The organism is Martinezella sp. CNPSo 3795 (assembly GCF_057784475.1).
Window position 1 is genome coordinate 1 of the sequence record NZ_JBXSOQ010000017.1, and the last position, 57,671, is coordinate 57,671.

The 57,671-nt window shown below is 59.1% G+C and carries 51 protein-coding genes (1 of these 51 running past the window's edge); 20 read left to right on the forward strand and 31 right to left on the reverse strand.

Features of this window, described 5'->3' with window-relative positions; genetic code table 11:
* Positions 1-41: 41 nt before the first annotated feature.
* From AC13QY_RS29555 to AC13QY_RS29580, 6 genes are all read right to left on the reverse strand, one after another.
* Positions 42-803 carry a YgjP family zinc-dependent metalloprotease gene (locus tag AC13QY_RS29555; protein ID WP_113501440.1) on the reverse strand — a complete coding sequence of 254 codons (762 nt, stop codon included), beginning with the start codon at positions 801-803 and terminating at the stop codon, positions 42-44.
* Between the two features lie 89 nt (positions 804-892).
* On the reverse strand, positions 893-1,333 hold the full coding sequence (locus tag AC13QY_RS29560) for a DUF2852 domain-containing protein (RefSeq protein ID WP_069613926.1): 441 nt from the start codon (positions 1,331-1,333) through the stop codon (positions 893-895).
* 320 nt (positions 1,334-1,653) lie between these two features.
* Entirely contained in the window at positions 1,654-2,931 is a 1,278-nt protein-coding gene (gene phaZ, locus AC13QY_RS29565; protein WP_113333417.1) for a polyhydroxyalkanoate depolymerase, read from the reverse strand.
* A 298-nt stretch (positions 2,932-3,229) separates the two neighbouring features.
* Complete coding sequence (locus AC13QY_RS29570; RefSeq protein ID WP_113501441.1) at positions 3,230-4,072, reverse strand: fumarylacetoacetate hydrolase family protein; 843 nt, start codon at positions 4,070-4,072, stop codon at positions 3,230-3,232.
* A 149-nt stretch (positions 4,073-4,221) separates the two neighbouring features.
* Entirely contained in the window at positions 4,222-5,640 is a 1,419-nt protein-coding gene (locus AC13QY_RS29575) for a pyridoxal-dependent decarboxylase (protein ID WP_113501442.1), read from the reverse strand.
* 63 nt (positions 5,641-5,703) lie between these two features.
* Entirely contained in the window at positions 5,704-6,657 is a 954-nt protein-coding gene (locus tag AC13QY_RS29580; protein ID WP_113333420.1) for a glutathione S-transferase family protein, read from the reverse strand.
* A 162-nt stretch (positions 6,658-6,819) separates the two neighbouring features.
* Here AC13QY_RS29580 and AC13QY_RS29585 point away from each other — a divergent pair, with 162 nt between their 5' ends.
* Positions 6,820-7,110: a DUF2218 domain-containing protein gene (locus AC13QY_RS29585; RefSeq protein WP_113333421.1), complete on the forward strand. Its 291-nt coding sequence runs from the start codon at positions 6,820-6,822 to the stop codon at positions 7,108-7,110.
* Between the two features lie 79 nt (positions 7,111-7,189).
* Entirely contained in the window at positions 7,190-7,789 is a 600-nt protein-coding gene (locus tag AC13QY_RS29590; protein ID WP_113333422.1) for a nitroreductase family protein, read from the forward strand.
* Between the two features lie 64 nt (positions 7,790-7,853).
* On the opposite strand, the gene gyrB is transcribed toward AC13QY_RS29590, so the two are convergent.
* The 5 genes from gyrB to AC13QY_RS29615 form a co-directional block, all read right to left on the reverse strand.
* Positions 7,854-10,283: a DNA topoisomerase (ATP-hydrolyzing) subunit B gene (gene gyrB / locus AC13QY_RS29595; RefSeq protein WP_113501443.1), complete on the reverse strand. Its 2,430-nt coding sequence runs from the start codon at positions 10,281-10,283 to the stop codon at positions 7,854-7,856.
* 148 nt (positions 10,284-10,431) lie between these two features.
* Entirely contained in the window at positions 10,432-10,797 is a 366-nt protein-coding gene (locus tag AC13QY_RS29600; RefSeq protein ID WP_113333424.1) for a helix-turn-helix domain-containing protein, read from the reverse strand.
* Complete coding sequence (locus AC13QY_RS29605; RefSeq protein WP_113352861.1) at positions 10,794-11,378, reverse strand: Smr/MutS family protein; 585 nt, start codon at positions 11,376-11,378, stop codon at positions 10,794-10,796. The genes AC13QY_RS29600 and AC13QY_RS29605 overlap by 4 nt, the downstream gene beginning before the upstream one ends.
* Positions 11,378-12,496, reverse strand: a complete 1,119-nt coding sequence (gene mltA / locus AC13QY_RS29610; protein WP_113501444.1) for a murein transglycosylase A — start codon at positions 12,494-12,496, stop codon at positions 11,378-11,380. Before mltA ends, AC13QY_RS29605 begins: the two co-directional genes overlap by 1 nt.
* On the reverse strand, positions 12,493-13,194 hold the full coding sequence (locus tag AC13QY_RS29615) for a Tim44/TimA family putative adaptor protein (RefSeq protein ID WP_113333427.1): 702 nt from the start codon (positions 13,192-13,194) through the stop codon (positions 12,493-12,495). The genes mltA and AC13QY_RS29615 overlap by 4 nt, the downstream gene beginning before the upstream one ends.
* Before the next feature lie 146 nt (positions 13,195-13,340).
* Between AC13QY_RS29615 and AC13QY_RS29620 the strand changes: the two genes are divergently transcribed.
* Together AC13QY_RS29620 and secB are read left to right on the forward strand one after the other, a co-directional pair.
* Positions 13,341-13,859 carry an FxsA family protein gene (locus tag AC13QY_RS29620; protein ID WP_113333428.1) on the forward strand — a complete coding sequence of 173 codons (519 nt, stop codon included), beginning with the start codon at positions 13,341-13,343 and terminating at the stop codon, positions 13,857-13,859.
* A gap of 95 nt (positions 13,860-13,954) precedes the next feature.
* Positions 13,955-14,437: a protein-export chaperone SecB gene (gene secB / locus AC13QY_RS29625; RefSeq protein ID WP_069613913.1), complete on the forward strand. Its 483-nt coding sequence runs from the start codon at positions 13,955-13,957 to the stop codon at positions 14,435-14,437.
* A gap of 75 nt (positions 14,438-14,512) precedes the next feature.
* Here the strand turns inward: secB and dnaQ are convergent, their stop codons facing one another.
* Genes dnaQ through AC13QY_RS29650 form a run of 5 tightly spaced genes read right to left on the reverse strand, consistent with a single transcriptional unit; the run spans position 14,513 to position 18,152 of the window.
* Positions 14,513-15,229 carry a DNA polymerase III subunit epsilon gene (dnaQ, locus tag AC13QY_RS29630; protein WP_113501445.1) on the reverse strand — a complete coding sequence of 239 codons (717 nt, stop codon included), beginning with the start codon at positions 15,227-15,229 and terminating at the stop codon, positions 14,513-14,515.
* Positions 15,230-15,246: 17 nt separating this feature from the next.
* Positions 15,247-15,846: a dephospho-CoA kinase gene (coaE, locus tag AC13QY_RS29635; RefSeq protein WP_113501446.1), complete on the reverse strand. Its 600-nt coding sequence runs from the start codon at positions 15,844-15,846 to the stop codon at positions 15,247-15,249.
* Position 15,847: 1 nt separating this feature from the next.
* A complete protein-coding gene (locus tag AC13QY_RS29640) occupies positions 15,848-16,705 on the reverse strand; it encodes a shikimate dehydrogenase (protein WP_113501447.1) in 858 nt (285 codons plus the stop codon).
* On the reverse strand, positions 16,698-17,297 hold the full coding sequence (locus AC13QY_RS29645; protein WP_113501476.1) for a Maf-like protein: 600 nt from the start codon (positions 17,295-17,297) through the stop codon (positions 16,698-16,700). The genes AC13QY_RS29640 and AC13QY_RS29645 overlap by 8 nt, the downstream gene beginning before the upstream one ends.
* A 33-nt stretch (positions 17,298-17,330) precedes the next feature.
* Positions 17,331-18,152, reverse strand: a complete 822-nt coding sequence (locus AC13QY_RS29650; protein WP_113333432.1) for a pyruvate, water dikinase regulatory protein — start codon at positions 18,150-18,152, stop codon at positions 17,331-17,333.
* A 401-nt stretch (positions 18,153-18,553) separates the two neighbouring features.
* Here AC13QY_RS29650 and hemE point away from each other — a divergent pair, with 401 nt between their 5' ends.
* From hemE to AC13QY_RS29690, 8 genes are all read left to right on the forward strand, one after another.
* Positions 18,554-19,588 (forward strand): uroporphyrinogen decarboxylase, encoded by a 1,035-nt coding sequence (gene hemE, locus AC13QY_RS29655; RefSeq protein WP_113501477.1) that lies wholly within the window; start codon positions 18,554-18,556, stop codon positions 19,586-19,588.
* The gene (gene hemJ / locus AC13QY_RS29660; RefSeq protein WP_488494374.1) at positions 19,588-20,133 is read left to right on the forward strand and encodes a protoporphyrinogen oxidase HemJ; all 546 of its coding nucleotides are present in this window, start codon (positions 19,588-19,590) and stop codon (positions 20,131-20,133) included. The genes hemE and hemJ overlap by 1 nt, the downstream gene beginning before the upstream one ends.
* Before the next feature lie 198 nt (positions 20,134-20,331).
* The gene (gene rho, locus AC13QY_RS29665; protein WP_004127423.1) at positions 20,332-21,597 is read left to right on the forward strand and encodes a transcription termination factor Rho; all 1,266 of its coding nucleotides are present in this window, start codon (positions 20,332-20,334) and stop codon (positions 21,595-21,597) included.
* Positions 21,598-21,745: 148 nt separating this feature from the next.
* Positions 21,746-23,065 (forward strand): tRNA uridine-5-carboxymethylaminomethyl(34) synthesis GTPase MnmE, encoded by a 1,320-nt coding sequence (gene mnmE / locus AC13QY_RS29670; protein WP_488494375.1) that lies wholly within the window; start codon positions 21,746-21,748, stop codon positions 23,063-23,065.
* 107 nt (positions 23,066-23,172) lie between these two features.
* Entirely contained in the window at positions 23,173-25,053 is a 1,881-nt protein-coding gene (gene mnmG / locus AC13QY_RS29675) for a tRNA uridine-5-carboxymethylaminomethyl(34) synthesis enzyme MnmG (RefSeq protein WP_113501479.1), read from the forward strand.
* A 29-nt stretch (positions 25,054-25,082) separates the two neighbouring features.
* Positions 25,083-25,700 (forward strand): 16S rRNA (guanine(527)-N(7))-methyltransferase RsmG, encoded by a 618-nt coding sequence (rsmG, locus tag AC13QY_RS29680; protein ID WP_113501449.1) that lies wholly within the window; start codon positions 25,083-25,085, stop codon positions 25,698-25,700.
* A 21-nt stretch (positions 25,701-25,721) separates the two neighbouring features.
* The gene (locus tag AC13QY_RS29685; RefSeq protein ID WP_075853352.1) at positions 25,722-26,519 is read left to right on the forward strand and encodes a ParA family protein; all 798 of its coding nucleotides are present in this window, start codon (positions 25,722-25,724) and stop codon (positions 26,517-26,519) included.
* A gap of 36 nt (positions 26,520-26,555) precedes the next feature.
* On the forward strand, positions 26,556-27,440 hold the full coding sequence (locus AC13QY_RS29690) for a ParB/RepB/Spo0J family partition protein (RefSeq protein ID WP_069613904.1): 885 nt from the start codon (positions 26,556-26,558) through the stop codon (positions 27,438-27,440).
* Positions 27,441-27,627: 187 nt separating this feature from the next.
* Here AC13QY_RS29690 and holA read toward each other — a convergent pair whose 3' ends face one another.
* Genes holA through leuS form a run of 3 tightly spaced genes read right to left on the reverse strand, consistent with a single transcriptional unit; the run spans position 27,628 to position 31,820 of the window.
* Entirely contained in the window at positions 27,628-28,665 is a 1,038-nt protein-coding gene (gene holA, locus AC13QY_RS29695; protein ID WP_113501450.1) for a DNA polymerase III subunit delta, read from the reverse strand.
* Positions 28,666-28,678: 13 nt separating this feature from the next.
* Positions 28,679-29,200 carry an LPS assembly lipoprotein LptE gene (gene lptE / locus AC13QY_RS29700; protein WP_113333438.1) on the reverse strand — a complete coding sequence of 174 codons (522 nt, stop codon included), beginning with the start codon at positions 29,198-29,200 and terminating at the stop codon, positions 28,679-28,681.
* Positions 29,190-31,820, reverse strand: a complete 2,631-nt coding sequence (gene leuS, locus AC13QY_RS29705; RefSeq protein WP_488494376.1) for a leucine--tRNA ligase — start codon at positions 31,818-31,820, stop codon at positions 29,190-29,192. Before leuS ends, lptE begins: the two co-directional genes overlap by 11 nt.
* Before the next feature lie 199 nt (positions 31,821-32,019).
* On the opposite strand from leuS, the gene AC13QY_RS29710 reads away from it, so the two are divergent.
* Positions 32,020-32,679, forward strand: a complete 660-nt coding sequence (locus tag AC13QY_RS29710) for a YggS family pyridoxal phosphate-dependent enzyme (RefSeq protein ID WP_113501480.1) — start codon at positions 32,020-32,022, stop codon at positions 32,677-32,679.
* Between the two features lie 216 nt (positions 32,680-32,895).
* On the opposite strand, the gene AC13QY_RS29715 is transcribed toward AC13QY_RS29710, so the two are convergent.
* Positions 32,896-33,603: a DUF1013 domain-containing protein gene (locus AC13QY_RS29715; RefSeq protein WP_095433387.1), complete on the reverse strand. Its 708-nt coding sequence runs from the start codon at positions 33,601-33,603 to the stop codon at positions 32,896-32,898.
* 223 nt (positions 33,604-33,826) lie between these two features.
* Between AC13QY_RS29715 and acs the strand changes: the two genes are divergently transcribed.
* Positions 33,827-35,785, forward strand: coding sequence for an acetate--CoA ligase (acs, locus tag AC13QY_RS29720; protein WP_113501452.1), 1,959 nt, complete (start codon positions 33,827-33,829; stop codon positions 35,783-35,785).
* Between the two features lie 274 nt (positions 35,786-36,059).
* Here acs and AC13QY_RS29725 read toward each other — a convergent pair whose 3' ends face one another.
* Complete coding sequence (locus tag AC13QY_RS29725; protein WP_113501453.1) at positions 36,060-36,878, reverse strand: DUF3800 domain-containing protein; 819 nt, start codon at positions 36,876-36,878, stop codon at positions 36,060-36,062.
* A 92-nt stretch (positions 36,879-36,970) separates the two neighbouring features.
* The gene (locus AC13QY_RS29730) at positions 36,971-37,198 is read right to left on the reverse strand and encodes a DUF1674 domain-containing protein (RefSeq protein WP_113501454.1); all 228 of its coding nucleotides are present in this window, start codon (positions 37,196-37,198) and stop codon (positions 36,971-36,973) included.
* A 109-nt stretch (positions 37,199-37,307) separates the two neighbouring features.
* Between AC13QY_RS29730 and htpX the strand changes: the two genes are divergently transcribed.
* The 4 genes from htpX (at position 37,308) to purH (ending at position 43,222) form a co-directional block, all read left to right on the forward strand.
* A complete protein-coding gene (gene htpX / locus AC13QY_RS29735) occupies positions 37,308-38,306 on the forward strand; it encodes a zinc metalloprotease HtpX (RefSeq protein ID WP_113501455.1) in 999 nt (332 codons plus the stop codon).
* Positions 38,303-39,712: an RsmB/NOP family class I SAM-dependent RNA methyltransferase gene (locus AC13QY_RS29740; protein WP_113501456.1), complete on the forward strand. Its 1,410-nt coding sequence runs from the start codon at positions 38,303-38,305 to the stop codon at positions 39,710-39,712. Before htpX ends, AC13QY_RS29740 begins: the two co-directional genes overlap by 4 nt.
* Positions 39,713-39,861: 149 nt before the next feature.
* Positions 39,862-41,508: a heparinase II/III family protein gene (locus AC13QY_RS29745; RefSeq protein WP_233788773.1), complete on the forward strand. Its 1,647-nt coding sequence runs from the start codon at positions 39,862-39,864 to the stop codon at positions 41,506-41,508.
* A gap of 97 nt (positions 41,509-41,605) precedes the next feature.
* Positions 41,606-43,222 (forward strand): bifunctional phosphoribosylaminoimidazolecarboxamide formyltransferase/IMP cyclohydrolase, encoded by a 1,617-nt coding sequence (purH, locus tag AC13QY_RS29750; protein ID WP_113389671.1) that lies wholly within the window; start codon positions 41,606-41,608, stop codon positions 43,220-43,222.
* A 67-nt stretch (positions 43,223-43,289) separates the two neighbouring features.
* Here purH and AC13QY_RS29755 read toward each other — a convergent pair whose 3' ends face one another.
* Both AC13QY_RS29755 and AC13QY_RS29760 read right to left on the reverse strand, forming a co-directional pair.
* Positions 43,290-44,681: an MFS transporter gene (locus AC13QY_RS29755; RefSeq protein ID WP_113501457.1), complete on the reverse strand. Its 1,392-nt coding sequence runs from the start codon at positions 44,679-44,681 to the stop codon at positions 43,290-43,292.
* Between the two features lie 48 nt (positions 44,682-44,729).
* A complete protein-coding gene (locus tag AC13QY_RS29760; RefSeq protein WP_113501458.1) occupies positions 44,730-49,520 on the reverse strand; it encodes an NAD-glutamate dehydrogenase in 4,791 nt (1,596 codons plus the stop codon).
* Positions 49,521-49,814: 294 nt separating this feature from the next.
* Between AC13QY_RS29760 and pdxY the strand changes: the two genes are divergently transcribed.
* Positions 49,815-50,690, forward strand: a complete 876-nt coding sequence (gene pdxY / locus AC13QY_RS29765) for a pyridoxal kinase PdxY (protein WP_113501459.1) — start codon at positions 49,815-49,817, stop codon at positions 50,688-50,690.
* A 74-nt stretch (positions 50,691-50,764) separates the two neighbouring features.
* The gene (locus AC13QY_RS29770) at positions 50,765-51,406 is read left to right on the forward strand and encodes a carbonic anhydrase (RefSeq protein ID WP_113501460.1); all 642 of its coding nucleotides are present in this window, start codon (positions 50,765-50,767) and stop codon (positions 51,404-51,406) included.
* Between the two features lie 112 nt (positions 51,407-51,518).
* On the opposite strand, the gene AC13QY_RS29775 is transcribed toward AC13QY_RS29770, so the two are convergent.
* From AC13QY_RS29775 to leuB, 7 genes are all read right to left on the reverse strand, one after another.
* On the reverse strand, positions 51,519-52,340 hold the full coding sequence (locus AC13QY_RS29775) for a lytic murein transglycosylase (protein WP_113333451.1): 822 nt from the start codon (positions 52,338-52,340) through the stop codon (positions 51,519-51,521).
* A 284-nt stretch (positions 52,341-52,624) separates the two neighbouring features.
* On the reverse strand, positions 52,625-53,659 hold the full coding sequence (locus AC13QY_RS29780; protein ID WP_069613887.1) for an aspartate-semialdehyde dehydrogenase: 1,035 nt from the start codon (positions 53,657-53,659) through the stop codon (positions 52,625-52,627).
* Between the two features lie 374 nt (positions 53,660-54,033).
* Positions 54,034-54,543: a Dps family protein gene (locus tag AC13QY_RS29785; protein WP_113333488.1), complete on the reverse strand. Its 510-nt coding sequence runs from the start codon at positions 54,541-54,543 to the stop codon at positions 54,034-54,036.
* A gap of 297 nt (positions 54,544-54,840) precedes the next feature.
* Positions 54,841-55,590 (reverse strand): glucose 1-dehydrogenase, encoded by a 750-nt coding sequence (locus tag AC13QY_RS29790; protein WP_113333452.1) that lies wholly within the window; start codon positions 55,588-55,590, stop codon positions 54,841-54,843.
* Between the two features lie 157 nt (positions 55,591-55,747).
* The gene (locus AC13QY_RS29795; RefSeq protein ID WP_488494377.1) at positions 55,748-56,047 is read right to left on the reverse strand and encodes an ArsR/SmtB family transcription factor; all 300 of its coding nucleotides are present in this window, start codon (positions 56,045-56,047) and stop codon (positions 55,748-55,750) included.
* Between the two features lie 101 nt (positions 56,048-56,148).
* Positions 56,149-56,913 (reverse strand): lipid A 1-phosphatase LpxE, encoded by a 765-nt coding sequence (gene lpxE, locus AC13QY_RS29800; RefSeq protein ID WP_113501461.1) that lies wholly within the window; start codon positions 56,911-56,913, stop codon positions 56,149-56,151.
* Between the two features lie 192 nt (positions 56,914-57,105).
* Positions 57,106-57,671, reverse strand: the 3' portion of a protein-coding gene (gene leuB / locus AC13QY_RS29805) for a 3-isopropylmalate dehydrogenase (protein ID WP_113352832.1). It continues 547 nt past the right edge of the window; 566 of the gene's 1,113 nt are visible here — the last part of the coding sequence; the start codon falls outside the window, past its right edge — the gene reads right to left on this strand; its stop codon occupies positions 57,106-57,108.

Below are 57,671 nucleotides of genomic sequence, written 5' to 3' on the forward strand. Positions count from 1 at the left end.
ATGAGGGACATTAGCGTATTCCGTTTATCAGGGCATGCAGCTCAATCAAAATCAATCGCATGCAGCTGGCTGCCGTGGCGCTTCAGCCAGGCTTTCGCCTCGTCCATGTCGGGGCAGAGTTTGCGGCAGAGCGCCCAGAAGCGCGGGCCGTGGTTCATTTCGCGCAAATGCGCGACTTCGTGGGCGGCGAGGTAATCGATGACCAAGGGCGGCGCCATGACGATGCGCCAGGAGAAGCTCAGGTTCCCTTGCGAGGAGCAGGAGCCCCAGCGGCTGCGGGTATCCTTCATGGTGATGGACGTGACGCTGGCGCGGATGGCCTTGGCGTGGACAGCCACGAGCTTTTCCAGATCGGCGCGGGCCTCTTTCTTCAGGAAAGTGGCGATGCGGCGGCCGGCATGTTCCGGCATGCCGCTGACGCGCAGCACCGGAACGCCCTCGACGACGATGGCTTCGGTGAGGCCTCGCAAGGTTCCGGTGTGCTCGATCCGGTGGCGCACGCCGCGCAGGAGGATTTCGCTGCCGCCGCGCAGGCTGTTGTCGACGGAGAATTTCGCGAGCTTGGTCAGCAGCCAACCCTGATGCCTATCGAGGAAAGCATTGACCTCGCGTGCCGCGAGGCCACGCGGGATGGTCATCTTCAGCGATCGCCCGCCAGGCTCGATCCGGAGCGTGATGCGGGTGGCGCGCTCGTGCTGGCGGATCGTCAGGGGCATCAACCGGCCGGCGACATCGAGCGTGCGCGTTTCCGGCGCAGGCGGCTTGGCCAGCGGTTTGCGGGATCTGGAGAGCAGCGGAAACATGAGGCAGTTTTATATGATTCGTGGGGATTTCTGGCAAAGAAAAACCGGCATCGCTCGATGCCGGTTTTGACCTCGTGACGGAACTCCCGTCACGGCGTCTGGAATTCGGTCGGCGAGCCGCCATTGTCATTGCGCTTGACGCTGTTGCGCTCACGCATGAAGCGGTCGAATTCTTCCTGATCCTTGGCACGGCGCAGTTCGCGAGCGTAAGCATCGAATTCGGCGCGCATTTCGTCCAGCTTGCGGCGCTCCTGTTCGAGGCGCTCAAGCTCTGCCCGGCGCCAGTCGTCGAAGGCGACGTTGCCGGTGGAGGAATAGGAATGGCGATGACGATTGCGATAGCGTCCGCAGCCAGCAAACATGCCGTCGGTCCTTTCGTTCACATCCCGTTTGAATTCTCGCAAACGTTCCCCGAAGAGAATATAGGCGAGCATGGCGAAGCCAAGCGGCCAGAAGACCACGAAGCCAAGCACCATCAGGGCAATAGTAGCCGGAGTCCAATCCGGGCGAAGCAATGCAGATTGGTTCATTGTCAGGTATCCTCGCACGGCGCATCGCCCCTCGACCGACACCGGTCAATGGTCAGGCTTCTGCGCGGTTTTTAAAGCTCTACCTGCATCTCAGCGCGTTCCAAGGACGCGCGGCGCGGTAAACGGCCCGATCATCTCTGCGGTACCGCTAGAATCGAGATGGTAACCTGTTCGTGAGGCTTCAATGGGATCGCCTGGGGGAATCGGACAAGTGCTTGAATCGACTCGGATAATTCAACAAAAGCTAATAGTTTGCACAGCAGGGCAGTTCGGCTCATCAACAAGTTCCGAACTACCCTATCTATTTGATTTTACTTGTATCAGGCGGATTTCCCGCCCTTGATGACCCGCTTGACCACCGACCGGCCCGTGCGGGCATGTTCGCGGGTAAAGGCCAGGATGCGCGGCGCGATTTCGCGGCGGAAACGCGAACCGTTGAAGACGCCGTAGTGGCCGACATCCGGCTGCAGGTAGTGCATGCGCATGTGGTCGGGGATATTGGTGCAGATGGTCTGCGCCGCATGCGTCTGTCCGACGCCGGAAATATCGTCGTTTTCGCCTTCGACGGTCAGAAGCGCGACGTTGCGAATAGCTGAGGGATCGACGCGCTCGCCGCGATGCATCAACTCGCCCTTTGGCAGCGCATGCTTCATGAAGACCTGATCGACCGTCTGCAGATAGAATTCCGCCGTCAGATCCATGACCGCCAGATATTCGTCGTAGAAATCGCGATGCTTCTCGGCGGGCTCGCCGTCATTCTTGACGAGGTGCACGAAGAAGTCCTTGTGCGCGATCATGTGGCGGTCGAGGTTCATCGACATGAAGCCGGAAAGCTGAAGGAAGCCGGGATAGACAGGCCGCATGAAGCCCGGCTGCGGCCAGGGCACGTTCATGACGACATTGTCGGCAAACCATTCCAGCGGCTTTTCCTTGGCAAGCTGGTTGACCGCCGTCGGATTGATGCGCGTATCGATCGGGCCGCCCATCAGTGTCATGGATGAGGGCGCCAGGCGATCGCCCGCCGCTTCCATGACGGCAGCTGCCGCGAGAACCGGAACGGATGGCTGGCAGACGGCGACGACATGCGTATCCGGCCCGAGGTGGTGCAGCATCTCAATGACGTAATCGATATAGTCGTCGAGATCGAAGGTGCCTTCGGTCATCGGCACCATGCGGGCATCGATCCAATCGGTGATGTAGACATCGGCGCCCGGCAGCAGGGCTTCCACGGTGCCGCGCAGCAGCGTCGCATAATGGCCCGACATCGGCGCGACGATCAGGATGCGCGGATCGGCGCTGTGGCCGGCGGGCAGGCTGCGCTCGAAATGGATGAGATTGCAGAAGGGCTTCTTCCAGACGATCTTTTCGTGAACCGAGACCGGTTTGCCGTCGATCACCGTCTCCGGAAGGCCGAATTCCGGCTTGCCATAGCGCCGGGTGGTGCGCTCGAAAACTTCGAGACTGGCCGTCAAGGTGCGGCCGAATACCGTATGCGAAAGGGGATTAAGGGGATTGGCATAGGCCAGGCGCATCATGTCCGCCGCGGCGCGAAAGGGTGCGAGAGCGGCGTGATTGAGTTCGTAAAACTGATAAAACATGGGGGCTTTACCTTTCGTGATGCGAGGGCATTCGGCCGCGCAGATCACCTAAATCATTGAAGCGCACGCGCCTTGCGTGTCGCTGCCTTCACTGCGGCGCTCCTCCGGTCGCGCTGTGCAGCAGGATAATGACGGCTCCTCGGGCGCGATCATTATCCTTCCTATAATCCAACCTAGCAGTTTTTGCTGCAGAGCAACATAACTACAATTGGTTCTTATCGATAAAAAACGCCGGAGAATCGCTTCCCCGGCATCAAGAATGATCTCAAAAGGTTAAAGTTCCTGAGCTTCGCACGCCTTACGCGTCGGCCAGGAAGGTCTGGCGTTGCGTGCCCAAGCCTTCTATGCCCAGCTCAACGACATCGCCCGGCTTCAGGAACTGCGGCGGCTTCATGCCCATGCCGACGCCCGGAGGCGTGCCGGTGGAGAGGACGTCGCCGGGATGCAGCGACATGAACTGGCTGAGATAAGAAACGAGGTGAGCAACGCCATAGACCATGGTCCTGGTCGAGCCGTTCTGCATCATCTTGCCGTTGACCTTCAGCCACATGCCGAGATTTTGCGGATCGGCAATCTCATCCTTGGTGACCAGCCAGGGGCCGATCGGGCCGAAGGTGTCGCAGGACTTGCCCTTGGTCCATTGTCCAGAGCGCTCGGTCTGGAAGGCACGCTCGGAGACGTCGTGGGAAACGCAGTAACCGGCGACATAATCAAGCGCGTCGGCTTCGCTGACATATTTCGCCGTCTTGCCGATAACGACGCCAAGCTCGACTTCCCAGTCGGTCTTTTCCGAGCCGCGCGGGATCAGCACATTGTCGTTCGGGCCGACGATGGCCGAGCTTGCCTTCATGAAAATGATCGGCTCCGGCGGCACGGTCGCGCCGGTTTCGGCGGCATGATCAGAGAAGTTCAGGCCGATGCAGATGAACTTGCCGGTGCCCGCAACGCAGGCGCCGAGGCGGCCTTCCGGCAATTCAGGCAGGCTTTTCGGATCGAGGGCTGCGATCTTCGCAAGACCTGCCGGCGAAATGGCCTCGCCGCCGATATCGGCGACATGGGCGGAGAGATCGCGGATCTTGCCGTCGCTATCCAGAAGCGCCGGCTTTTCCTTACCGACTTCGCCAACACGCAACAGTTTCATGGACTTTCCTTCCCTGCATCTTCAAAGACGAGATTACTCTTACGATAAAATTGCTGGCACCATATATGAACGAGTTATTCACCAGTGTCACCAATCGATTTTGAGGAGCCTAGCACGGCTCGGCTCTTCGCGCCGGAAAAACAGCTTTTCTAGTTCGGGGATAATGACCTGGCGATTTCGACGATGACATCGAAAGCCATATCGATGTCATCAGCCGTCGCCTCAAACTGGCCGGCCTGAAAGCGGATGACCAACCTGCCGCCAACGCGGGTCTGCGTCAGATAGATGCGGCCATCATTGTTGATGGCATTGAGTAGCCCCTGGGTGTGGCTTTCCTGATCGATACCCTCGGGCGCCTTGTGATCGAAGGAAAACAGCGATAGGAACGGTTCGGTGACGATTTCGAAATCGGGCTCGGCGGCGAGACGCTTAGCCAGATTCTGCGACCAGGACACATGATTTCGGATCATCGTCCGCAATCCTTCCAGGCCGTGATAGCGCAACAGGAACCAAAGTTTGAGCGCGCGGAAGCGGCGCCCAAGCGGCACCGACCATTCCGAGTAATTGATGATACCGTCATGGCCGTGCGTGCGCAGATATTCGGGCTGGATCGCCAGCGTGCGGACCAGCGTCTCCGGCTCGCGCACGAACTGAACAGAGCAATCGAACTGCGCGCCGAGCCATTTATGCGGGTTGAAGACGACGGAATCGGCCTGCTCTACGCCGTGCCAGAGGGTGCGGAACTCCGGGCAGATCATTGCCGAACCCGCCCAGGCTGCATCGACATGGACGTAGAGCCCATGCGCATGGGCCACCTTAACGACAGCGGCGATATCATCGCAAGCACCGACGCTGGTGCCACCGACGCAGGCGATGACGCCGGCCGGCAGCAAACCAGCAGCGCGATCACGCTCGATCGCATCGGCAAGTGCTTTTGGATCCATGGCTTTGTTGGGACCACCAGAGGGAATCCGCACCAGATTTTCCTGCCCGACCCCGGCAATCCAGATGGCGCGGTCTATGGACGTATGGACCTGATCGGTCGAATAGATGCGCACCGCTTTGTTGGTCGCCAGTCCGCTTTTGTTGCCCTGCCAGTCCAGCGCTCTTTCGCGCATGACCAGAACGGCAGCAAGCGTTGCTGTCGAGGCGGAATCCTGAATGACGCCAGTGAAGCTCTCCGGCAGACCGAGGGCCTGCCGCAGCCAATCGACAACTTTCGTTTCAAGCTCGGTGGCGGAAGGTGACGTCTGCCAGAGCATGCATTGAGCGGCGATGGCGCTGACCAGATATTCGGCAACCACCGAGACGGGAGCGGCGTTGGCTGGGAAATAGGCAAAGAAGCGTGGGTGCTGCCAGTGCGTCATGCCGGGCACCAGGATATCCTCGAAATCTTTGAAGATATCCTCCATGGCTTCGCCCGATTCCGGTGGAGAATCAGCTATATGCGCCGATATTTCGCCCGGCGCCATCTTCGCCCGGACCGGCCTGTCACGAAGCGACGCGCGGTAATCCGCGCCCCAATGTGCCGCTTTCTCCGACCACTGCCGGAACTCTTCCCAGTTCATGACGATCCTCCCTGATCCATCGAACGAGGGGACCTTAGACCGGTTTTGGAACTCGGTCGAGTATCAGAACAGCTCGTCCAGCGCCGGTCCGAGCGGCACGATACCGGTGGGATTGAGCGTCGAAATCGAGTAGTATCCGCGCTTGATATGATCGAAATTCACCGTTTCGGCAACACCCGGCCAATCGAGCATCCGGCGACAGAAGGACTGGAGATTGGCATAGTCCGACAGCCGGCGGAGATTGCATTTGAACAGGCCGTGATAGGCGACGTCGAAACGGACGAGCGTGACGAAGAGCCTGATATCGCTTTCGCTGGGATGACCGGTGAAGAGAAAGTCCTTGCCCTCTAATTCCGTCTCGACCTGATCGAGGCAATCGAAGACCTCATTGAAGGCCTCTTCATAAGCAGTCTGCGTCGTTGCAAAGCCGGCGCGGTAGACGCCGTTGTTGAGCGCGGGATAGATCCGGGCATTGAAGCTGTCGATTTCGTCCCGCTTGCCGGCCGGATAGAGATCGATCTCGTTGCGGGCAAGATCGCCGAAACCGTCATTCAGCATGCGCAGGATATCGGAGGACTCGTTGTTGACGATCGTGCCATTCTGCTTGTCCCATAGGACTGGCACCGTGGCGCGGCCGGTAAAGTGAGGATCGGCCTTCGTGTAGATCTCATGCATATAGGTAGCGCCGTTTATAGGGTCGTTTGTCGCGCCGGGATAATCGCCGAACCGCCAGCCCTGATTGGAGAGCGCCGGCTCGACCACGGAAACCGAAATAGCCTCTTCCAGCCCCTTCAGCTTGCGGCCGATCAGGGTACGCGACGCCCAGGGGCAGATCAGCGCGACGTAGAGATGATAGCGGCCAGCTTCCGCCTTGAAACCGCCCTCGCCCGTCGGCCCCGGCCGGCCATCCGGCGTCACCCAGTTGCGGAAGCTCGAAATCTGGCGAACGAAACCGCCCTTCTCATCCTTGGCTTGGACAGGCTGCCAATCCTCAGTCCATTTTCCGTTTACCAGCAAGACTCTATCTCCGCGTCGCACACGTTCCTATCGACGCTCAGCATAGCGAAACAGAATTTCACCGGAATAACGCAAACTTGAAACAGACTGTCTACCTGGCGAATGCAGATGCCTCTATGTATCAAACAACGCGTTTGCGAACAGGTTTATCGGAGAAATCCCATGGCAAAATCCGTTTCCCACGTCAGGACCGACCATGCCAGTCGCTATCTCCAGCAGCTCTGCAAGCATTGGAGCCATCGCTTCAGCGTGGAATTCGATGCGGCTGTCGGCAAGGTGCCGTTCAGCGCGGAAACTTTCCTCGATCTGGCAGCCGAGCCCGGCACCCTCGTCATGACGCTGACGGTCGAAAAGCCCGAAGACCTTGAGCGCATGCAGAACGTCGTTGCCGACCACCTCAAGCGCTTCGCCTTCCGCGAGGAGCTTGACGTGAGCTGGACTGCTCCAGTTTAAGTTTCCGTCCCATTTCATAACCAGCCAACGGCCAGCTTCGACCGCCCACGGCCAATCATCTCCAAGGAAAGAAGCCCTCATGACATCAAGCAACAGCCGCGAATCCCAATATCCGATCGATAAGCTCTTTCTCGACCGCTGGTCGCCGCGCGCCTATTCCAACGAGGCGATGCCGGAAGCAGACCTGCTGACCATTCTGGAAGCAGCGCATTGGGCACCTTCCGCCTCGAACCTGCAGCCCTGGCGCTTCCTCTATGCGCTGCGCGGCTCGGAACATTGGGATCGGTTTTTGAGCGTCCTGATCGACTTCAATCAAGGTTGGGTGAAATCCGCCGGCGCGCTGCTTTTCGTCATTTCCCGCACCCACAGCGGCGAGTTCGGCTCGGCCGAACAGAAGCCGAGCTACAGCCATTCCTTCGACGCCGGAACGGCCTGGGGTTTCCTGGCGATCCAGGCACATTTAGCCGGCTATGAAGCTCATGGCATGACTGGCTTCCACGTCGAAAAGTCCTATGAAGTCCTCGGCATTCCGGATGGCTTCCGCGTCGAAGCGGCCGTCGCGATTGGCAAGATTGGTGACAAGAACCAGCTTCCGGAAAAGCTGCGCGAGCGCGAGGTGCCGAGCCAGCGCAAACCACTTTCAGAACTTGCTTTCAACGGTACCTTCATCGCCAAGTAACCGATGAAAAGAAAAGGGCCCGCCGAAACATCCGGCGGGCCCTTTTTGCATGTGATGTAAACGATCAGATGTCGAGATTGGCAACGCTCAGCGCGTTATCCTGAATGAATTCGCGCCGCGGCTCAACCTCATCGCCCATAAGCCGGGCAAACAGGCCGTCGGCATCGGTCGCATCCGTGACTTTCACCTGCAGCAGCGAGCGCACGTTCGGATCGAGGGTCGTTTCCCAGAGCTGCTCGGCATTCATCTCGCCAAGACCTTTATAGCGCTGCAGCGTCAGCCCCTTGCGGCCGCCGGCAAAGATCGTGTCCAGTAGCTGGCGGGGACCGGAAATCTCCGTCTCGCCATCGCGGCGAACAAGCTTCGGCGGTGTGACATAGACTTCCTTCAGCCGCGAGCCGAGCTGGTCGATGAGGCGGGCATCCTGTGAACCGATGAGCGCCATGTCGAGGAAGACGACTTCCTTGACGCCGCGCACGGTGCGCTCGAAGCGCAGGCCGCCCTCGCCCGTTACGGCACCGCTCCAACCGCGTTCGGTTTCCTCGGCGATGACGTCGAGCCGCTTGGCAACGTCGTTGGCGAGCGCTTCCGCCCGCGTGGGATCGCTGACCATTTCGGCGTTGAGGGCCCCTGCAATAGCAGCCTGTTCGACCACGGCGCGATTGTAGCGGGAATGCAGATTATCGATCAGCGTGCGCAGGCGCAGCGCATCATAGATCGCTTCGCGCAGATCCTGGCCGGTACGGACTTCGCCGTTGCCGAGGCGCAGGCTGGTATCTTCGGTGCCCTGGCCAATGAGATACTCTTCCAGCGCCTTCTCATCCTTGACATATTGCACCGACTTGCCGCGCGTCACCTTATAGAGCGGCGGCTGGGCGATGTAGAGATGGCCGCGCTCGATGAGATCGGGCATCTGCCGGAAGAAGAAGGTCAGCAGCAGTGTGCGAATATGCGCGCCGTCGACATCTGCGTCCGTCATGATGATGATCTTGTGATAGCGCAGCTTTTCGGCGTTGAATTCGTCCTTGCCGATGCCGGTGCCGAGTGCGGTAATCAGTGTACCGATTTCCTGGCTCGACAGCATCTTGTCAAAGCGGGCACGCTCGACGTTCAGGATCTTGCCGCGCAGCGGCAGGATGGCCTGGTTTTCGCGCGAGCGGCCCTGCTTGGCCGAACCGCCTGCCGAGTCACCCTCGACGAGGAAGACTTCGGATTTGGCGGGATCGCGCTCGGAGCAGTCGGCAAGCTTGCCGGGCAACGAGGCAATATCCAGTGCGCCCTTGCGGCGTGTCAGTTCGCGCGCCTTGCGGGCTGCTTCGCGGGCGGCTGCGGCTTCCACGACCTTGCCGACCAGAACCTTGGCTTCGGAGGGATGTTCTTCGAGCCACGTGCTAAGGGCTTCGTTGACCAGGCTTTCCACGACCGGACGAACCTCGGAGGAAACCAGCTTGTCCTTGGTCTGCGAGGAGAACTTCGGATCGGGAACCTTAACCGACAGCACGGCGGTCAGGCCTTCACGGCAGTCGTCGCCCGTCAGCGTCACCTTCTCCTTCTTGGTGATGCCAGACGAATCGGCATAGGAGGTGATCTGACGCGTGAGAGCCGCGCGGAAGCCGGCCATATGGGTGCCGCCGTCGCGTTGCGGAATGTTGTTGGTGAAGCAGAGCACGTTTTCGTGGTAGCTGTCGTTCCACCACATCGCCACTTCGACAGTGATGCCGTCCTTCTCGCTGCGGATCGATACCGGCTTCTGGACGAGCGGCTTCTTGGCGCGATCGAGATAGGAGACGAAGGCTTCCAGGCCGCCGTCATAGAGCATTTCTTCCTGCTTGACGTCGGAATGCCGCTTGTCGGTCAAGAGAATGCGGACGCCGGAATTGAGGAAAGCGAGTTCGCGCAGGCGATGCTCCAGCGTTCCGTAATCGAATTCCGTCATGGTGAAGGTTTCGGCACTCGGCATGAAGCTGACTTCGGTGCCGGTGGCTTCACCGGCATCGCCTGTTACCTTCAGCGGCGCGTCGGCAACACCGTGGGTAAAGCTCATCTCATGGATCTTGCCTTGGCGGCGGATCTTCAGGCGCAGCCAGACGGAAAGCGCGTTGACGACCGAAACACCGACGCCGTGCAGGCCGCCGGAGACTTTATAGGAATTCTGGTCGAACTTGCCGCCGGCATGCAGCTGGGTCATGATAACTTCAGCCGCCGAAACACCTTCGCCGCTGTGAATATCCGTCGGGATGCCGCGGCCATTGTCCGTCACGGTGACGGAGCCGTCGGGATTGAGCGTCACCGTTACGATATCGGCATGGCCGGCCAGGGCTTCGTCAATTGCGTTGTCGACGACCTCATAAACCATGTGATGCAGGCCCGAGCCGTCATCCGTGTCACCGATATACATGCCCGGACGCTTGCGCACGGCATCAAGGCCTTTCAAAACCTTGATGCTATCTGCACCATATTCGGCATTGCCGCCATTATCGGTAATATCGGTCATTTTATTGAAGTCTTTCCAGCGTTTAGAGAATATCGCCGATCCCTTGCGAATCAGCGGTTTTTCCTAGCCTGAATATAGGATGTTTCACCCTGAAGTTCCAAACGGAAGGCCCCGAAATCAGGTATAAAACAGGGGATTAAGGCGGTTTTCAGCCGGTTTTTCCGGCATTTTCCAGAACCTTTGACAGTTCGCGGATCGTTGCCGCGTCAAGGTTGCGGATCTTGCCGGCTAAGTGGTTGACAAAGGCCGTATATTCCGGTGCAAGCCCAGAGGTATCGACGACAACGCGCGGGTCGGAAAATCGCGCGAGCAGGAACAATTCCTCGGCCTCGTCCCAGATGATGTTGAAATAGCCGGCGATGCGCTGCAGGAGATCGAAGGTCGGCAGACCGCGCTTTCCGTGTTCTAAGGCGGATAAATAAGCCGGAGTCACGTTCAGCGCAGCCGCCATCTGCTTCTGCGAGACGCCCTTGCGCAGGCGCAGCTTGCGAACCGCTTCGCCGAACGGGGTCAAGGCTTCTCCCCTTTCAGGCGCGACAGGCGAATATAGAGCGCACCTTCGCCGCCATGATGCTGCGCTGCCGTCTCGTAGGAAGAAATCAGGAACCGAAATTCAGGTTTGGAGAACCAGAGCGGCACGGCACGCTTCAGCGCCCCCTCGCTGCCCATGGAGCTGCCCTTACCTGTTATGACGAGTACATGGCGCAGGCCGCGGCTATGGGCGCGCATCAGGAAATCCAGAAGCATGCCGTGGGCCTCGCTCTGGAAGAGGCCGTGAAGGTCGATCCTCGCCTCCAGCGCCAGATGACCCCTCGCGATCTTGCGTTTGACGGGACGTTCGAGCGGATGATGACGACCGGCGGGCTGCTTGGCCGGCGCCGGGGCTTCCTGCGTTTCAGCCGAGGGAGATACGGGTTTCGTCTTTGCAGCCCGGGTGCGTTCCTCGCTTTCGGCTTCTGCCTGCAGTGCGGCTTCGAAGGCCTCGATATCAGCCACGCGTCCTGGCATAGGGCGCGTGCTCTTGGCGACCTTACCCCAGAGGATGCGATCCTCCGCGCTGAGCTTTCGTTCCTTGTCCTTCCGTTCCGGGGCCATCAGCCGAACCTCTGCGCCGCCGCCTTCGGAATGAGTATATAAAAATCGGCATCGTTGCGCACGGTGCCGGCCAGCTCGCCTGCATCGTAGCCCGAACCGGTAAAGATATCCCCGCGCGCCGGCCCGACGATAGCGGAACCCGTATCGAGCGCCAGCATCAGCCGGGCGAAGGGCTTGCCGGCATCGAGATGGGTCAGTCTTTCAGACCGGATGAAGAAGGGAAAACCGAAAGTGTGAATGAGCCGGTCGACCGCAAGAGAACGGCCAGCCAGCAGCGGCACCTTCGCCGCTGCAATCGGCCCGAGAGCGGGATCGCTGACATCGGCCTCACGGAAGAAAATATAGGACCGATTGTGCCAGAGGACTTCATCGACCTGCTCCGGATGTGCGTAGAGCCAGTCGCGGATCGTCTGCATGGAGATCGTCGTGCGATCCAGCAGCCCACGGTCGATCAGCAAACGCCCGACGGCCGAGAAGGGATGACCGGCCTTGGCGGCATAGGTGATGCGGCCCAGGCGCCCGTCCGGATAGCGCAGACGCGCCGCGCCCTGTACATGCACGAAGAAGACGTCGACCTTGGATTTCGCCCAGGCGATTTCCAGCCCCTTGCCCTCGAGATAGCCCCGATCGATCTCGCCGCGCTCTGGATAGGTGGAGATTATCCCGTTTCGCAGCCGTCCGAACATGTAGGATGGGTCAAGTTGCGCGGGTCGATTGCTGTCATCCAGATCGATCAAATCGTCCGGGCGGCGATAGAATGGATAGCGGTAGGTTTCTGTCAGCTCGGCCGAGACTTCTATTTCCGGCTCGAAGAAGGCGGTCACGAAGCCGGTCGCACCGCCATCCCGGCGAATGAAGAAGGGCTGGCAGTGCTTCTCGAAAAAAGCACGGGCTTCTGCCGCATTGCGCGGTTCCTTCCCTTCTGCGGCATCGAGGAGCGTCAGGAGATCGTCGGCCGTCAGTCCCACCGCACCCGTGCGATAGGGCTTCACATCGCGGATGTGAGTGCGACAGTCCTTCATGGCGCGAAAAAGGCTGGAAGGATCGTCCTCCTCCCAGCCCTTCAGATTGGCGAAGGTTACCGGCTCCAGCCTGAATTCCTGCGATGGGCTCGTCATTGTTCCGATTCGGTCGCCACGAGTTTCCAGTTCGGATCGCGCGAACGTGTGTCGCGGGCAAAGGTCCAGAGGTCGCTGATCTCGGCAACAGCTTCAGCATCGCCATCGATCAAGGTGCCAGCTTTGTCGTAGGTGGCAGAGATCATCTGGCTGATGATGCGCATGGTGATCAGGGCATCCGTGCCTTTCACTTCGGCGGTGACGATATCGGCCTTGTCGATGCCGACGAAGGTCGATTTGACCTTTTCACCCTTGGCTTCGCGATCGGCGATGGCGGCATCGAAGCCCTCATAGACCTCACGCGACAGCAGTCCCTTCAGCGACTTGCGATCGCCCTCGGCAAAGGCCATGACGATCATCTCATAGGCCATGCGGGCACCGTTGACGAATTCCTTCGGATTAAAGGAAGGATCGGCTTTGCTCACTTCGCGCAGCGAATCATTAAGCGGCGTGCCGGCCGGGGTGAAGGCATCGATGGCGGCAAAACGGTCTTCCTCTTCGGTGCCATCGCGCCGCGGCAAGGTCACCACCTTGCCGGCATCCGGCGGCGTAGGGCCGTTTACCGGATCTGCGGAGCCATAGAGATCGCGCGGCGGCTTCTCATTTCCTGTGCGGCGGCCAAGAACGCTGCGCAGCTGAAAGAAGATCAGCACCGCCGCCACCAGGAAAAAGATCGTCACAAAGTCGTTTGCACCCATCTCGTATCGGAACCACCGTTAAAATTAAAAGATCAGTCCCCATATAGTCCGCATCGATCTATCATTCAAATAGCGGCCCGGTTTCTTTATTATATGCGAGAAACCAACGCTTACGCGAAGAAACCCGCTCTCAGGACCACCGTAACATGCGCCTATCACTTCTTCCTATCGTCGTTTTTCTGATGCCTCTGGCTGAAATCGCCGGATTCATCGTCGTCGGAAAGATGATCGGCGTCTGGGCGACACTGGGGCTCGTCATCCTCAGCGTATTACTCGGTGCCGCTCTCTTGAGGATACAGGGCATCGGTATTCTTCAGCGCATCTCGGCCGAAAGCCGCAACGGCGGCGATCCCGGCCGCGAGATGGTGCATGGCGCCATGATCGTCGTTGCCGCCTTCTTCCTGATGCTGCCCGGCTTCATCTCCGATATCATCGGCTTGCTGCTTTTCATCCCGGCCGTACGTGATCTCGCCTGGCAGGTTTTGCGCAAGCGCATCGTCGTCGTCGGCAATTCGCGGGCGTTCCGCCGCGGGCAAAGCCCGGGCGCCGGACCGCAAGGCCGGCCGAACAAACCTGGAAACGTCGTCGATCTCGACGAAGGCGATTTCCATCGGGAGCCGAACCGCAACTCGCCCTGGTCGGATCAAAAGCGGCTGGAAGACTAGACAACGGCCTCCGGAGCGCCGGAGCCATAAGGGTTGTAAGCCCCTTTTCTAAATGCTAGATGGCGACACCCATCGAGACGTGAGAGGACACCCCCATGGCCAACGAGACCAACGGCAACGGTGCAGCCAGCCCGAGCCTCAGCATCCTTGCTCAGTACACCAAGGATCTTTCCTTCGAAAATCCGGGTGCTCCGCGCTCGCTCCAGGCCCGGGAAAATGCTCCCGACATCAATATCAATGTGAACGTCAACGCCAACCCGCTGTCGGATTCCGATTTCGACGTGGTCCTGACGCTGAGTGCCGAAGCCAAGGATGGCGAGCGCGTTCTCTTCCACACCGAGCTGGTTTATGGCGGCGTCTTCCGCGTGACCGGCTTCCCGCAGGAGCACATGCTGCCGCTGCTCTTCATCGAATGCCCGCGCCTGCTGTTCCCCTTCGCACGCCAGATCATCGCCGACGTCACGCGCAATGGCGGCTTCCCGCCGCTGATGATCGACCCGATCGATTTTGCGCAGATGTTCACGCAGCGCATGGCCGAAGAACAGGCCCGCGCTCAGGTTTCGGCTGTTCCGAACTAAGATTTTCGCCTCTTGGAAACAGAAATGCCCGGACACCAATCCGGGCATTTTCTTTTCGTACGCGAGAAAAGCAATTTACTCGGACGTGCGATATTTCGACCAGATGCCCTTCGCGCCGAGCTTGCTGACCAGTGCAGCATGAGCAGAAAGCTCTTCCTCACTCAGCCGAATGGGTAATGGATTGGGTCGAGTAAAGATATCGACGACCACCTCCCCAGCATCCTCACTCTGGCGCGAGCGCGCCGATGAACCGACAGCACTGCCGAGCCCGAGCGCCGTCTGCCGGCCACCGATCATCTCGATATAGACTTCGGCCAGCAGTTCGGAGTCGAGCAGCGCTCCATGTTTCGTGCGGTGCGAATTGTCGATGCCGTATCGACGGCAAAGCGCGTCCAGCGAATTCGGCCCCATCGGATGCTTGCGGCGCGCCATGGCGAGCGTATCGATCACCATGTCGGGCAGGATCGGCGGGCGGCCAAGCCTTGCGAACTCCGCATTGACAAAGCCCATGTCGAAGGTGGCGTTATGCGCGATCCATTTGGCGTCGCCGAAAAATTCAAGAATTTCGTCCGCGACGGCTTCGAAGAGCGGTTTGCCTGTCAGGAACTCATCGGTAATGCCGTGCACGGCCAGAGCATCGGGATGCACTTTGCGGTCACCCGGATTGATATAGATGTGCAGCGTTTTTCCGGTCGGAAAATGGTTGAAGAGCTCGATGCCGCCGATTTCGATGATACGGTCTGCCCTGTTGTCGAGGCCGGTGGTTTCCGTATCGAAAATGATTTCGCGCATATCGAAACTCCGCTTTCCTATTTCTTGCTCTGCTGTTTGCGCCGCAGATCCGCGATGATCTCTTTGACCTGTTCGCCGGCCGCCTCGATGCTTCCACCGGTATCGATGACGTAATCGGCGCGTGCCCGCTTTTCCGCATCCGGCGTCTGGCGGGAGAGAATCATGTTGAATTTTTCCTCCGTCATGCCCGGTCGAGCAAGCACCCTCTCCCGCTGAATCTGTGGATCACAGCTGACGACGACGATCTTATCCACTCGCTTGTCGGCGCCGGTTTCGAAGAGCAGCGGGATATCCAGCACCACCATATCGGCGCCGGCCTTGCGTTGACGTTCCAGAAACTGACGCTCGCGATCGCGCACTAGCGGATGGACGATGGCTTCGAGACGCTTGAAGCCAGAGGGATCGCCCGCCAGCTTTCGGCTAAGTTTCTGCCGATCGACCCTGCCGTCAGCCGTTGTTCCGGGGAAAGCAGCTTCGACCAAGGGAACGGCTTCGCCACTATAGAGATCATGCACGACCGCATCGGAATCGTTCACCGGGATTCCGGCTTCAACGAAGAGTTTCGCCGAGGTCGACTTTCCCATACCGATCGATCCCGTCAGTCCGATCCTGATCATGCTAGTGCTTTTCCATATCGGCGATGATCAATGCCCTCAAGGTTTCATCGACCGCAGGACGCTTTCCGAACCATTTTTCAAAGCCCGGTACGGCCTGATGCAGCAGCATGCCAAGACCATCGACGATGGCGAAGCCCTGTTCCTCGGCCTGAGCGAGAAGCGGCGTCTTCAGCGGTACATAGACAATGTCGGTGACGACGGCGCCTTCCACAAGAGGAGAGAAATCGATCCGGGGTGCCACTTCGCCATCCATGCCGAGCGAGGTCGTATTGATAAAGAGGCCGGCACCCTGCATGACCTCGCCGAGTGCGGCCATCGGATGCGCATGGACCCTCGCGCCAAACCGATCCGCCAGTTCCTGCGCTCGCTGAACCGTGCGGTTGACCACATGGATTTCCTTGAAGCCGCGGTCGCGCACCGCTTGGATGACAGCGCGGCTGGCACCTCCTGCTCCGAGGATGACTGCACGATCACTGCGATCCCAACCGGGATGACGCTCGTCGAGATTCGCTGTGAAGCCGCGGCCATCGGTATTCGTTGCATGCAGCTTGCCATTTTCAAGCCACAGGGTGTTGGACGCGCCCAATTCTTCCGAAAGTTCGTCGGGCCTATCGGCGTGCTTGAAGGCTGCTTCCTTGTGGGGGATGGTGACGTTGCCGCCGACGAAGCCGCTGGAACCATCCTTCAAGGATGAGATGAAGGCTTCGAAAGCCTCTACGGGAACTTCGTGTGCCCGGTAGCTACCGGCAAGCCCGAGCTGCTTCAGCCAGTAACCGTGGATCAAAGGCGAGCGCGAATGCCGGACCGGATAACCCGTTACGAAAGCGTTTACGCTTTGTGTTTCACGTGAATCATCCATCGATCGTCCCCAACTCTCGCAGTTTTTCCAGAAGCGGCAGCATCGGCAAACCGACGATGGTGAAATAATCGCCGTCGACTTTCGAGAAAAGCTGGATGCCCTCGCCCTCAAGCTGATAGGCGCCGACGCTTGACAATGCCTTCTCGCCAACGCGGCTCAGATGTCGATGGATGAAATCGGCCGGCAGCTCACGCATGGTCAGATCGGCGTGGGATACATGTTCCCAGATGATGTCGCCGTTGCGCGCCAAAGCGATGGCGCTGTTCAGCCGATGGGTTTTACCCGATAGCGTCCGCAGATGATTTTCCGCCTCCGCCATCGACTTCGGCTTGTGAAAGACCTGCGCACCCAGCGACATGGTCTGATCCGAGCCTATAACGAGCGATCCGGAGAAGCGATCGCTCACCTCTTTTGCCTTCGCCTTTGCCAGCACGAGCGCGACAGCATCCGGCCTGGCACCACCCATTTCCAGTGGTGCTTCGATCGCGCGCTCGTCGATATCGGCAGCAATAGCCTGAAAATGCAGCCCAGCATTTTCCATCAGCATCCGGCGGAACGGACTGGACGATGCGAGGATAAGGGGCGAGGTCATGACGGCTGCCTCCGAGATAATCATGTGCAGCGCTTAGCGCAGCTTGGGTCGCAGGGCAACAATCGCGGCGGCGGTCTCTTCGATCGAACGGCGGGTGACATCGATGATCGGCCAATTGTGCCGCGCGCAGAGGGAACGAGCATATTTGAGCTCTTCGGAGATAGCGGCTCTATCCGTATAGCCACCGCGATCGAAGCCGGGTGTCGCCCCGAGAATGCGATTCTCACGGACCTGCGAAATCCGATCGGTCGTCGCAACCAGTCCGACAATCAAGGGCTTCGTCGCCCTGGCAAGGCTTTCCGGCAACGGCACGCCATGAACAATCGGAATATTGGCCGTCTTGATGCCACGGTTCGCCAGATAGATGCTCGTCGGCGTTTTCGAGGTGCGGCTGATACCGATGATAACGACGTCGGCATCATCATAGTCATCGGGCATCTGGCCGTCGTCATGATCCATGGTGAAGTTCAAGGCTTCGATGCGGGCGAAATAATCCGCATTCATCACATGCTGCGCGCCGACGCGCCGACGCGACGCCGTGCCGAGATAGGTCTGGAAGACGTTCATGACCGGCTCGAGAACATTGACGGATGGTACGCCCATCTCCCTGCAGCGCTCGGCGATGAAATCGGCAAGTTCGCGATCGACGATCGTATAGAGGACAATGCCGGGGCTGTGATCGATCGCTTCCAATACAGGCAGAAGCTGCTTGCGATTTCTGATCAGCGGATAGACGTGCTCAATCGGCTGGCTAGCATGGAATTGCACAGAGGCCGCGCGGCCGGCGGAGATGAGAGTCTCGCCCGTTGAGTCAGAAATCAGGTGCAGATGAAAGAAGCTCGTCCGGTTTTCCACGCTACTTTCCATCGCCTGTTGATATCTCGGGAGAAAAGAGAGGTACGGGAAGGGTGCCATCTTGGGCAAGTGGAAAACGGCCGAGTTTTCCACATTTGGAATTTTCGAGAAATGGCTTTCGCGGTGGCTGTGAGCAATGTGGATAAGATCGACAACATCTCGCCCATCCCCGACTTGTCCCCAGATGGCAAAAAGCCGAATTTCTCTTCAACCTCCTCAAAAGATTGAAAAATCATCTCTCTTATCCACATACTGGTTTGCGATCTCGAAATCTCTCCAAATTTATGCGCGAGGCGCGACAAATTGGACAGGCAAGGGATGAACTTTAATCCTTGCTACTCACCGACTCTAAGAAATAGAAACCTTTCAATATATGTTTGGTTTTATATAGGACGATGTCTGTGACCGATGAACGCCGGAAGATCATGCGGGTCTTGAGCGGAGAAACGCTCACCCCTCCCCCGCTCTGGCTGATGAGACAGGCAGGCCGTTATCTACCTGAATATCGTGAAACCCGTGCGAAGGCGGGAAGCTTTCTCGATCTCTGTTATTCGCCGGATCACGCCGTCGAAGTGACGCTGCAGCCGATCCGCCGTTATGGCTTTGATGCGGCCATTCTCTTCTCCGATATTCTCGTCATCCCCGATGCGCTGAAGCGGAATGTTCGTTTCACCGAAGGACATGGGCCGGAAATGGACCCGATCGACGAGACGGGCATCATGGCTTTGAAACCGGAGGGCATCACGGCGTATCTGGAGCCAGTCATGGAGACGGTGCGCCGGCTGCGGCAGGACTTGCCTCAGGAAACCACGCTTCTCGGCTTCAGCGGCGCTCCCTGGACCGTTGCGACCTATATGATCGCCGGACACGGCACGCCGGATCAGGCCCCTGCGCGGCTATTTGCCTATCGCTATCCCAAGGCGTTCGAACATCTGCTGATGCTGCTTGCGGACATTTCAGCCGATTATCTCGTGGCGCAAATCGATGCCGGTGCGGATGCCGTGCAGATTTTCGATTCCTGGGCCGGTGTGCTTGGTGAGAAGGAATTCGAGGCTTTTGCCGTTAAACCGGTTGCGAAGATGATCGCATCGATCAAGGCGCGGCGACCACAGGCTCGGGTGATCGCCTTCGCCAAGGGTGCGGGCTATCTCTTGAAAACCTATCGGCAGACGACGGGTGCCGATGCGATCGGCCTCGACTGGTCGGTGCCTTTGGCCTTTGCTCGGGAACTGCAGAAGGATGGGCCGGTGCAGGGCAATCTCGATCCGATGCGCGTGGTTGCCGGCGGCAAGGCTTTGGACGACGGTATCGACGATATCCTGCAGCAACTCGGAAATGGCCCGCTGATTTTCAATCTCGGGCATGGGATCACGCCCCAGGCCGATCCGGCCAATGTGGCGGCGCTGGTCGAACGCGTGCGGGGATGGAGGAGCTGATGACGGTGGAAAAGCAGACGGATTCCGCGCTGGGCCAGAAGGCCGGACGGCGGGCCTATTTCATGATCCTGATCTTTGCGGTCCTGGCGATCGGTCTGTTCGCCTGGCATCCGGTCGATCTCTATCTCTGGATCAAGGCTTTGCACATCATTGCCGTCATTTCGTGGATGGCCGGCATGTTCTATCTGCCTCGGCTGTTTGTCTATCACACCGATGCCGCGCCGGGATCGCAGCAATCCGAGACCTTCAAGGTGATGGAGCAGCGTCTGCTGCGCTATATCATCAACCCGGCGATGATCTTGACCTGGATATTTGGGCTTTATCTTGCCTGGTCTGTCTATGATTTCCAGGGCGGCTGGCTCCATGCCAAGATCGGCCTTGTTGTGCTGCTATCGGCCGTTCACGGCCATTTCAGCGCTGCAGTGCGCGCCTTCGCCAGGGATGAAAACAAGCACTCGGCGCGTTATTGGCGAATGATGAACGAGGCGCCGACGCTGTTGATGATCGCAATCGTCATTCTTGTGGTCGTCAAGCCGTTTGCGTGAGGCGCGGCTATATTAGGGGCGACGTAAAATTTCTTTCATTTTGCGTGCCCCCCTTGCGGTTCAGAAAGTGAGTCGCTATTTTCCCGCCATCTTCTCTTCGTGGCATGTATCCATTCTGTCGCCCGCGAGCGCCCCTATCGCGGTTCTGAATACGAACAACATTGCCTTTCCCCTCCTAAAAAATGAGTAATTCCCTTCATGGCTGAAATGAAGCTTCAGGAACTGAAAAATAAATCCCCGACCGATCTTTTGGCCTTTGCCGAATCGCTCGAGGTGGAAAACGCCAGCACGATGCGCAAACAGGAACTGATGTTTGCGATCCTGAAGGTGCTGGCGAGCCAGGACGTAGAAATCATCGGCGAGGGCGTCGTCGAGGTTCTGCAGGATGGCTTTGGTTTTTTGCGTTCCGCGAATGCTAACTATCTTCCCGGTCCGGACGACATCTATATTTCCCCCTCCCAGATCCGCCGCTTCTCCTTGAAGACGGGCGATACGGTCGAGGGACCGATCCGCGGACCGAAGGAAGGCGAGCGCTACTTCGCGCTGCTGAAAGTCAACACCATCAATTTCGACGATCCCGAAAAGATCCGTCACAAGGTTCACTTTGACAATCTGACGCCGCTATATCCGAACGAGCGTTTCCGTATGGAACTCGACGTTCCCACGTCGAAGGATCTTTCGCCCCGCGTGATCGATCTCGTGGCGCCGCTCGGCAAGGGCCAGCGCGGCCTGATCGTCGCACCGCCACGTACGGGTAAAACCGTCCTGCTGCAGAATATCGCCCATTCCATTACCGCCAATCATCCGGACTGCTATCTGATCGTTCTCCTGATTGACGAGCGTCCGGAAGAAGTGACTGATATGCAGCGCTCCGTGCGCGGCGAAGTCATCTCGTCGACCTTCGACGAGCCGGCCGTGCGCCACGTCCAGGTTGCCGAAATGGTCATCGAGAAGGCTAAGCGTCTGGTCGAGCATGGCCGTGACGTCGTCATCCTGCTCGACTCCATCACCCGCCTCGGCCGCGCCTACAACACCGTCGTCCCCTCCTCCGGTAAGGTTCTGACCGGTGGTGTCGACGCCAACGCCCTGCAGCGTCCGAAGCGCTTCTTCGGCGCTGCGCGTAATATCGAAGAAGGCGGTTCGCTGACGATTATCGCGACGGCGCTGATCGATACCGGCAGCCGTATGGACGAAGTGATCTTCGAAGAATTCAAGGGTACCGGTAACTCGGAAATCGTGCTTGACCGCAAGGTTGCCGATAAGCGCATCTTCCCGGCGATGGATATCCTCAAGTCCGGTACGCGTAAGGAAGACCTGCTGGTGCCGCGCCAGGATCTGCAGAAGATCTTCGTTCTTCGCCGTATCCTCGCGCCGATGGGCACCACCGACGCGATCGAGTTCCTGATCGACAAGCTCAAGCAGACAAAGAACAACCCGGATTTCTTCGATTCGATGAATACGTAATCCTTAGCCGGATTCGTCATATTGCCGCTTTAGCGGTGCTTCCATGCTGTTATGATCGGGCTGCGAATTGCAGCCCGATTTTGTTTTGCGGTATCGGAAGTCGGGATCAAGGTTCGCTCGACAATCGATTCGGATGCGGATCAATCTTATGTTGACGATGAACGAGACGATCTATGCTTTGTCCAGCGGCGGTCTACCGGCCGGCGTTGCTGTGATCCGTATCAGCGGAAATCGGGCGCTCGGTGTTGCCAAATCGCTTGCCGGTACGCTGCCGCAGCCGAGGCAGGCCGCGCTGAGAACGATTCGGACTCGTAACGGTCTGATGATAGACCGCGGCCTTGTCCTGGTTTTTCCCGGTCCAGCCTCTTTTACGGGCGAAGATTGCGTCGAAATTCATGTCCACGGCGGTAAAGCCGTGGTAAACGCGCTTCTGAAAGAGCTCTCGACCTTCGAGCATTGCCGAATGGCGGAACATGGCGAGTTTTCGCGACGCGCACTCGAGAATGGAAAGATGGATCTGGTAGAGGTGGAAGGCCTTGCCGATCTCATTGGCGCGGAAACGGAGATGCAGCGCCGCCTTGCGCTGGAGCATGCGGCCGGCGGGCTGTCGGATCTCTATAACGGTTGGGCCGACAGGCTGACGCGGGCACGCGCCCTGATCGAGGCGGAACTCGATTTCGCCGATGAAGACGATGTGCCTGGTTCGGTCTCCGATATGGTATGGGCCGATATGAAGCGGCTGCGTCTTGAAATTTCCGGCCATCTCGCAGGCGCCGATCTCGGCGAGATCATCCGGGATGGCTTGAAGGTGGTCATTGCAGGCGCGCCAAATGCTGGCAAGTCCAGTCTCATGAATGCCTTGGCAAAGCGCGAGGTGGCGATCGTCACCGATATCGCCGGCACGACCCGTGACGTATTACATGTCGATCTGAATATAGAAGGGTATGCCGTTAAGCTTTATGATACGGCTGGCTTGCGGGATACGGATGAGGTGGTGGAGCGTGAGGGCATTCGTCGGGCACTGCGGACGGTTGCGGATGCGGACCTTGTTCTGTCTCTGGCCGAGATTGGCGGTGAGGCACAGCGGAGTTTTCCGGGTTTTGCCGGCAAGGTCCTGACTGTCGGTACGAAAGCCGATATTCACGCCGAGAAAACCAATCAATATGATTTGCTGATCTCCTCGACCACCGGCTCAGGCCTGGCGGAATTGCATAACCTTCTGCGGCAGGATCTGCAGGCCCGTTCCGGGGCGCTATCCCTCGCTTTGCCGAGTCGGCTGCGTCATCGCACCCTGCTTGCAGAGAGCCTTGATGCAATTGAGGCTGCACTAGGTTCGGAAGATCGCGGCCTGGATATCAGAGCCGAATACCTAAGACGGGCGGCCACAAGCCTTGGACGTATCACCGGCCGCGTCGATGTGGAAGATTTGCTGGACGTGATCTTCTCAGAATTCTGCATAGGAAAATGATTCACGTGAAACAGAGAGTCATATACTCTCGCTGGACGTTTCACGTGAAACCTTCTTGACTCCTGAGATTGGTGTGCCAAACAAGCGGCACGACCGAGGACCTGATGATGTTCGATAAAGCGTATGATGTGATCGTTGTGGGTGGCGGCCATGCGGGCAGCGAGGCTGCAGCAGCGGCCGCGCGCCTCGGTGCGCGCACGGCATTGGTAACACATAAGCGCGACACGATCGGCGTCATGTCCTGCAATCCCGCAATTGGCGGCCTCGGCAAAGGCCACCTGGTCCGGGAAATTGACGCTCTCGACGGCTTGATGGGCCGTGTTGCGGATGCGGCCGGCATCCAGTTCCGTATGCTCAACCGCAAGAAGGGTCCCGCCGTGCGCGGTCCGCGCACTCAGGCGGACCGCAAGCTCTATCGTCTGGCCATGCAGGCGGAAATCCGCGCAATCGACAATCTTGATGTTATCGAGGGCGATGCGTTCGATCTCACCTTCGAGCACGGCAGGGTGGCCGCGGTGATCCTGAAGGACGGGCGAGCCATCCGCTGCGGCGCCGTTGTTCTGACCACAGGCACTTTTCTTCGCGGTCTCATTCATATCGGCGACAAGAAGATCCCGGCGGGCCGTGTTGGCGAAGAGCCATCGCTTGGGCTTTCTGCCACATTGCTGCGACATGGCCTTGCTCTGGGGCGATTGAAAACTGGAACGCCTGCTCGCCTCGACGGAACGACCATCGATTGGAATTCCGTCGGACGTCAGGGGGCGGACGAAGATCCAACACCCTTCTCATTTATGACCGATTCCATCGCGAATCCGCAGATTGAATGCGGGGTAACCCGAACCACGCCAGAAACCCACAGGATCATTGCCGAAAATCTGAAGCGCTCGGCAATGTATTCTGGTCAGATTGAAGGTGTCGGACCGCGCTATTGCCCGTCGATCGAAGACAAGATCGTCAAATTCGGCGAACGGGACGGTCATCAAATCTTCCTTGAGCCGGAGGGATTGGATGACAGCACGGTCTATCCAAACGGCATATCGACCTCCCTGCCCGAGGATGTTCAAGATGAATTTATCAAGACCATTCCGGGTCTGGAACGAGTTCGCATTCTCCAGCACGCCTATGCCATCGAGTATGACCACGTCGATCCGCGCGAATTGAAGCTGTCCCTCGAAGTGGAAAAGATTCCGGGACTTTTCCTAGCGGGCCAGATCAACGGCACGACGGGCTATGAGGAAGCTGGGGCTCAAGGTCTCGTCGCGGGGCTGAATGCCGCGCGTTTCGCCAGCGGTGGTAAAGCCATCGAGTTCAGCCGAACGGAATCCTATATCGGTGTGATGATCGACGATTTGACCTCTCGGGGTGTGGCGGAGCCGTATCGTATGTTCACGTCCCGCGCGGAATATCGCTTGTCGCTCCGCGCTGACAATGCTGACGTCCGCCTTACGCCCGTCGGGCTGGCCTTGGGCTGCGTCGGTTTCAGTCGTGCAGCGCGTTTCGGCCAATATGTAAAGAGGCTTGAACAGACGCGTGACCAGCTGAGAAGCCTAACCGTAACACCGAACGAAGCCGAAAAGGCGGGTATGCATCTTAATAAGGACGGGCAGCGGCGTTCGGCCTATGAGCTTCTTTCTCATCCTGGTCAATCCGTAGAGAACCTGTCGCGGCTATGGCCGGAATTGCGGTCCATCGAGCGTAACGTAGCTGAGGCCATCGAGATCGAGGCGGCTTATGCCGTCTATATGGATCGCCAGACAGCCGATATCGTTCAGGCCCGCAGGGAAGAAGAGCGCGTCATTCCGGCGGAATTTGACTTTTCGGTTCTTTCAGGATTGTCCAATGAGCTGAAACAGAAGCTGGAAGCAGCGCGGCCGAAGAATATCGCCCAGGCCTCGCGAATCGACGGGATGACGCCGGCGGCTATCTCTTTGTTATTGGCTTATTTGAGGAAAATGAGCGTGCCGGAAGACCAGAAGCTCGTTTCCTGACAATACTACAAGGTTAGAGAGTCCATAGCATGGAATTGAACGGTGTGCGTGTTTCACGTGAAACACAGGAACGGCTGCAGAATTTTGCGCAGCTTTTCCAGAAATGGGCGAAGACCATCAACCTTGTTGCGCCATCCACGATTGACGATCTCTGGCGCCGTCACATCGCGGATAGTGCGCAGATTTTCCAGCTGCATCCGGCGACGGATCATTGGGTCGATTTGGGGAGTGGTGGTGGATTTCCCGGTGTGATAACGGCAATCCTGTTGGCGGAAAAAGGTGCGGGACACGTCGATCTGGTTGAAAGTAATCAGAAAAAAGCTGCTTTTCTACGTGTTTGTCTGCGGGAATGCGCGGCCCGGGGCGCTGTTCATGCCATTCGCATCGAAGAGGCACCGGCAGCGATCCAGGCCTGCGACGTTATCTCAGCGCGGGCTCTTGCAGAGCTTGAAATGTTGCTGGACTACGCAGCCCCCTGGCTCGAACGCAACGAAAATCTGCGCCTCTTCCTGCACAAAGGCCGGGATTACGAACGCGAGCTGCAGAAAGCCCGTGGTCGTTGGCAATTCGATCTGGTAAAACATCAGAGTGTCGTTGAGCGAGATTCCGTCATTCTGGAGCTTAGTCGCCTTCGACGCCTGATTTAACCATAATTGGATGTGCGGCAGATGATCGGCGAGCGAAACCGGATTATTACCATCGCAAATCAAAAGGGCGGCGTCGGCAAGACCACGACCGCGATCAATCTGGCGACGGCTCTTGCCGCCATTGGTGAGCGCGTCCTGATTGTCGATCTCGATCCCCAAGGCAATGCCAGCACGGGGTTGGGCATCGAGCGGCGTGACCGCAAGCTGTCTTCCTACGATCTATTGGTGGGTAGCCACGGGATCATGGATACGGTTCAGGAGACGGCCGTTCCGAATCTCTTCATCGTGCCATCGACGATGGATCTGCTTGGTGTTGAGATGGAGATCGCGCAGCAACCGGACCGCGTTTTCAAGCTGCGGCGCGCGCTGAATGCGTCGGATGCCCTCGCCTTTTCTTATATTCTGGTGGACTGCCCGCCTTCCTTTAACCTTCTGACGATGAATGCAATGGCCGCGGCTCATTCTGTTTTGGTGCCGTTACAGTGCGAATTTTTCGCCCTGGAAGGCCTCAGCCAGCTGCTGGAGACGGTCGATCAGGTAAGGCGCACGGTCAACCCGTCCCTCGATATCCAGGGAATCGTCTTGACCATGTTCGATTCCCGCAACAATCTGGCGCAGCAGGTTGTCACCGATGTACGGACTCATCTTGGCGAGAAGGTCTACCATACGTTGATTCCACGCAACGTTCGCGTGTCCGAGGCGCCGTCCTACGGCAAGCCCGCCATTCTTTACGACCTGAAGTGCGCGGGCAGCCAGGCGTACCTGCAGCTCGCTTCGGAAGTGATCCAAAGAGAGCGGCAGCGAAAAGCTGCCGCCTGATATGACGTAGTATTTGTTCCAGAGTGAGTATCGGCGATGAATGATGATCTTTCGAAGCGGCGTCTCGGGCGCGGACTGGCGGCTCTCATCGGGGAGATGGATCAGCCGACGCCCGTGGATGCCGGCAGACCGGCCGTCAATCCCGATCGCCTGGTGCCGATCGAATTCATCAGCCGCAATCCACGTAATCCTCGCCGCTATTTCGACGAGACCGAGCTGCATGATCTCGCCAGCTCAATTCGCCAGCACGGCATCGTGCAGCCGGTCGTTGTCCGCACCATTTCTTCCGATCGCTATGAGATCATTGCCGGCGAACGGCGCTGGCGAGCGGCACAGCTTGCGGGTCTGATCGAAATTCCAGTGATCGTTCGCGACGTCGATGACAAGACCGCGCTTGAGATCGCCATTGTCGAGAATGTGCAACGCGCGGACCTCAATCCATTGGAAGAGGCGCTCGGTTACGAGCAACTGATCGCTGAACACGGCTATACACAAAACGATCTTGGCGAAATCATCGGCAAGAGCCGCAGCCATGTCGCCAACTCTCTGCGTCTGTTGAAGCTTCCTGACCCCGTACGCGATATGCTTGCCGCAGGCTCGCTTTCCGCCGGCCATGCCCGCGCTCTCGTTTCGACCTCCGATCCGACCGCGCTGGCGCGAACTGTTGTTTCCAAGGGCATGTCAGTTCGCGATGCCGAACGTCTCGCGCAGAATGACATCAAGGCTCAGAACGACCCCCGCCCCGTCGGCGCGCGCAGGGATGAGAAGGATTCCGATACGCTGGCGCTCGAGCGTACGCTGTCTGACACGCTAGGGCTCGATGTTTCCATCAATCATCGCGGCAATGGTGGCCAGGTGAAGATCAGCTATAAGACGCTGGAACAACTCGAGGAAATTTGCCGGCTTCTGGAGCGCCGCTAAGACGGCTCTGCTCTGTATGGAACGTCAAATGGTTCCCGCTGTTTACTTCTCGTGTTTCTAGATAGAAGCGTTTACGCACTTTTCCGCAATTGCCCGGAAAGGTTACTATAGTCTTGTAGAAACAATGGGATAGGCTTTGCGGAGTCCGCATGGCGGATGCCTGTCCAGGTCCGTTTCCCGTGAAACATCAGCCTCTGCGTGCCGACTGCAATGTGGTCGCAAGCAGGGTTTGTGTTGCGATCGTGTCTTCGAGGCTCGCACGCTGGCGTGTCTGGAGAATGGCGGATTGCAGCCTGTTCATCTCGCGGGCGATCGCAGGGCCCGACCAGGTCTTGAGGGCCTGTTCAATGATCGGCTTACGCCTGAAATGTAGGTGGCGCCCATGTGTCTGCATGACCTGTGCCGGGGCAACGCGCTTTTCATCCATTTCGGCTCGCATCGTATCGAGCATCTGAAATTGCCGCAGGCAGCCCTGCAGCACGAGAAACATCGGAGTTTTGGAGGAGGCGATCTTCTGCATGGCATGCAGAAAGGCCTCGGAATCCCCCTTCAAGATGGCATCAACGGCATCGTCAGTGGAAATCGCGCTGGCATCGCCGATGATCTCCATGACATGGTTCTCTTCGATCGTGCCCTGCCCGCGGCAGTAAAGCGCCAGTTTGCGCACCTCGTTTCGGGAGGCGATCCGGTCGCCGCCCAGAAGTTCGAGTAATGCCTGACGGGCCGCCGGGGCGATGCGCAACCCTTCATTTGCCAGTTCCGTATCGATCAGACCATTCAGCGCTCTGGCATCGTCGGCATAGCAGGGAATGGTTGCGACCGAGCGCGCCGGTTCCGCCACCTTGCGCAGACCAGCGCCCTTCTTCAGATCGCCGGCTTCAATGATGACGAAGCTTGCCTCCGGCGGGTTTTCGGCAATGACCTGCAGCGAATCGACCAATGCTTTTTCATTGGCGGCGCCGCGAATCCAGATGAGCTTTTCGCCGCCGAACAAACCGATGGCGTTGACTTCGTCGAGCAGGCGACCCGCATCGTTCTGCAGGTCACCGACATCGAGCTTGATGAGGGAAAAGGCGTCATCGAGATCGACGCCGGTCCTGGCGGCAATCTGTGCGGCACGTTCGGAAACGAGGCCGCGATCCGGGCCGTAGATTACGAAGACCCGATAATTGCGCGCGGCGTTTTGCAGGAATCCATCAAATTCGTGAGACTTGATTTCTGCCATGCCGCGCTCTTTATCAGCGGCTGAGTGCGGCAGCGATATCGGCTGCGACCATTTCGGCAACTTCGCGGGCAGCACGGTCTTCCGAATCACGAATTGCGCGCTGCTTGGCGAATTCCTGGGTCGGGAAGTCGACGAGCGACGTCACCGCACGGCTACCCGATTTGATAACCTTGCCGGTGCCGATCTCCCTCAATGTGAACGAGACGGTCACAGTCGTGCGGCCTGCGGCCGACGTGCTCGAAGACGGAAGATAAAGCACACCGCCAGTACCGGAGCTGACGCTCAGATCGACATTGTATTTCGGCGTCTTGGTCTCGCCTGCGCCACGCCCCGCAATGAAGATCAGCTGATTGCGCACCTGGAGACCGACGCGCGAGCCTACGTCGGAGAAGGAAACCTCCGACAGCTTCTGCGTGACGCCAGTGCTGACGGCATAGAGCGGCCGAACCTGGCAGGCCGACAGAAGGCCGGCAACGGCCACAAGAGACGCAACGCCGGCGATGCGGGCGAATTTGAAAAGACTATCAGACGACAATGTTTACGATCCTCTGTGGAACGACGATGATCTTCTTTGGCGCCTGACCATTCAATGCGCTCGTAACGGCATCCAGGGCGAGCACGGCTTGCTGCACGGTATTCTGATCTGCATCGCGCGCGATTGTCAATTCGGCGCGCTTCTTGCCATTGATCTGAACGGGATAGATGATCTCGTTCTCAATGACGAGGGCTTCGTCATAGACCGGCCATGGGCTAGTCGCGACCATATGCGTGTTGCCGAGGGCGGCCGAACATTCCTCGGCCAGGTGTGGCGTGATCGGTGCAACCAAAGCAATCAGGATCTCCACGGCTTCGCGGACGGCAGAACGATAGGCGCCATCCGCCTGGCCGGCGGCCACTTTCGTCAGCGGTGCCGCCAGCGCATTGACGAATTCATAGATGCGCGCCACGGCCTTGTTGAAGGCGAGCTTGTCGTAATCACCCTGAACGGCCTTCAGCGTGCGATGGGCGATCTGCGAAATCGCCAGTGCCTCGCCTTCCTTAGCCGGAGTCGATTCGGCCGCTTTCAGGACATCGGCAGCTTCGGAAACCAGACGCCACATGCGTTGCGTGAAACGATGCGCGCCCTCGACACCCGCTTCCGACCAGATGACGTCGCGATCGGGCGGCGAGTCGGAGAGTACGAAGAAGCGTGCCGTATCGGCACCATAGGAGGCGATGATATCGTCGGGATCGACGACATTCTTCTTCGATTTCGACATCTTCTCGATCGAGCCGATGGCGATGTCCTCGCCCGTCGACAGCAGGGTAGCGCGGCGCTGGCCGTCCACTTCCTCGATCTTGATATCGGCTGGCGACACCCATTCGCGCGTGAGGCCGCTTCCGCGGCTATAGGTTTCGTGCACGACCATGCCCTGCGTGAACAGGCCCTTGAAGGGTTCTTTCACGTCAAGATGTCCGGTTTCGCGCATGGCGCGGGTAAAGAAGCGCGAATAGAGCAGGTGCAGGATCGCGTGCTCGATGCCGCCGATATACTGGTCGACAGGCAGCCAGTGATTGGCGGCCTTGGGGGCCGTCGGCTGGCTTTCCCAGGGGGCGGTGAAGCGCGCGAAATACCAGCTCGAATCGACGAAGGTGTCCATCGTGTCGGTTTCACGACGGGCATCCTTGCCGCATTGCGGGCAAGCGACATGGCGCCAGCTGGCGTGCCGGTCGAGCGGATTACCCGGCTGGTCGAAAGTCACGTCATCGGGCAGCTTGACCGGCAGTTCCTTCTTCGGCACCGGCAGCACGCCGCAATCATCGCAATGGATGACCGGGATCGGGCAGCCCCAATAGCGCTGACGGGAAATGCCCCAGTCACGGAGGCGGAAATTCACCTTCCGCTCGGCCTGCGGTATGTTGCCGAGATACGTTTCGGAGAGCTTCGTTGCCACCGTCTGGAAGGCTTCCTCGGTGCTCATGCCATCAAGGAAGCGCGAGTTGATCATTACACCATCGCCGTCGTAGGCGACATCGCCGACAGTAAAGGTCGCTGCATCGCCATCAGCGGGCATGACGACGGGAACAACGGGCAGACCGTATTTACGTGCGAAATCCAGATCGCGCTGGTCGCCGGACGGGCAGCCGAAGATGGCGCCCGTGCCATAGTCCATCAGCACGAAATTGGCGATGTAGACGGGCAGTTCCCAGGATGGGTCGAAGGGGTGGCGGACGCGGATGCCGGTGTCCATACCCTTCTTCTCGGCCGTCTCCAGGGCTGCCAGCGAGGTGCCAGCGCGGCGGCATTCCTCACAGAAGGCCTCGATGGCCGGATCCTTGGCCGCCGCTTCCTTGGCGAGCGGATGGTCAGCCGAGATCGCCAGGAAGGAGGCGCCGAACAGCGTATCCGGACGGGTCGTGTAGACGGTGATTTCGCGATCGCTATTGGGAGCTGTTTCCGGCACAATTTCCCAGCGAACGGTCAGGCCCTCGGAGCGGCCGATCCAGTTCTTCTGCATCAGCCGCACTTTTTCCGGCCAATGATCGAGCGTATCCAGGGCATCGAGCAGTTCCTGGCTGAACTCGGTGATCTTGAAGAACCACTGCGTCAGCTCGCGCTGCTCGACGAGCGCGCCGGAACGCCAGCCGCGGCCGTCGATGACCTGCTCATTGGCGAGAACGGTGTTATCGACCGGATCCCAGTTGACCTTGGACTTCTTGCGATAGACCAAGCCCTTTTCCATCATGTCGATGAAGAGCATCTGCTGGCGGTGATAATAATCGACATCGCAGGTCGCGAATTCGCGGCTCCAGTCCAGCGACAGGCCCATGGCCTTCAGCTGGGTGCGCATCGAGGCGATGTTCTGGTAGGTCCATTCCTTTGGATGCACCTTGTTGTCGCGCGCTGCGTTTTCCGCCGGCATGCCGAAGGCGTCCCAGCCCATCGGATGCAGCACGTTATAGCCGCGCGCACGCTTGTAGCGCGCAACGACATCGCCCATGGCGTAGTTGCGCACATGGCCCATGTGGATGCGGCCCGACGGATACGGAAACATTTCTAGAACGTAGTACTTCTCACGCGGATCGGCATTGTCTGTCACGAAGACCTTTTCTTCGTTCCATTTTTCCTGCCAGCGGGGCTCGGCATCGCGCGGATTATAACGTTCGCTAGTCATCTGTTCTTGTATTCCGGAAAATCATGGGGATTAAGGCGTGACCTTCACCACGAAACCACCCAAGCGTCAAGTTTAGCGGATGCAGCAAGTGCCTTATCTTGCAAAGCAAAGCCGGATTCGCGCGCGATCGCCCTTGGCAAGGCCCGCAAGCCGCATTACTGCAAAGTTTGAGAAGCAAGCCAAATATCGAGGCGAAAAGATGGAACTTCAAGAGCGCCTGAACGAAGTCCGTTCCCATATCGCAGCCGCCGAGCGCCAGGCCGGCCGGCCCGGCGGCGCCGTGCAGCTCGTTGCCGTTTCCAAGACCTTCGATGCCGATCAGATTCGCCCCGCCATTTCGGCCGGTCAGCGTGTGTTCGGCGAAAACCGCGTGCAGGAAAGCCAGGGCAAGTGGCCGGAATTGAAGGCGGAGACGCCCGGAATCGAGCTGCACCTGATCGGGCCGCTGCAATCGAACAAGACCGCCGATGCCGTGGCATTGTTCGATGTCATCGAGACGATCGACCGGGAAAAGATCGCACGCGCTGTCGCCGATGAAATGAAGCGGCAGGGCAAGAGTTTGCGGCTCTATGTGCAGGTCAATACCGGACTGGAACCGCAAAAGGCCGGGATTGCGCCCGACGATACCGTCGCTTTCGTCGAGCTGTGCCGCGAGGAGCTGGGGCTTTCGATCGAGGGCCTGATGTGCATTCCGCCGGCGGAGGAAAATCCGGGGCCGCATTTTGCCCTGCTTGCCAAGCTTGCCAAGCAGGCCGGTGTCGAAAAGCTCTCCATGGGCATGTCCAGCGACTACGAAATCGCCGTCGCTTTCGGCGCGACAAGCGTCCGGGTCGGCTCGGCGATTTTTGGGGCGCGGTAGTTCTGCCGAAAACAAAAGGTGCGGAAGGGCTTGGTGTGTGGAGCACATGACTGGCCCGGATTGGAGATTTGACGGGATCCCTCAGTCCTGAAGATGGCAATCATGGAATTGTCCCCTCTCAACGCCTGCGGGGAGAGGGGGTCTGCAATGCTCTCCGACAAACAAAAAAGCCCCGGTTCGGCCGGGGCTTTGCATTCTTATCCGCTATGCCGGATCTTAGAACTGATCGTCGTCCTCGTCGTCGCGGCTGGTCGACTTCAGCGACTTCAGCTTGGCGAAAACGGCGTCGGCGTCGATTTCCTTTTCCTTCTCTTCTTCGCGATCGTAGCTGAAGCCGAGCTTTTCGGTTTCCTGAGCCGGCTGCAGGGTTGCGCCGAGTTCGGCGGCGGTCGGCAGCGGACGGCCCTTCGATGCCTTTTCGACTTCCATGTCGAGATCGATCTGGCTGCAGAGGCCGAGCGTGACCGGATCCATCGGCGTCAGGTTGGCCGAGTTCCAGTGCGTGCGGTCGCGAATCTGCTCGATGGTCGACTTGGTGGTGCCGACGAGGCGTGAAATCTGCGCATCCTTCAGTTCCGGATGATTGCGCACCAGCCAGAGGATAGCGTTCGGGCGGTCCTGACGCTTGGAGACCGGCGTGTAACGCGGGCCGCGGCGCTTGGATTCCGGCACGCGAACCTTTGGCTCGGAAAGCTTCAGCTTATGGTTCGGGTTGGCTTCGGCACGGGCGATTTCATCGCGGGTCAGCTGGCCGGTCGAGATCGGGTCGAGGCCCTTGATGCCCTGCGCTGCTTCGCCATCGGCAATGGCCTTCACTTCGAGCGGATGCAGCTTGCAGAACTGCGCGATCTGGTCGAATGACAAGGCCGTATTGTCGACAAGCCAGATGGCGGTTGCCTTCGGCATGAGCAATTGTTGAGCCATGGATATAGTCCTTCTGTCAGTCCGCGCCGGTGTCGCGGTCCGGGGTGTAACACCACATTGTCCGGGAAATACGGCCCTATATAGCGATAGTGTCGCGGAATTGCAATTCTTTGCGCATGAAATGCACTTTGTCCAATTGCTGTCGTAGTTTGACCTGCTATTTATTGCGCGGAAAGAGCACTCGCGGTTACAAATCGGCGTGCGAGGATTTGAGGAGGAAACAATGTCGGAGAAGATCCATCCCGTGACGAAACCGATCAAGGCGCGCGCCCTGATCGACAAGGCGAAGTACCAGAAATGGTATCAGCAGAGCGTCGAGGATCCCGACAAGTTCTGGGGCAAGCACGGCAAGCGCATCGACTGGTTCAAGCCCTATACCAAGGTCAAGAACACGTCCTTTACCGGCAAGGTCTCGATCAAATGGTTCGAGGATGGCGTCACCAACGTTTCCTACAATTGCATCGACCGGCATCTGAAGAAGCATGGCGATCGCGTCGCCTTCATCTGGGAAGGCGACAATCCCTATATCGACAAGAAGATCACTTATAACGAGCTCTACGAGCAGGTCTGCCGGCTGGCGAATGTGCTGAAGAAGCACGGCGTCAAGAAGGGCGACCGCGTCACCATCTACATGCCGATGATCCCGGAAGCCGCCTATGCGATGCTGGCCTGTGCCCGTATCGGCGCAGTGCATTCGGTCGTCTTCGGCGGCTTCTCGCCGGAAGCGCTCGCCGGCCGTATCGTCGATTGCGCCTCGACCGTCGTCGTCACCTGCGATGAAGGTGTCCGCGGCGGCAAGTCCATCCCGCTGAAGGAAAACACCGATAAGGCCATTCAGATCGCCGCCAAGCAGAAGGTCGCGGTCAAGACCGTCATCGCCGTGCGCCGCACCGGCGGCAAGGTTGCCTGGGAGCCCGGCCGCGATGTCTGGTATCACGAGGAAACCGCCAAGGTGAAGGCGGAGTGCCCGCCGGCGAAGATGAAGGCGGAAGACCCGCTCTTCATCCTTTACACGTCAGGTTCCACGGGCAAGCCGAAGGGCGTGCTGCACACGACGGCCGGCTATCTCGTCTATGCGGCGATGACGCACGAATACACGTTCGATTATCATCCCGGCGATATCTATTGGTGTACGGCCGATGTCGGCTGGGTGACCGGGCATTCCTATATCGTCTACGGGCCGCTCGCCAATGCAGCGACCTCGCTGATGTTCGAAGGCGTGCCGAACTATCCCGATCAGGGCCGTTTCTGGGACGTCATCGACAAGCACAAGGTCAATATTTTCTATACCGCGCCGACGGCGATCCGCTCGCTGATGGGCGCCGGCGACCATTTCGTCAAGCGGGCCTCGCGCTCCAGTCTGCGCATCCTCGGCACCGTCGGCGAGCCTATCAATCCCGAAGCATGGGAATGGTATTACAAGGTGGTCGGCGACAGCCGCTGCCCGATCGTCGATACCTGGTGGCAGACGGAAACGGGCGGCCACATGATCACGCCGCTTCCGGGCGCGACGGACCTCAAGGCCGGTTCGGCGACACTGCCCTTCTTCGGCGTGCAGCCGCAGCTGGTCGACAATGAAGGCAACGTGCTGGAAGGGGCGGCCGACGGCAATCTCGTCATCGCCGACAGCTGGCCCGGCCAGATGCGCACCGTCTATGGCGACCATGAGCGCTTCATCCAGACCTATTTCTCCACCTACGAGGGCAAGTACTTCACCGGCGATGGCTGCCGCCGCGACGAGGACGGCTATTACTGGATCACCGGTCGCGTCGACGACGTGCTCAACGTCTCCGGTCACCGCCTCGGCACGGCAGAAGTGGAATCGGCGCTCGTATCCCACAAGCATGTCTCGGAGGCGGCCGTCGTCGGCTATCCGCACTCCATCAAGGGCCAGGGCATCTATTGCTACGTGACGCTGATGGTCGGGATGGAAGGCTCGGATGCGCTGCGGCAGGAGCTGGTGAAGCACGTCCGCGCCGAAATCGGCCCCATCGCCTCGCCGGACAAGATCCAGTTTACTCCCGGCCTGCCGAAAACTCGCTCCGGCAAGATCATGCGCCGCATCCTGCGCAAGATCGCCGAGGACGACTTCGGATCACTCGGCGATACCTCGACGCTTGCTGATCCTGCTGTCGTCGACGATCTGATCGCTAACAGGCAGAACAAGGCGGATGCGGCTTAAAACTAAAAGGTGCCGCTTTTGGCGTTGTCTGTAGCGGCACATTTTTTTTGATCGATGAAATTGACTGATTTAAATTGGTGCCGGAAAATGCATGGGGAACACAATTGTGAATCAAAACAGGCACTTAGATTCATCTAATCCTAAACATTTGATTCAACACAATAAAATTCAATTTTTATTGACAATGAGAGCTTTTTCTCATATATATGTTGTCGGGCAGTCACGCGCCGGATAAACCCAGAGCATTCGAAAGTCTGCAGGCGAGAAATCGCAATTATGGGCCGGGGGGCTGCCCAATTTTCTTGAAAAGATCGATAGTGCGTTGCTGATCCACTGTCAGCGTGAGACCTTCATGATGAGGGTAGAACTTCATTCCGTAGCTGAAATAGTTGTCGTTTCTTTTATAGACTATAGGACGTAAAATTTCAGCGTAACGAGATTCACAATTTCCGTACCGATCTGGTTCCACGCCACTGGCGATTGACGATGCGATGATGTCTGCCAGTTGCAAGCTGGCGCGTTTGTTGTGGTCTTGAGCTTCGATTCCAGCGATGTCTATGACAGGCCAATGGACGCGAATGTCGTCCGCGCCATTCTGTTGAAGATGTTGCATATAACTTTTAAAATCATCATACGACATGCCACCTCTTCGCGAAAAGGTTATTTGGACTCGACCGTCTCCTTCGGGAGCGCGTGGGCGCATATCGCGACATAGCCACGAGATGCGCTCGATTAAGTATCTAGTGAGATAAAAATATAGTTGATTTTTCTCTGTATATATCCCGTCTGGGATGTCACGCTTATAAGCCACAACGCTTAACGCCCTAATCGGACGTGTTGCTAGGTCTCTCGCTGCGACAACTTTCTGATTGTGATTAAGCTCAGCAAAATGGAGATTTCTGCTCTTCCGATCAGGCATCTTGGCAACTATTTGATCTCGCCAAGTTACAGCTTCAAGATCGAATTGCTTACGGAAGACCATGGCAGACAGGATAAGCCAACTGGATGCACCTCCCTTGCCTCCGGGCTCTCTATATTTGCCAAGACCATCGTCTCCTGATTCATCTATGTAAGCTACAAAAGTGTGAGACATATTATCAGAATCTGTGATTCTCTTTGCTAATCAACGAGAAAATTAGGTTCTTCTGAAAATTGCAAAGAAGATTCACCGCTATTTAGCGTATCTCAAAAATCGATCGCCCTGCCATTAATCTCCCAGTCGCCGAAGCGGGCAGGGTCGGCGCCGCCGCGGCCGCCGATTTCGGGGGGAAGTTCGGCCTGTGCTTGAGCTTCCTGCGCCTTGCGGCGCTCTTCTGCTTCGGCGAGGGCGCGCTTGGCCGCGGGTGAGAGCGGCTTGCGGGTGATTTCACCGGCTTCGCTGTCGAGTTTGTTGTCGTTATCGGCTGTCTGCATGGTCTGATCGGCCCGGAACCGTTGAATTAAGCGGAGGAATAGCCAAATCATAGTGCGTCCGGCCGAAAAGAGAAAGGTTCGGACTGCCGATCGTGTTGGAGACCCGTCGATGAATCTCATGCGTACTGCCATGCTGCTTGCCTTCATGACCGCGCTCTTCATGGGCGTCGGCTATCTGATCGGCGGTCAATCGGGCATGCTGATCGCATTTGTCGCCGCCGCCGGCATGAATTTCTTTTCCTACTGGAATTCCGACCGCATGGTGCTGTCCACCTATGGTGCGCAGGAGGTCGATGAGCGAAGCGCGCCGGAATTCTACCGCATCGTCCGCGATCTCGCCCGCAATGCCGGCCTGCCGATGCCTAGGGTTTATCTCTATGACAGCCCTCAGCCGAATGCTTTTGCCACGGGCCGCAACCCCGAAAATGCCGCCGTTGCCGCCTCCACCGGTCTCCTGCATGCGCTGACGCCGGAGGAAGTCGCCGGTGTGATGGCGCACGAGCTTGCCCACGTGCAGAACCGCGACACGCTGACGATGACGATCACGGCGACGCTTGCCGGTGCCATTTCCATGCTCGGCAATTTCGCTTTCTTCTTCGGCGGCCGCCGCGACAACAACAATCCGCTCGGCATGGTCGGCGTCCTTGTCGCGATGATCGTTGCCCCGCTCGCCGCTATGCTGGTGCAGATGGCGATCAGCCGTACGCGCGAATATTCTGCCGACCGCCGCGGCGCGGAAATCTGCGGCAATCCGCTTTGGCTTGCCTCCGCGCTCGGCAAGATCGCCCGCGGCGCGGCGCATATTCCGAATGAAGATGCCGAGGGCCATCCGGCGACGGCGCATATGTTCATCATCAATCCGCTCTCCGGCGAGCGCATGGACAATCTGTTTTCCACCCATCCGAACACGGAAAACCGCATCGCCGCGCTGCATGACATGGCCCGTTACGGTGGCGGCGACGCTTCGCCGATGACACCGTCTTCTGGCCCATCTTCGGGCTTTGGCTCGACGGGACCGTCCTTCACTGCTAATCCGGGGCGCAAATCGCGCTCCGTGCCGAATACGGGTCGCGGTGGTTCGCAACCGCCGAAGGGTCCCTGGTCTTGAGTTCTGACACGAAAAACAAAGCTTCCCATAGAGATGGAAAACGATCGGGCAAGCGGCCGCAGCCGTCGAGGCCGGTCGATTCGTCTCCGCCGAAGCCCGGCCTTGCGGCCCGCGCGGCGGCGTCCAAGATCCTGGGGGCCGTGCTGGACCGCAAGACGCCGCTCGACGGCATGCTGGATGCCGAAGGCGGCAGCGCCGCCTATACGACGCTCAGCGACGGTGACCGTGCGCTGGTGCGCGCTATCTTGAACAGCGCGCTGCGCCACCTGCCGCGCATCGAGGCGGCGATCTCGTCGCTGCTCGATTCGCCGCTGCCGGAGGGCGCCCGTGCCCTGCATCATGTCCTCGTCGTTGGTGCGACCCAGATCCTCTATCTCGACGTGCCGGATCATTCCGCCGTCGATCTTGCTGTCGAGCAAGCCAACCGCGATCCCCGCAATCGCCGCTTCGCCAAGCTGGTCAACGCCATTCTCCGCCGCATCGGTCGCGAGAAGCAGGAGATCCTCGAGCGGGTTGCGAAGGTGCCGGCCTTGCCGGCCTGGTTCCTTTCTCGCCTGGAAGCGGCCTATGGCGCTCCCGCTGCGCTAAAGATTTCCGACACGCAACTCGAGCCGGCGGCGATCGACCTCACCGTGAAATCCGATGCCGAGGGCTGGGCGAAGCGGTTGAACGGCGTGGTGCTGCCGACCGGCAGCGTGCGGCTTGCCGCCTTCGAAGGTTCCATTCCCTCTCTCGAAGGTTTCGATGAGGGTGAGTGGTGGGTTCAGGATGCTGCCGCCAGCATTCCAGCAAAACTTTTCGGTTCGCTGGTCGGCAAGCGGGTGGTGGATCTCTGCGCAGCACCTGGCGGCAAGACGGCGCAACTCATTCTCGCCGGTGCTAAGGTCACGGCTCTCGATCAATCCGCCAATCGCCTGAAGAGGCTGTCCGGCAATCTGGCACGGCTTGGCTTCGAAGCAGAAACTGTTGTTGCCGATATGAGCAAATATCAACCCGACGAACTTTTCGATGCGGCTCTGCTCGATGCCCCCTGCTCCTCGACGGGAACGACGCGCCGCCATCCGGACGTGCTGTGGACCAAGGGACCGGAGGATATCGCCAAGCTGGCCGCCCTGCAGGAACGCCTGCTTCGCCATGCCCTGACCTTGGTCAAGCCGGGCGGTGTGGTGGTCTTCTCCAATTGCTCGCTCGATCCCGAAGAGGGCGAAGATCTGGTTGCACGCCTGCTTGGCGATACTGGCAATGTCGAGCGCGTACCGATCGCATCAGGCGATTGGCCGGGTCTGGAAACGGCGATTTCCCCGCTTGGAGCCTTCCGCACCACGCCGGACATGCTGCCGCTTGCCGATGGCTTCGCCTCCGGCCTCGACGGCTTTTTTGCCGTCGCGCTTCGACGCACGCATTAGTCCCCACCTCGAATCGTTTTTACCGGCCGGTTAAAAAACCGGCAAACGTGTCTTTAATTGGTATATCTGTAACCTCTTTTTAACCACGGGTAATGAGAGTAAGCAGAAGCAAATATGCAGATCTGCGGCAGGGTTTAGTGAGTTCATACATGCGGGAAGCATGGCGGCGGATGTCGCGCCGCGCGGCGTTGACGCGATTGCGTCTTACCCGCCACACGATGCGTGTGCCGGAGCGCCTGATCGTGGCACCGACCGATCTGCGCAGCGTCGATCCCTTTTTTGTCGAAGAGCTTTTGAACGGCCGCATTCTGCTCGCCGGGCGCGTTCTGGAAACACAAGGTGCATCGCCCTTCTCACTGGAGCTGCCGTCGCTGGCCTTTGCCGCCCGGCTGCATAATTTCCGATGGCTGCGGCATTTGCGGGCGGAAAAGAGCGATCAGGCCTCGGCCATGGCGCGGTCGATCCTCACCGACTGGATTGCCGTCCACGGCCGCCGGCTGCATGGCCTTGCCTGGTCGCCCGATATAGCGGCGCAGCGGCTGATCGCGCTTCTGTCGCATTCGCCCGTGCTCCTGCAGGGTACCGATAGCGGTTTCTATCGCCGCTTCATGCGCATGCTCGTCTTCCATGTGCGCTTTCTGCGTCGGATCGTTGCTTCCTCGCCTGACGGCATCACCCGGTTCCGTGTGCGCATCGCGCTTGCCATGGCCTCGGTCGCCATGCCGAGCAGTTCCCTCACGCTGAAACGGGCGGGGCAGGCGCTCGACCGGGAGATCGACCGGCAAATCCTGCAGGATGGCGGCCATATCTCCCGCAATCCGCGGGCGTCACTGGAATTGCTGCTCGATCTGCTGCCGCTGCGCCAGACCTATGTCAATCTCGGCCATGACGTACCGATCCGGCTCATCCCCGGCATCGACCGCATGTATCCGGCATTGCGCTTCTTTCGCCATCAGGATGGCGATCTGGCGCTGTTCAACGGTGCGACCTCGACGCTTGCTAACGAGCTGATGTCGGTGCTGCGCTATGACGAGACGGCCGGCCAGACCTTCAAGGCACTACCGCACACGAAATATCATCGTTTGGCCGCCGGTTCGGCCGTCGTCATCGTTGATGCCGGCTCTGCTGGCTCCGTCGATCTCAGCCGCACGGCGCATGCCGGCTGTCTTTCCTTCGAGATGTCGTCTGGCAAGTCGCGCTTCATCATCAATTCCGGCGCGCCCGAATTTGCGGGCGACCGCTTCATGCAGGCGGCGCGGGCGACTGCGGCGCATTCGACCGTCACGCTCAACGACACCTCGTCCTGTCAGTTCTCCAAATCGAAATCGCTTGGGCCAATCATGGTCAGCGGCGTCAAGAAGGTCATCGTCGAGCGCGCCGAGACCGAAGACGGGCGAGACTATGTCCGTGCCGCGCATGACGGCTATCTCTCCGCCTTCGGCTATGTCCATGAGCGCGAGATCAGTCTGAATGCCAGCGGCACGATCGTCGCCGGCCGCGACCGGTTCTTCGTGCCGGAGGGCAAGAAGCATCAGCCGAAGGGTGAGGGCATTGCTTCTGCCCGTTTTCACATTCATCCCTCCATCAGCCTGCTGCAGACCGAGACGGATGCCGCGCTGCTGATCGCCCCGGATGGAGAGACCTGGATCTTCTCCTCCCCCGGCAACGAGGTGCTGGTCGCGGAAGATATCTTCTTTGCCGATCCCTCAGGTATGCGTTCCTCCGATCAGCTTGAGATTGTCTTCCGGATCACGGAAAAGCCGGAAATCCGCTGGTTTTTATCGCATCGGCCATAGGCTAAGCGCGTGAGCTATGCTAACGGGGCGGCATTATCCGTCCCGCGCCCTTTTTTGCCGGACGCCACATCTCCCTATGCCAGACCGGAGAAAGCCCATGGCCGTCGTTTCCAAGAAAATTCCCGCTCCCGACAAGGTGAAGGTGAAAACCGCGCTTCTGTCCGTTTTCGACAAGACCGGCATCGTCGAGCTGGCGCGTGCGCTGAGCGAACAGGGCGTGCGCCTGCTGTCGACCGGCGGTACGCACAAGGCGATTGCTGCAGCCGGCCTTGCGGTGACCGACGTGTCGGAAGTGACGAATTTTCCTGAGATCATGGACGGCCGCGTCAAGACGCTGCATCCGAAGGTGCATGGCGGCCTGCTCGCCATTCGTGACGATGCCGAGCATCAGGCTGAAATGAAGGAGCACGGTATCGAAGGCATCGATCTTGCCGTCATCAATCTTTACCCCTTCGAGGACGTGCGCAAAGCCGGAGGCGATTATCCGACAACGGTGGAGAATATCGACATCGGCGGCCCGGCGATGATCCGAGCTTCGGCCAAAAATCACGCCTATGTGACGACGCTCACCGATCCCGCCGATTATGCCGAGCTGCTGGCTCAGCTTTCCGCCGATGCCGGCCAGACGACCTATGATTTCCGCAAGCGCATGGCCGCAAAGGCTTTTGCCCGCACCGCTGCTTACGACGCGATGATCTCTAACTGGTTTGCCGAAGCGCTGGATATCGCCACGCCGCGCCACCGCGTCATCGGCGGTGTGCTGCGCGAGGAGATGCGTTATGGTGAAAATCCGCACCAGAAGGCGGCTTTCTACCTGACTGGCGAAAACCGTCCCGGCGTCTCGACGGCAACGCTCATCCAGGGCAAGCAGCTGTCCTACAACAACATCAACGACACTGACGCGGCCTATGAGCTCGTCGCCGAGTTCCTGCCGGAAAAGGGGCCGGCCTGCGCGATCATCAAGCATGCCAATCCCTGCGGTGTCGCCACGGGTCCGAGCCTGGTGGAAGCCTATAAGCGCGCTCTCGCCTGCGATTCCACCTCCGCCTTCGGCGGCATCATTGCGCTGAACAGCCTGCTCGATGCCGAAACGGCCGAAGAGATCGTCAAGCTCTTCACCGAGGTCATCATCGCGCCCGAAGTGAGCGAGGAAGCCAAGGCGATCATCGCCCGCAAGCCGAATCTCCGCCTGCTCTCGGTTGGCGCCCTGCCCGATCCACGCGCCGCTGGCCTCACCGCAAAAACCGTCTCCGGCGGGCTGCTGGTTCAGAACCGCGACAACGCGCTGGTCGAGGACATGGAGCTCAGGGTCGTTACCAAGCGCGCGCCGACGGCGCAGGAGCTGGAAGACATGAAATTCGCCTTCCGTGTGGCCAAGCATGTGAAGTCGAATGCCGTCGTTTACGCCAAGGATGGCCAGACGGCCGGCATCGGCGCCGGACAGATGAGCCGCGTCGATTCCGCCCGCATCGCTGCCATCAAGGCCGAGGAAGCCGCCAAGGCCATGGGGCTTGCCGAGCCACTGACGCGTGGCTCCGCCGTCGCTTCCGAAGCTTTCCTGCCTTTTGCCGATGGCCTACTCTCGGCGATCGCCGCCGGCGCCACCGCCGTCATCCAGCCCGGCGGTTCGATGCGCGACCAGGAAGTGATCGACGCGGCCAACGAGCACAATGTCGCGATGGTCTTCACCGGCGTTCGCCACTTCCGTCACTGATCGGCGGATATACCGGATTTATAAAACGTATATCCCGGTTGGTTTGCCAGCCGGGATTTTTCTTTGCCTACTTCGCTCTATCGGCCGGATAAGGTGTCGGCAACAGAAGCAGCAGGCCACCGGCGAGGAAGATGACAAGCGTCGCCATGCCGAGGCGGGCCGAGCCGCTCCAATAGGTCACCAGTGAGAAGAACAAAGTCGCCATGAAGCTAGTGGCGCGGCCTGACAGGGCGTAGATGCCGAAATAGCGGCCGGCTTCCGAGAGGCTGACGCTGCGGGCGAGATAGGACCGCGAGGAGGCCTGCACAGGCCCGAAGGCGATGCCGATCAAAAGGCCGTAGCCGATATAGGCCTTTTCCGCCGCCGTACCGAACAGACCACCGGCGCTGATGGTGGAGAGCGGCACGAGGCCAAAGAGCGTGAAACCAGGGCCGGTTGAGAGGATGCCGAAAGTGGCGACGAGCAGCAGCGTCAGACTAATGATAACGGTCATTTTCGAGCCCAGCCAGCGATCGACATAGCCGGCGGCAAAGCAGCCGAAAATGGCGATGATGTTGAGGATGATGCCGTAGATGCCGATCTCGATCGTCGCCCAGCCGAACATGCCGGCCGCGAAGGTGCCGCCGAGGATCAGGAGGCCGTTGACGCCGTCCTGATAGATCATCCGGGCGACAAGAAAGAGGCTGATACCGCGCCGGCGCCTCAGCTCGCCCAAGGTCGCCGATAGCTCGCGCAGGCCCGAGCGAACGGCGGCGCCCAAGGGCAAGCCGCGTGCGGCATCCGGCGTGAAGAGAAACATCGGCAGAATGAAGATGAAATACCAAACGGCCGAAATCGGCCCGGTGATACGAGCATCCTCGCCTAGCGTGGCGTTGAGGCCGAAGAGCGGGGTGAGGCCGAGAATGGTCTTGCCGGTCTGTGGATTGCCGGCGAGCAAGGCCACGACGGTGATCAGCACGATCATGCCGCCGAGATAGCCGAGCCCCCAGGCGGCGTTCGACAGCCTGCCGACATCATCCTTACCAACCAGCCGCGGCATCATGGAATCATTGAAGACGATCGAGAATTCGGCCGAGATCGAGGCGAGGATCATGAAGATCACCGGATAGATGACCGGCGAGCCGGGTGCCGCGCCCCAGAGGCAAAAAAGGCTGACGATCTTGATGACGGCGAAGAAGGCGATCCATGGCTTGCGGGCGCCGGATTGATCGGCGATCGAGCCGAGGACCGGTGAAAGGATGGCGATGATCACCGAGGAGATCGTCGCCATATTGCTCCATGTCGTCTGCGCGGAGACGGGATCGGCCGTCAGCCGCGCGACGAAATAGGGGCCGAAGATGAAGGTGGTAACGACCGTGAAGAACGGCTGAGCCGCCCAGTCGAAGAACATCCAGCCCCAGATACCGCGTGCCGGCACTTTGGCCGGCACGTTATCGTCAACAATTTCGGTCGCCACCAGATCCAGCCCTCATTCCCTCATCCCGTGACGGGGACGAGGCGGACTGTCTCATCTTGCCCGGCCGTTCGCAAGATCGCTGAGCAGGCCGGCAGCGACGGTGATGCGGGCGAGGTTCGGATCGCCGCTTTCGCTGAGGCCGCCGAGCTCTTCGGCGATTCGATTGATGCGGATACGGTCTTCCGCATGCCATGCCTGAACCGGCTGCTTGTCCTTCGGATGGTTGGACAAAGCGGAGATGACAATGTCACGGCGGGCGCCAGCGATCTGGTCGAGGCTACGCGCCAGCGCCAGGCTCTCGTAGTGATCGCCGGTAACGATCCGGCTGCCGGCCAGCAGTAGGCGGCCGACGCGGAAGGTCTGCGATACGGTGAAGTAGCTTTCGGCCGCGCGGTTCAGCGTATCGCCGGTGCGTTCGGCGATCTGCATGATCTCAGGCACGAGGACAAGCGCATAGATCGTGGCGATCTCCGACGCGAGCTTCTCCGGCAGGCCGGCTGCCAGATATTCCGCTTCGCGAGCTGCGATCTCGGCCGCGAAATCTGCCGGGATATGGGTGAGGAAGACGGGTCGCAGCTTCTTCAGAGCTGCGCGAAGCCGGCTAACGGTTTCCTCGATTTCACCCTTGGCGGCCCCAGTCTTCAATAGCAGGCGCGTAAGCACGGTATAGACTTCGGTGATCTCGCCATAGACGCGGTTCTGCATCTGGCCGCCGACCTTACCGTCAAGTGCATCCGTCTCGTTCCAAAGCCGGTCGAGATCGAAGCCGTCGCGGGCTATGACGGCGGCCTTGACCACTTCGGCCGCCGACGCAGCCGTTGCATCCATCATGCTGACGGCAAAGCCCGGACCGCCACGATTGATCGCTTCGTTGGCGAGCGCCGTGCCGATGATTTCACGGCGCAGGCGATGGCTTTCGATGTCCGTTGAATTCGAGCGTTGCATCTTTGCCGGGAAATAGCGGCTGAGCGTGGTGGCGAAATAGGGATCGTCGGGCAGGTCGCTGGCGACAAGCGCATCGAAGAGAACAATCTTGGCATAGGAGAGCAGCACCCCGATTTCGGCGCGCGTCAGCGGCCGCCCATTGGCGTAACGCTCGGCGAAGGTCTGATCGTCGGGCAGGGTTTCGACCTTGCGGTTGAGCTGCTTGGCCGCTTCCAGCACGCTCATGAAGCGGCTGAGTTCGAGAGCGTTGCCTGTGCCCTTGCGCTCCGTCAGCGAGATCGCCAAAGATTGCAGATAGTTGTTGCGCAGGACGAGCGCTGCCACTTCGTCGGTCATGGAGGCGAGCAGCGTATCGCGCTTGGGGCGTGTCAGGCGGCCGTCATGCATGGCGTTGGCAAGCGCTATCTTGATGTTGACCTCGACGTCGGAGGTGTTGACCCCGGCCGAATTGTCGATGGCGTCTGAGTTGCACCGGCCGCCCTTGAGGCCATAGGCGATGCGGCCTTTCTGCGTGACGCCGAGATTGGCGCCCTCGCCGATCACTTTGGCGCGGACTTCGTCCGCCGTGATGCGGATCGGATCGTTGGCGCGATCGCCAACTTCCGAATCGGTTTCGGACGGCGCCTTGACGTAGGTGCCGATGCCGCCGAACCAGAGCAGGTCGACGGGTGCCTTGAGGATCGCCGTCATGATCTCGAACGGGGTTGCGACCGACTTGTCGATGCCGATGGCGGCGACGGCTTCCGGCGTCAGCGTGACCGATTTTGCCGATCGGGAAATAATCATCGCGCCCTTCGACAAGACAGACTTGTCGAAATCCTGCCAGCTCGAACGCGGCAGGTTGAAGAGCCGCTGCCGCTCGGCGAGCGTCTTGTCCATGTCCGGATCGGGATCGATGAAGATGTCGCGGTGGTCGAAGGCGGCGAGCAGGCGGATCTTCGGCGACAGTAGCATGCCGTTGCCGAAGACGTCGCCGGACATGTCGCCGACGCCGACGACGCTGAAGGGCGTCGTCTGGATATCGATGTCCATTTCGCGGAAATGCCGCTTCACGGTTTCCCATGCGCCGCGAGCGGTGATGCCCATCTTCTTGTGGTCGTAACCCGCCGAGCCACCTGACGCAAAGGCATCGTCGAGCCAGAAGCCGGCTTCCTGCGCCAATGCATTGGCAGTGTCGGAGAAGGTCGCCGTGCCCTTGTCGGCGGCAACGACGAAATAGGGGTCGTCACCGTCAAGCCGTACGGTGTCGGCAGGCGGGATGATATCGGCGCCAGAGATGTTGTCGGTGATCGACAGCAGCGTGCGGATATAGGTCTTGTAGGCTTCGCGGCCGGCGTTGAAGATCTCGTCGCGGCTGCCGCCGATCGGAAGCTTCTTTGGATAGAAGCCGCCTTTGGCGCCGACGGGGACGATAACAGCGTTCTTGACTTGCTGCGCCTTTACGAGGCCCAGCACTTCGGTGCGATAGTCTTCAGCGCGATCCGACCAGCGCAGGCCGCCGCGCGCCACCTTGCCGAAGCGCAAGTGCACGCCTTCCACCTCGACGCCGTAGACGAAGATTTCGCGGAAGGGGCGCGGTTCGGGTAGGCCATCGAGCAGCTTGGGATCGAGCTTGAAGGCGAGCATGGCCTTCGGCGTGCCGTCCGCATTCTTCTGGAAATAGTTGGTGCGCAGCGTCGCGTCGATGGCGTTGACGTAGCGGCGCAGGATGCGGTCGTCGTCGAGGCTCGGTACGTCGGCAAGCTCGGCTTCAATGCTTGCATGCAGCTCGGAGAGCTTCTTCGTGCGGTTCTTGTCGCTGAGTTTCGGGTCGAGCGTATCGTGGAACAATCGGAAGAGCGATGCGGCAATCCTAGGATATTTATCCAGCGTCGCAGAGATATAATCCTGCGAATAGGCGATGCCGGCCTGTCTGAGATAGCGGGAATAGGCTCGCAGAACATTGGTTTCGCGGGCGGAGAGATCGGCAGAGACGATCAGCCGGTTGAAGGCGTCGTTGTCGATCGTGCCGCCGAAGGCAGCAAGGAAGGCTTCCTTCAGGGCGGCGCCGTGGCGGGCAAGATCGATGGGCAGGCCATTGCGGGCCTCGAGCTCCATGTCGTGGAGCACGACGTGGCCGGTCGAGCCGTCTTTCGCCGTGACATAGATATCGAAGGTGCGCTCGCTGATAACGTTGAAACCGAGATTTTCGAGCAGCGGGACGCGGCGCGATAGCGCCAGATTGCCCCGCCCATGGAAGATCTTCAGCGAGAGGATGTCGCCGGCTTCATCCTTGCGGATATAGAAGGCGATGCGGATCGGTTCGGCGCCGGCGGTTGCGGTGATGTCGGGCAGATCGGCAAAGGCATCTTCCGGCGAGAAGGCTTCCTGGAAAGCCTGGCTGACGGAAATGTTCGGCGCTTTCGGGCCAGCCAGCATGACGAAGCGCTCGTCCCAGCGGGCGGTGATGGCCCGGATCGCTTCCTCGAGTTTCGCCTGTGGAATATGCGGGGTCTTGCCGGCGCTGCGGCCGATGATGAAATGCACGCGTGCCACGCCGCCTTCCGGGAAAGCCGGGTAATAGGCGGAAACGCGGCCGTCATAGACTGTTTTCAGATAGTTGCCGATCTTCTCGCGGACGACGGAATCATATTCCTCGCGCGGGACATAGACGATGACGGAGACGAAGCGGTCGAAGTGGTCGATGCGCGGCAGCGCCCGCACGCGCGGTCGGTCGGTCAGGTCGTTGATCTGCTCGGCAAAGCTTGCCAGCAGCGTCGTGTCGATCTGGAAAAGGTCGTCGCGAGGATAGGATTCCAGCGTGTTGTCGAGCATGCGGCCGGAATGGCTTGTGGGGTCGAAGCCGAAGTGATCCTTGACCTTCTGCACCTTCGAGCGCAGCAGCGGCACTTCCGCGGCAGCGCTGGTATAGGCGGTAGAGGTGAAGAGGCCGACGATGCGCAGTTCGCCCGTCACGTTGCCGTCGGTATCGAAACGCTTGACGCCGACATAATCCATATAGGCGCGGCGATGGACGATCGACTTGACGTTGGCCTTGGTGACGATCAGGAAATCCGGCCCGTCGAGGAAGGCGAGAATTTCCGGCGTCGTGGTGACGGCGTCCTTGCCCTGCCGGAGAACGCGAACATCCGGATTGGAGAGGATGCCGAGGCCGGTGCCGCGGTCCCGCTCGACCTTCGCATCGGCGCCCTTGCCGGAATAGACATATTCACGCATGCCGAGGAAGGTGAAATTGCCGTCCCGTAGCCAGGCAAGGAAGGCGAGCGCTTCGTCGCGATCGTTCTTGCGGCGGCCGGCGGCCTCATAGGTTGATAGTTCCGATATCACGGTATCCAGGCGCGACAACATTGGCTTCCAGTCGGAAACGGCAAGATGCGTCTGATCGAGCACGGTCTGAAGCCGCTTGGTCAGATCGCTTGCCTGCGCTGTCGTCAGCGGCGAGAGATGAAGCTGGATATGGCTGACGCGACGGGCCGGGTCGCTCGGTTGATCGGCCGAATAAAGGCTCGGCTGCTTGCCCTTCTCGATGACTAGGATCGGATGCACCGCCATGTAGAGATCGCGATAGCTGCTGGTCACTTCACCCATGATCGATTCATAGAGGAAGGGCATGTTATGGTCGGTGATCGAGAGAATTGAAACGGCAATGCCATCGGGCTCGATGCCGGCGACCTGCTCTATGTTGACGCGGGGAACCGTGCCGCTCCAGGCTGCCAGTTCCCTAGCCGCATGGGTTGCGGCAAGGGCCAGCATTTGCGGGCTGTAAAACTCCATGTCGTCATTGCTCGCCCGGCCGAACAGGATTTCGGGATCGAGATGCGCTTCACCCGTTGCCGCGGCAATTTTGCGTGCCGCTTCGATCTGTTTTTCCCGTTTCGGATTAGTCTTAGGCGCCATGGAATTCCTCCCGATCTTCGAATTTTGACGACAGTAGCAGAAGGTTTAGCGAAAAAACTGGCAAAAAGAATGCGAATTTGGTTGCTTTCGGACTGATTTTGGCCGGTTTCTTTAAAAATCTTGCCGAAACGCGCGATCTCGGTGCAAAGCGGATATCATCGGTGTGACATTGGCGGAATCAACTCGTCAACAGAGGTTTTCATGACTCTGTGAAGTGCGGTTGACAGAGTGCCGCCAAAGGGATCATCAACGGCGCCATGGCAGTTTGAAGCCCTGAACTTGAAAGCTAGCATCATGTCGCAAGTGTCCGCCGGCGCCGTTATCGTCATCTCCAGCCACGTCGTTCGAGGGTCAGTCGGCAATCGCGCCGCCGTTTTCGCGCTGGAGACGCTTGGCCATCCGGTGTGGGCGCTACCGACGATCGTTCTGCCGTGGCATCCCGGTCATGGACGTTCGACGCGCTTGACCTTCAACGAGGCGGATTTCGACCATGCGATCGACGATCTCATCGCCGCACCCTGGCTTTCCGAGGTCAAGGCGGTTCTGTCGGGATATTTCGGCAATGCTGCACAGGTGCGTTCCGTTGCAAGGCTCGTAGCGGCTATGCGGGAGAAGAACCCCGATCTCCTCTATGCCTGCGATCCCGTTATCGGCGATGCGGGCGGGCTTTATGTGCATGAAGCAACGGCGGAAGCGATCCGCGACCATCTGATCCCGCTGGCGTCGCTCGCGACGCCGAACCGCTATGAGCTTGCCTGGCTCGCGGGAGCGCCCCTCGAGGATAACAACGCCATCATGGAGGCGGCTCTCGCGCTTGGCCCGTCGCGCATGCTGGTGACGTCTGCCGTGCCGATGATGGCCGGCGGCATCGGCAATCTCTATCTGAGCGGCCGAAACGCCCTGCTTGCCGAGCATCGCAGCATCGAAGGCGCGCCGAATGGGCTCGGCGATCTCCTATCTGCCGTCTTCCTATCGCGCCTGCTTTCCGGGATGGATGAGGAGCGGGCGTTGCAGCTGACGACGGCCAGCGTCTTTGAAGTGCTGGCGCGCGCCGTCAAGCGCGGCAGCAACGAGCTGACGCTTGCTGTCGATTCCGCAAGCCTGTCGACGCCGATGGCGATGGTGCAGCTGCGGCATCTCGTCCATCCGGCGCAGCGGCGGAAGAAATAGCGCGGCTCGCGGTGGTTAACGCTTTTTGCAGTGCAACAGTTGCCATCGGCCGAACTGCGCTGTAATTCAATGTCATGCAAAGCTTTCCCGACACCCTTCTGAACGGTTATCGCAACTTCATGAGCGGGCGTTACGTCGATGAGCGCGAACGCTATCGCACTCTGGCGGATCTTGGCCAAAGCCCATCGACGCTCGTCATTGCCTGTTGCGACTCCCGTTCGGCGCCGGAAATCATCTTCGACGCCGGCCCGGGAGAGCTCTTCGTCATCCGCAATGTCGCCAATATGGTGCCACCCTATGAGCCGGATGGTAATTTCCATTCGACGTCTTCAGCGCTTGAATTTGCGGTTCTATCACTCAAGGTCTCCGACATCGTCGTCATGGGGCATGGCCGCTGCGGCGGTATTCGCGCCGCACTTGATCCGAACGCGGAGCCGCTGTCGCCAGGCGATTTCATCGGCCGTTGGATGGCGCTGCTGAAGCCCGCGGCCGAACAGATCCAGAGCAATGACATCATGACCCAGGCCGAGCGGCAGACCGCGCTAGAGCGCGTTTCGATCCGCAATTCGCTCGATAACCTGCGCAGCTTTCCGGAGATCAAGGCGCGTGAAGAGGAGGGCAAGCTCAATCTCCACGGCGCATGGTTCGATATTTCGACAGGCGAGCTGTGGGTCATGGATCCGGCCACGCGCGATTTCATCCGCCCTGAGATTTAAGAGGCCTGAGGTTTAAGAGTCAGGCGCCCGGCAGGGCGGCAGGTGGATCAAACGAAAAAAGGCGCCGCAGACCATCTGGTCGCAGCGCCTTTTTTGATTCACGAGATCAGGCCTACTTGCCGTCGATCTGCTGGCCGATATAGGCGATCGCCTGCTGATAGACCTTCGCGTCATTCCATCCGGCAATGGCGGAGAAATTCGGCTCGCCGGGCTGATAGCCGGCGCCGGGCTGCCATCCGTGGCCGCGCAGGAAGTTGGCGGTCGAGGCCAGTGCATCCGCGCGCGAACCGACAAGATCGACCCTGCCATCGCCATCTTCGTCGACGCCGAAGGCGACTACGTTTTTTGGCATGAACTGCGTCTGGCCGATTTCGCCATGAGCCGCGCCGCGTGCTGACGGGCTGAGATAACCTTCGCCGACGAGCTTCAGGGCGGCGTAGAGCTGCTCGGTAAAGAACGCGGAACGACGGCAATCATAAGCAAGCGTCGAGACGGCCGAAAGCGTATGCTGGTCGCCCATGTAGCTGCCGAAGCCGGTTTCCATGCCCCAGATGGCGATGACCGGGCCTGGGGGAACGCCGAAGCGCTTCTGGATCTTGGCGAAGAGGGCCGCGTTGGCTTGCTTCATGCTCTTGCCGCGATTGATGATCGTCTGGCCGCCGCGCTTCTTCATGAATTCCTCAAAGGAAAGCTTGAAGCTCTTCTGGCCGCGGTCGGCGCGGATGGTGGGTTGGTTGTAATGGACGTTGGCGAAGGCCCTGTCGAGGGTGGAGGGGCTGACGCCCTGTCCCTGCGCTTCCCGTTTGAATTCCTGCACCCAGTTCTCGAATCCGGCGGAAGTGTTGCCGCAAGATGCGGCGTTTGCCGCAAGCGGCATTCCCAGCAGCAATCCGCCCGCCACGAGAGCTGCCATTCCAGATTTTGTGAAGCGCATTCAGTGTCCCCGAATTCTTACCGCGGTGCGAACGCGGTAACCGTTTTCAATGGCGCGTAAACCCTTGAAAGCCAGGGGATCACGCGCGTTTAGTCGCCACCGGACCATGCCAGCATCCGACCATCATGTCATCATGTTTTAGCGAGTGATGTTTTCGTTTCATGTGAAACATCGCCGCCAAAATCATTCAGAAAAGCCCCGCCTTTCATCCGAAATGGCGAGGCTTTCCTTTTATTCTGCTTAGCCAAGGAGGGTTGATAAACCGTAAATTGGTTTACGGATCCTTACGCAGCCTGCTTGCGCGGCTTGATCAGGCCACGGTTGACGAGCAATTCGGCGATCTGAATGGCATTGAGTGCGGCACCCTTGCGCAGGTTGTCGGAGACAACCCACAGGTTGAGGCCGTTTTCGACTGTCGCATCTTCGCGGATGCGCGAAATATAGGTCGCATCTTCGCCGGCGGATTCGTAAGGCGTGATGTAGCCGCCGTTTTCGCGCTTGTCGATGACGAGGCAGCCGGGCGCTTCGCGCAGGATATCGCGAGCCTGATCGGCGGTGATCTCGTTTTCGAACTCGATGTTGACCGATTCCGAATGGCCGATGAAGACGGGTACACGGACAGCCGTGCAGGTGACCTTGATCTTCGGGTCGAGCATCTTCTTGGTTTCGGCCAGCACCTTCCATTCTTCCTTGGTGTAGCCATCTTCCATGAAGACATCGATGTGCGGGATGACGTTGAAGGCGATGCGCTTGGTGAACTTCTTTGCCTCGATCGGATCGGCGACGAAGACGGCGCGAGTCTGGTTGAACAGCTCATCCATGCCGTCCTTGCCGGCGCCGGAGACCGACTGGTAGGTCGAGACGACGACGCGCTTGATCTTGGCGAAGTCATGAAGCGGCTTCAGGGCGACGACGAGCTGCGCGGTCGAGCAATTTGGGTTGGCGATGATGTTGCGCTTGGTGAACTGCGTGACGGCATCCGGGTTCACTTCCGGCACGATCAGCGGCACGTCGGCGTCATAGCGCCAGGCGGAAGAGTTGTCGATGACGACACAGCCCTGGGCGCCGATCTTAGGCGAGAACTTCTTCGAAACGTCGCCGCCGGCCGACATCAGGCAGATGTCGGTGTCGGAGAAATCGTAGTTCTCCAGGTTGGAAACCTTCAGCGTCCGGTCGCCAAAGGAAACTTCGGTTCCCTGCGAGCGGGCCGATGCGAGTGCCACGACCTCATCGGCCGGGAAGCCGCGTTCGGCCAGGATATTGAGCATTTCGCGGCCGACATTCCCGGTCGCGCCCGCTACTGCAACTTTGAAACCCATTTCTCAAGCTCTCTTTCTCTTCTCTCCTCTTTGGCGAGGGGGGAACCGCAGCCATAACGACCGGTTCCTGTCCCCGGCCGAGCCGGGGAGAGAGCGGCAGGCCAGAGACGTCAGACGGTTTTCGTCGTCGTTTTGGCCTTGGTTTTGGAAGAAACCGGAAAATAGACATCCCGCCCGGCACATTGCGCCAGGTGACTGAAGCTATCGAGCTGTTCGAAGCGAACCATGGAAGTCTTCCTTTTCCGTCGCCGGTTCTAAGATGTTTTCCACAGGAGTCAAGGATTTCCTCGCTTGTATCGGTGCGGAAGCGAGGAAATCGGAGGCGTCGAAACCAGCCTTCAACTTATCAAATTGGAAGGCGCGCCGTTTCGGTGTCAGCGGTTGGACTTGCGCGTGGTTTCAAACAGGAACCAGGTCCGGCGCTCGGTCTCGTCGATCCAGTTTTCCAGAAGGCTGGCCGTGGCGACATCGCCATATTCGTCGCAGACGTCGTGGACGGCGCGCATTTCGGCAGAGAGCTTCAGATTGTCGTCCGCCAATTCGGCGAGCATGTCCTGCGGATCGACATATTCGGCGTCGTTGTCCGGAATGCGCTGCAGCTTGGCGATCTGGCCGATCGAGTGGAGGGTCGTTCCGCCTATCTTCCGGCAGCGCTCGGCCATGGGATCGGTCATGGCGAAAATCTGATCGCCGTGCTCGTCGAGAAGCAGGTGATAATCACGGAAATGCGGGCCGCTCATATGCCAGTGAAAATTCTTAGTCTTCAGATAGAGAGCAAAGACATCCGCCAGCAGCGCAGTCAGTGCTGCGGAAATATCGCGCGTTGCGTCTTCGCTGAGATTGGTGCGAGTGCCCAATTTCGATTTGGTATTGGCAGTATTCATAAAGACGTCCTCCATTTGTTGTTCACGACAGCGATCGCCGGCGGATCTTAGGGGAGTTCGATGACATCAGCTGCTGCGTGGGATCGCATTGAAGACAGGATCGTTTTGAAATCACACAGCCGAAATGTTGCCTTGCGGCATGGCTGACTGCGATGCTTAGGCGGAAAACCCGAACATATTCATTAAATAGGAAAATGAGGTGGTTTGGCAATTGCTTGCTAATGTATTGGCCAGGCGCGCGGTTGTGTCGCGCCCGGCAAACTGCCTCCTCTCGGAAGGCAGTACCGCGAATAGCGGCTACTTCAGACCACCACCGACATAGAGGGTTTCGCCGGTCACCCACGCGGCATCCTGCGAAGCGAGGAAGACGGCGACCGGAGCGATATCGGTCGGCTGGCCGAGACGGCCGAGAGGTGTCTGGGAGACGAGATGCTTTTCAAAATCGCTGCCGATGATACCTGCGGCGACGACGCCTTCGGTCTCGACGCCGCCCGGTGCCAGATTGTTGACGCGGATATTGCGTGAACCGAGTTCCTTGGCGAGGATCTTGGTAATGGAATCCACGGCGGCCTTGGTTGCCGTATAGACGGAGGCAGTCGGCAGGTTCATGCTGACGGCATTGGAGCCGATGTTGATCACGCTGCCGCCCTCAGGGCCGAAATGCTTCACCGCCTCCTGCGTGGCCAGCAATGTGCCCAACACATTGATATTGAACTGGCGATGGAATTCCTGCTCAGCGAATTCGTCGATCGGGGCGAATTGATAGACGCCGGCATTATTGACGAGGATATCGACGCGGCCGAAGGCTTGCTTCGCTTCTGCAAAGAGGCGTTTGACATCCTCTGATTTGGAAACGTCGCCGTGGACGGCGAGCGCCTTGCCGCCTTTGGCGGTGATTTCGGCCACTACCCTGTCGGCGCCTTCGCGGCTCGATGCGTAATTGACGACAACGGCCGCGCCCGCTTCGCCCATTGCCTTGGCGATGCCGGCGCCGATGCCCTTGGATGCTCCTGTCACGATCGCGACCTTGCCTGCCAGTTTGCTCATGTCATTTTCCTTCGAAAAACTTAGACAATTTTACAATCATCGAATCATTTGGCGCATGCGACCCGAAAACCGATCGCACCGTCACTTTGATATTTAGATAATCATCTAATTGATACAAGAGCCACGAGAAGAAATGCTGATGGCGTGGAAGGAATTGTCAGATCTTGGAAAGTTCCGCCATATAGGCGTTCAGAGTGTCGCGACGTAACACGAGATTGGCGAATTTACCTTCGCGCTGGATCTCGATGAGGCCGGCATTCTCCAATTCCTTGATATGATGCGACATTGTCGCGGCGCTGACGGCGTGGCACTCGTTCAGGAGGCTGCAGGGCATGGGCTCGCTCCGTGTGCCGATCTCCTTCAAGATTTGCACACGTCGCGGTTCGGCAAGTGCCCGGGAGATCAATCCCATCTGTCTTTCGCTTAAACGTATTGGCCCGGCATCCATGGTGTTCATCGCAAACGAAATCGGGTTGACCGTCTTCGGTCATCCCTATTCTGCCAGATATATGAATGTGCGAGGGCCTTGGCAACCTTTGCGCAGCAGCCGTGATCGGCTCAGGAATCGGCCTGTCGCAGCCTGCTGCTTTTGAGGAGCGGCAAGCGCGGCGTTGGCCAACCAGCGGCGTTGATGCGAAAAAGCAAGCCGTAGCGGGAATAGATGATCGCCGTTACGAAGGAAAACCAGCCGCCGAGCGCCAGACCGGCCACCACGTCACTCGGATAATGGGCGCCGACCATGACACGCGTGATCGCCAGCCATAAGGCGCAGGCGGCGAAGATGTAGCGGTAGCGCGGAAACAGAAAGGCAAGCGCCACGAACAGAGCGCCGATGGTCGTGGCATGGCCGGAGGGGAAACTTTCGAAGCTGGCACGGCCATTGAAGGGCGAAAAGCCGAAGGGTCCCCAATCGGCAAAATGCGTGGGGCGGGCGCGTCCAATGGCGCGCTTCAGCAAATTGGCGAGGATACCGGAAAGCGCCACGGTCGTCAGGAGATAGCCGCCGATCTGGCAGATGCGCAGTGCCTGGCAGCGACAGCGCTGCGAATACAGCAGCCTGCTGCCAGCCCAACCTTCGAAAAACAGAAAGGCACTGATGAGAAGGATCCATCCGGAATCGCCGAAATCCGTCAGCATTCCGCCGACGAAGCGAAGGCAGGGCGACAGGCTTTTAAGGGTGGCGCCGACAGGCCAATCGAACAGGAGAGCCGAGAGAAGGACGATATTGGCGGTCAGAAAAAGGCATATTTTCCAATGGGATGGTGCAAAAGCAGCATCACTTCGCCGCCAACGCCTATCGAGAGACGTCAAGATCGCCTGCATAATCAGTGCCTATGTCGATTTCCAATCGGTCCGACTGATAGCAGGTTGTTGTTACAGTTTTTTAGAAAATCAGAACGGAGCATCGCGGCGATCTCAAGCTGAGAAACGCCTATCCCGTTCACAAGAAAAACCCGTTCCTCGCGGAACGGGGCTTCGTGTTTCACGTGAAATATACCAGGCGATCTACCTGGCTTACGCCGAAAGGGCCCTGAATTCGGCGAGGATGGCGTCGCCCATTTCTGTCGTGCCGACCTGGCGGCTGCCAGGCGACATGATGTCGCCGGTGCGGATGCCGCTGTCGAGGACGTTGGCGATCGCCTTTTCCAGCGCATCGGCCTCAGTGACCAGGCCGAAGGAATAGCGCAGGCACATGGCGAAGGAGGCGATCATGGCGATCGGGTTGGCAATGCCCTTGCCGGCGATATCGGGCGCGGAGCCGTGTACTGGCTCGTAGAGCGCCTTACGCTTACCGGTCTTGGCATCGGGGGCGCCGAGCGAAGCCGACGGCAGCATGCCGAGCGAGCCGGTTAGCATGGCGGCGACGTCGGACAGCATGTCGCCGAACAGGTTGTCCGTCACGATGACGTCGAACTGCTTTGGCTGGCGCACGAGCTGCATGCCGCCGGCATCCGCGAGCATATGCTCGAGCTGCACGTCGGCATATTTTTCCTTATGCGTCGCTGTGACGACCTGGTTCCAGAGCACGCCAGACTTCATGACATTGCGTTTTTCCATCGAGCAGACGCGGTTGTTGCGGG

What these genes read in the sequence shown, in the direction of transcription:
- AC13QY_RS29620 (WP_113333428.1), top strand. Translation starts at nt 13,341, where the DNA reads ATGCGCCTATCACTTCTTCCTATCGTCGTTTTTCTGATGCCTCTGGCT.
- rho (WP_004127423.1), top strand. Translation starts at nt 20,332, where the DNA reads ATGGCTGAAATGAAGCTTCAGGAACTGAAAAATAAATCCCCGACCGAT.
- AC13QY_RS29795 (WP_488494377.1), bottom strand. Translation starts at nt 56,047, where the DNA reads ATGAACACCATGGATGCCGGGCCAATACGTTTAAGCGAAAGACAGATG.
- mnmE (WP_488494375.1), top strand. Translation starts at nt 21,746, where the DNA reads ATGTTGACGATGAACGAGACGATCTATGCTTTGTCCAGCGGCGGTCTA.
- lpxE (WP_113501461.1), bottom strand. Translation starts at nt 56,913, where the DNA reads ATGCAGGCGATCTTGACGTCTCTCGATAGGCGTTGGCGGCGAAGTGAT.
- acs (WP_113501452.1), top strand. Translation starts at nt 33,827, where the DNA reads ATGTCGGAGAAGATCCATCCCGTGACGAAACCGATCAAGGCGCGCGCC.
- AC13QY_RS29760 (WP_113501458.1), bottom strand. Translation starts at nt 49,520, where the DNA reads ATGGCGCCTAAGACTAATCCGAAACGGGAAAAACAGATCGAAGCGGCA.
- AC13QY_RS29715 (WP_095433387.1), bottom strand. Translation starts at nt 33,603, where the DNA reads ATGGCTCAACAATTGCTCATGCCGAAGGCAACCGCCATCTGGCTTGTC.
- AC13QY_RS29730 (WP_113501454.1), bottom strand. Translation starts at nt 37,198, where the DNA reads ATGCAGACAGCCGATAACGACAACAAACTCGACAGCGAAGCCGGTGAA.
- AC13QY_RS29770 (WP_113501460.1), top strand. Translation starts at nt 50,765, where the DNA reads ATGCAAAGCTTTCCCGACACCCTTCTGAACGGTTATCGCAACTTCATG.
- purH (WP_113389671.1), top strand. Translation starts at nt 41,606, where the DNA reads ATGGCCGTCGTTTCCAAGAAAATTCCCGCTCCCGACAAGGTGAAGGTG.
- AC13QY_RS29685 (WP_075853352.1), top strand. Translation starts at nt 25,722, where the DNA reads ATGATCGGCGAGCGAAACCGGATTATTACCATCGCAAATCAAAAGGGC.
- AC13QY_RS29775 (WP_113333451.1), bottom strand. Translation starts at nt 52,340, where the DNA reads ATGCGCTTCACAAAATCTGGAATGGCAGCTCTCGTGGCGGGCGGATTG.
- AC13QY_RS29790 (WP_113333452.1), bottom strand. Translation starts at nt 55,590, where the DNA reads ATGAGCAAACTGGCAGGCAAGGTCGCGATCGTGACAGGAGCATCCAAG.
- AC13QY_RS29785 (WP_113333488.1), bottom strand. Translation starts at nt 54,543, where the DNA reads ATGAATACTGCCAATACCAAATCGAAATTGGGCACTCGCACCAATCTC.
- rsmG (WP_113501449.1), top strand. Translation starts at nt 25,083, where the DNA reads ATGGAATTGAACGGTGTGCGTGTTTCACGTGAAACACAGGAACGGCTG.
- AC13QY_RS29745 (WP_233788773.1), top strand. Translation starts at nt 39,862, where the DNA reads ATGCGGGAAGCATGGCGGCGGATGTCGCGCCGCGCGGCGTTGACGCGA.
- mnmG (WP_113501479.1), top strand. Translation starts at nt 23,173, where the DNA reads ATGTTCGATAAAGCGTATGATGTGATCGTTGTGGGTGGCGGCCATGCG.
- AC13QY_RS29560 (WP_069613926.1), bottom strand. Translation starts at nt 1,333, where the DNA reads ATGAACCAATCTGCATTGCTTCGCCCGGATTGGACTCCGGCTACTATT.
- holA (WP_113501450.1), bottom strand. Translation starts at nt 28,665, where the DNA reads ATGGCAGAAATCAAGTCTCACGAATTTGATGGATTCCTGCAAAACGCC.
- AC13QY_RS29710 (WP_113501480.1), top strand. Translation starts at nt 32,020, where the DNA reads ATGGAACTTCAAGAGCGCCTGAACGAAGTCCGTTCCCATATCGCAGCC.
- gyrB (WP_113501443.1), bottom strand. Translation starts at nt 10,283, where the DNA reads ATGACCGATATTACCGATAATGGCGGCAATGCCGAATATGGTGCAGAT.
- dnaQ (WP_113501445.1), bottom strand. Translation starts at nt 15,229, where the DNA reads ATGCGCGAAATCATTTTCGATACGGAAACCACCGGCCTCGACAACAGG.
- AC13QY_RS29725 (WP_113501453.1), bottom strand. Translation starts at nt 36,878, where the DNA reads ATGTCTCACACTTTTGTAGCTTACATAGATGAATCAGGAGACGATGGT.
- mltA (WP_113501444.1), bottom strand. Translation starts at nt 12,496, where the DNA reads ATGACGAGCCCATCGCAGGAATTCAGGCTGGAGCCGGTAACCTTCGCC.
- AC13QY_RS29590 (WP_113333422.1), top strand. Translation starts at nt 7,190, where the DNA reads ATGACATCAAGCAACAGCCGCGAATCCCAATATCCGATCGATAAGCTC.
- pdxY (WP_113501459.1), top strand. Translation starts at nt 49,815, where the DNA reads ATGTCGCAAGTGTCCGCCGGCGCCGTTATCGTCATCTCCAGCCACGTC.
- AC13QY_RS29645 (WP_113501476.1), bottom strand. Translation starts at nt 17,297, where the DNA reads ATGACCTCGCCCCTTATCCTCGCATCGTCCAGTCCGTTCCGCCGGATG.
- AC13QY_RS29570 (WP_113501441.1), bottom strand. Translation starts at nt 4,072, where the DNA reads ATGAAACTGTTGCGTGTTGGCGAAGTCGGTAAGGAAAAGCCGGCGCTT.
- AC13QY_RS29640 (WP_113501447.1), bottom strand. Translation starts at nt 16,705, where the DNA reads ATGGATGATTCACGTGAAACACAAAGCGTAAACGCTTTCGTAACGGGT.
- secB (WP_069613913.1), top strand. Translation starts at nt 13,955, where the DNA reads ATGGCCAACGAGACCAACGGCAACGGTGCAGCCAGCCCGAGCCTCAGC.
- AC13QY_RS29690 (WP_069613904.1), top strand. Translation starts at nt 26,556, where the DNA reads ATGAATGATGATCTTTCGAAGCGGCGTCTCGGGCGCGGACTGGCGGCT.
- AC13QY_RS29585 (WP_113333421.1), top strand. Translation starts at nt 6,820, where the DNA reads ATGGCAAAATCCGTTTCCCACGTCAGGACCGACCATGCCAGTCGCTAT.
- coaE (WP_113501446.1), bottom strand. Translation starts at nt 15,846, where the DNA reads ATGATCAGGATCGGACTGACGGGATCGATCGGTATGGGAAAGTCGACC.
- AC13QY_RS29615 (WP_113333427.1), bottom strand. Translation starts at nt 13,194, where the DNA reads ATGGGTGCAAACGACTTTGTGACGATCTTTTTCCTGGTGGCGGCGGTG.
- AC13QY_RS29575 (WP_113501442.1), bottom strand. Translation starts at nt 5,640, where the DNA reads ATGAACTGGGAAGAGTTCCGGCAGTGGTCGGAGAAAGCGGCACATTGG.
- hemJ (WP_488494374.1), top strand. Translation starts at nt 19,588, where the DNA reads ATGACGGTGGAAAAGCAGACGGATTCCGCGCTGGGCCAGAAGGCCGGA.
- AC13QY_RS29555 (WP_113501440.1), bottom strand. Translation starts at nt 803, where the DNA reads ATGTTTCCGCTGCTCTCCAGATCCCGCAAACCGCTGGCCAAGCCGCCT.
- phaZ (WP_113333417.1), bottom strand. Translation starts at nt 2,931, where the DNA reads ATGTTTTATCAGTTTTACGAACTCAATCACGCCGCTCTCGCACCCTTT.
- htpX (WP_113501455.1), top strand. Translation starts at nt 37,308, where the DNA reads ATGAATCTCATGCGTACTGCCATGCTGCTTGCCTTCATGACCGCGCTC.
- AC13QY_RS29605 (WP_113352861.1), bottom strand. Translation starts at nt 11,378, where the DNA reads ATGGCCCCGGAACGGAAGGACAAGGAACGAAAGCTCAGCGCGGAGGAT.
- leuS (WP_488494376.1), bottom strand. Translation starts at nt 31,820, where the DNA reads ATGACTAGCGAACGTTATAATCCGCGCGATGCCGAGCCCCGCTGGCAG.
- AC13QY_RS29780 (WP_069613887.1), bottom strand. Translation starts at nt 53,659, where the DNA reads ATGGGTTTCAAAGTTGCAGTAGCGGGCGCGACCGGGAATGTCGGCCGC.